Origin of the sequence: Spiroplasma chinense, from assembly GCF_008086545.1 — a bacterium.
Classification (GTDB): Bacteria; Bacillota_I; Bacilli_A; order Mycoplasmatales; family Mycoplasmataceae; genus Spiroplasma_A; species Spiroplasma_A chinense.
This window is the reverse complement of record NZ_CP043026.1, coordinates 1211103-1268773: the sequence shown is the minus strand read 5'-3', so window position 1 is coordinate 1268773 and position 57671 is coordinate 1211103. Positions and strand designations below refer to the sequence as shown.

At 29.3% G+C, this 57671-nt stretch carries 65 protein-coding genes and 1 pseudogene (2 of these 66 cut by a window edge); 62 read left to right on the top strand and 4 right to left on the bottom strand.

All coding sequences use genetic code 4. The features are described from left to right. The 37 genes and pseudogenes from rplD to SCHIN_RS05655 form a co-directional block, all read left to right on the top strand. On the top strand, nucleotides 1-499 hold the 3' portion of the coding sequence (rplD, locus tag SCHIN_RS05835; protein WP_166508686.1) for a 50S ribosomal protein L4. It extends 128 nt beyond the left edge of the window; only the last 499 of its 627 coding nucleotides appear in the window; its start codon lies off the left edge, out of view; it ends in the stop codon at nucleotides 497-499. Further along, nucleotides 499-783 (top strand): 50S ribosomal protein L23, encoded by a 285-nt coding sequence (gene rplW, locus SCHIN_RS05830; protein WP_166508685.1) that lies wholly within the window; start codon nucleotides 499-501, stop codon nucleotides 781-783. Before rplD ends, rplW begins: the two co-directional genes overlap by 1 nt. A 56-nt stretch (nucleotides 784-839) precedes the next feature. Continuing rightward, the gene (gene rplB / locus SCHIN_RS05825) at nucleotides 840-1679 is read left to right on the top strand and encodes a 50S ribosomal protein L2 (RefSeq protein WP_166508684.1); all 840 of its coding nucleotides are present in this window, start codon (nucleotides 840-842) and stop codon (nucleotides 1677-1679) included. Between the two features lie 13 nt (nucleotides 1680-1692). Next, a complete protein-coding gene (gene rpsS, locus SCHIN_RS05820) occupies nucleotides 1693-1962 on the top strand; it encodes a 30S ribosomal protein S19 (RefSeq protein WP_166508683.1) in 270 nt (89 codons plus the stop codon). A gap of 26 nt (nucleotides 1963-1988) precedes the next feature. After that, a complete protein-coding gene (rplV, locus tag SCHIN_RS05815) occupies nucleotides 1989-2324 on the top strand; it encodes a 50S ribosomal protein L22 (RefSeq protein WP_166508682.1) in 336 nt (111 codons plus the stop codon). Between the two features lie 17 nt (nucleotides 2325-2341). Further along, nucleotides 2342-3052: a 30S ribosomal protein S3 gene (gene rpsC, locus SCHIN_RS05810; RefSeq protein WP_166508681.1), complete on the top strand. Its 711-nt coding sequence runs from the start codon at nucleotides 2342-2344 to the stop codon at nucleotides 3050-3052. A 2-nt stretch (nucleotides 3053-3054) separates the two neighbouring features. After that, nucleotides 3055-3468, top strand: a complete 414-nt coding sequence (rplP, locus tag SCHIN_RS05805; RefSeq protein ID WP_166508680.1) for a 50S ribosomal protein L16 — start codon at nucleotides 3055-3057, stop codon at nucleotides 3466-3468. Between the two features lie 20 nt (nucleotides 3469-3488). Further along, a pseudogene (gene rpmC, locus SCHIN_RS06430) lies at nucleotides 3489-3875 on the top strand (50S ribosomal protein L29); the annotation flags it as partial. 656 nt (nucleotides 3876-4531) lie between these two features. Continuing rightward, nucleotides 4532-4792: a 30S ribosomal protein S17 gene (rpsQ, locus tag SCHIN_RS05795; protein WP_166508801.1), complete on the top strand. Its 261-nt coding sequence runs from the start codon at nucleotides 4532-4534 to the stop codon at nucleotides 4790-4792. A 28-nt stretch (nucleotides 4793-4820) separates the two neighbouring features. Then, nucleotides 4821-5189, top strand: coding sequence for a 50S ribosomal protein L14 (rplN, locus tag SCHIN_RS05790; RefSeq protein ID WP_166508678.1), 369 nt, complete (start codon nucleotides 4821-4823; stop codon nucleotides 5187-5189). Nucleotides 5190-5200: 11 nt separating this feature from the next. Beyond that, entirely contained in the window at nucleotides 5201-5518 is a 318-nt protein-coding gene (rplX, locus tag SCHIN_RS05785) for a 50S ribosomal protein L24 (protein ID WP_166508677.1), read from the top strand. An 18-nt stretch (nucleotides 5519-5536) separates the two neighbouring features. After that, nucleotides 5537-6091: a 50S ribosomal protein L5 gene (rplE, locus tag SCHIN_RS05780; RefSeq protein ID WP_166508676.1), complete on the top strand. Its 555-nt coding sequence runs from the start codon at nucleotides 5537-5539 to the stop codon at nucleotides 6089-6091. Nucleotides 6092-6103: 12 nt separating this feature from the next. Further along, on the top strand, nucleotides 6104-6289 hold the full coding sequence (locus tag SCHIN_RS05775) for a type Z 30S ribosomal protein S14 (RefSeq protein ID WP_020834740.1): 186 nt from the start codon (nucleotides 6104-6106) through the stop codon (nucleotides 6287-6289). A 19-nt stretch (nucleotides 6290-6308) separates the two neighbouring features. Then, on the top strand, nucleotides 6309-6698 hold the full coding sequence (gene rpsH, locus SCHIN_RS05770) for a 30S ribosomal protein S8 (RefSeq protein WP_166508675.1): 390 nt from the start codon (nucleotides 6309-6311) through the stop codon (nucleotides 6696-6698). A gap of 16 nt (nucleotides 6699-6714) precedes the next feature. Beyond that, nucleotides 6715-7254 carry a 50S ribosomal protein L6 gene (gene rplF / locus SCHIN_RS05765; protein WP_166508674.1) on the top strand — a complete coding sequence of 180 codons (540 nt, stop codon included), beginning with the start codon at nucleotides 6715-6717 and terminating at the stop codon, nucleotides 7252-7254. Between the two features lie 23 nt (nucleotides 7255-7277). Further along, on the top strand, nucleotides 7278-7628 hold the full coding sequence (gene rplR / locus SCHIN_RS05760) for a 50S ribosomal protein L18 (protein ID WP_166508673.1): 351 nt from the start codon (nucleotides 7278-7280) through the stop codon (nucleotides 7626-7628). 19 nt (nucleotides 7629-7647) lie between these two features. Further along, complete coding sequence (gene rpsE, locus SCHIN_RS05755) at nucleotides 7648-8298, top strand: 30S ribosomal protein S5 (RefSeq protein WP_166508672.1); 651 nt, start codon at nucleotides 7648-7650, stop codon at nucleotides 8296-8298. Between the two features lie 16 nt (nucleotides 8299-8314). Continuing rightward, on the top strand, nucleotides 8315-8752 hold the full coding sequence (gene rplO / locus SCHIN_RS05750; RefSeq protein ID WP_166508671.1) for a 50S ribosomal protein L15: 438 nt from the start codon (nucleotides 8315-8317) through the stop codon (nucleotides 8750-8752). Next, the gene (gene secY, locus SCHIN_RS05745; protein WP_243745722.1) at nucleotides 8753-10162 is read left to right on the top strand and encodes a preprotein translocase subunit SecY; all 1410 of its coding nucleotides are present in this window, start codon (nucleotides 8753-8755) and stop codon (nucleotides 10160-10162) included. It begins immediately after the preceding gene. Nucleotides 10163-10179: 17 nt separating this feature from the next. Then, the gene (locus SCHIN_RS05740) at nucleotides 10180-10815 is read left to right on the top strand and encodes an adenylate kinase (protein WP_166508670.1); all 636 of its coding nucleotides are present in this window, start codon (nucleotides 10180-10182) and stop codon (nucleotides 10813-10815) included. Continuing rightward, the gene (map, locus tag SCHIN_RS05735) at nucleotides 10815-11588 is read left to right on the top strand and encodes a type I methionyl aminopeptidase (protein WP_166508669.1); all 774 of its coding nucleotides are present in this window, start codon (nucleotides 10815-10817) and stop codon (nucleotides 11586-11588) included. Before SCHIN_RS05740 ends, map begins: the two co-directional genes overlap by 1 nt. Further along, on the top strand, nucleotides 11588-11815 hold the full coding sequence (gene infA, locus SCHIN_RS05730; protein WP_166508668.1) for a translation initiation factor IF-1: 228 nt from the start codon (nucleotides 11588-11590) through the stop codon (nucleotides 11813-11815). Before map ends, infA begins: the two co-directional genes overlap by 1 nt. 51 nt (nucleotides 11816-11866) lie before the next feature. After that, entirely contained in the window at nucleotides 11867-11980 is a 114-nt protein-coding gene (gene rpmJ / locus SCHIN_RS05725; RefSeq protein WP_020834730.1) for a 50S ribosomal protein L36, read from the top strand. 50 nt (nucleotides 11981-12030) lie between these two features. After that, nucleotides 12031-12396, top strand: coding sequence for a 30S ribosomal protein S13 (gene rpsM / locus SCHIN_RS05720; RefSeq protein WP_166508667.1), 366 nt, complete (start codon nucleotides 12031-12033; stop codon nucleotides 12394-12396). A 16-nt stretch (nucleotides 12397-12412) separates the two neighbouring features. Beyond that, entirely contained in the window at nucleotides 12413-12805 is a 393-nt protein-coding gene (gene rpsK / locus SCHIN_RS05715) for a 30S ribosomal protein S11 (RefSeq protein WP_166508666.1), read from the top strand. Between the two features lie 9 nt (nucleotides 12806-12814). Beyond that, entirely contained in the window at nucleotides 12815-13768 is a 954-nt protein-coding gene (locus SCHIN_RS05710) for a DNA-directed RNA polymerase subunit alpha (RefSeq protein ID WP_166508665.1), read from the top strand. 18 nt (nucleotides 13769-13786) lie between these two features. Then, complete coding sequence (gene rplQ, locus SCHIN_RS05705) at nucleotides 13787-14146, top strand: 50S ribosomal protein L17 (RefSeq protein ID WP_166508664.1); 360 nt, start codon at nucleotides 13787-13789, stop codon at nucleotides 14144-14146. 154 nt (nucleotides 14147-14300) lie between these two features. After that, entirely contained in the window at nucleotides 14301-15800 is a 1500-nt protein-coding gene (locus tag SCHIN_RS05700) for an ATP-binding cassette domain-containing protein (protein ID WP_166508663.1), read from the top strand. 97 nt (nucleotides 15801-15897) lie between these two features. Further along, the gene (locus tag SCHIN_RS05695) at nucleotides 15898-17148 is read left to right on the top strand and encodes an AEC family transporter (protein WP_166508662.1); all 1251 of its coding nucleotides are present in this window, start codon (nucleotides 15898-15900) and stop codon (nucleotides 17146-17148) included. Nucleotides 17149-17174: 26 nt separating this feature from the next. Further along, nucleotides 17175-18164, top strand: coding sequence for an NAD(P)-dependent oxidoreductase (locus tag SCHIN_RS05690; protein WP_166508661.1), 990 nt, complete (start codon nucleotides 17175-17177; stop codon nucleotides 18162-18164). 102 nt (nucleotides 18165-18266) lie between these two features. Further along, nucleotides 18267-18767, top strand: coding sequence for a hypothetical protein (locus SCHIN_RS05685; RefSeq protein ID WP_166508660.1), 501 nt, complete (start codon nucleotides 18267-18269; stop codon nucleotides 18765-18767). A 111-nt stretch (nucleotides 18768-18878) separates the two neighbouring features. Beyond that, nucleotides 18879-20081 carry an energy-coupling factor transporter ATPase gene (locus tag SCHIN_RS05680; protein WP_166508659.1) on the top strand — a complete coding sequence of 401 codons (1203 nt, stop codon included), beginning with the start codon at nucleotides 18879-18881 and terminating at the stop codon, nucleotides 20079-20081. A gap of 308 nt (nucleotides 20082-20389) precedes the next feature. Beyond that, entirely contained in the window at nucleotides 20390-21286 is an 897-nt protein-coding gene (locus SCHIN_RS05675) for an energy-coupling factor transporter ATPase (protein ID WP_166508799.1), read from the top strand. Nucleotides 21287-21301: 15 nt separating this feature from the next. Next, nucleotides 21302-22210 carry an energy-coupling factor transporter transmembrane component T family protein gene (locus SCHIN_RS05670; RefSeq protein WP_166508658.1) on the top strand — a complete coding sequence of 303 codons (909 nt, stop codon included), beginning with the start codon at nucleotides 21302-21304 and terminating at the stop codon, nucleotides 22208-22210. Then, nucleotides 22210-22947 carry a tRNA pseudouridine(38-40) synthase TruA gene (gene truA, locus SCHIN_RS05665; protein ID WP_166508657.1) on the top strand — a complete coding sequence of 246 codons (738 nt, stop codon included), beginning with the start codon at nucleotides 22210-22212 and terminating at the stop codon, nucleotides 22945-22947. Before SCHIN_RS05670 ends, truA begins: the two co-directional genes overlap by 1 nt. Nucleotides 22948-23046: 99 nt before the next feature. Continuing rightward, nucleotides 23047-24348 (top strand): hypothetical protein, encoded by a 1302-nt coding sequence (locus SCHIN_RS05660; RefSeq protein ID WP_166508656.1) that lies wholly within the window; start codon nucleotides 23047-23049, stop codon nucleotides 24346-24348. A 339-nt stretch (nucleotides 24349-24687) separates the two neighbouring features. Then, nucleotides 24688-25311: a lipoprotein gene (locus tag SCHIN_RS05655; RefSeq protein WP_166508655.1), complete on the top strand. Its 624-nt coding sequence runs from the start codon at nucleotides 24688-24690 to the stop codon at nucleotides 25309-25311. A 39-nt stretch (nucleotides 25312-25350) separates the two neighbouring features. Here the strand turns inward: SCHIN_RS05655 and SCHIN_RS06425 are convergent, their stop codons facing one another. The 3 genes from SCHIN_RS06425 to SCHIN_RS05640 all read right to left on the bottom strand — a co-directional run bounded on the left by SCHIN_RS06425 (nucleotide 25351) and on the right by SCHIN_RS05640 (nucleotide 26512). Further along, nucleotides 25351-25647 carry an IS3 family transposase gene (locus SCHIN_RS06425; RefSeq protein WP_166508654.1) on the bottom strand — a complete coding sequence of 99 codons (297 nt, stop codon included), beginning with the start codon at nucleotides 25645-25647 and terminating at the stop codon, nucleotides 25351-25353. 227 nt (nucleotides 25648-25874) lie between these two features. Continuing rightward, complete coding sequence (locus SCHIN_RS05645; protein ID WP_166508653.1) at nucleotides 25875-26279, bottom strand: transposase; 405 nt, start codon at nucleotides 26277-26279, stop codon at nucleotides 25875-25877. 14 nt (nucleotides 26280-26293) lie between these two features. Next, the gene (locus SCHIN_RS05640; protein WP_166508652.1) at nucleotides 26294-26512 is read right to left on the bottom strand and encodes a hypothetical protein; all 219 of its coding nucleotides are present in this window, start codon (nucleotides 26510-26512) and stop codon (nucleotides 26294-26296) included. 473 nt (nucleotides 26513-26985) lie between these two features. On the opposite strand from SCHIN_RS05640, the gene SCHIN_RS05635 reads away from it, so the two are divergent. The 11 genes from SCHIN_RS05635 to SCHIN_RS05585 all read left to right on the top strand — a co-directional run bounded on the left by SCHIN_RS05635 (nucleotide 26986) and on the right by SCHIN_RS05585 (nucleotide 34931). Then, nucleotides 26986-27570, top strand: a complete 585-nt coding sequence (locus SCHIN_RS05635) for a hypothetical protein (protein ID WP_166508651.1) — start codon at nucleotides 26986-26988, stop codon at nucleotides 27568-27570. A 2-nt stretch (nucleotides 27571-27572) separates the two neighbouring features. Beyond that, nucleotides 27573-28130: a hypothetical protein gene (locus SCHIN_RS05630; protein WP_166508650.1), complete on the top strand. Its 558-nt coding sequence runs from the start codon at nucleotides 27573-27575 to the stop codon at nucleotides 28128-28130. Beyond that, a complete protein-coding gene (locus SCHIN_RS05625) occupies nucleotides 28115-28297 on the top strand; it encodes a hypothetical protein (protein ID WP_166508649.1) in 183 nt (60 codons plus the stop codon). The genes SCHIN_RS05630 and SCHIN_RS05625 overlap by 16 nt, the downstream gene beginning before the upstream one ends. A gap of 447 nt (nucleotides 28298-28744) precedes the next feature. Continuing rightward, on the top strand, nucleotides 28745-29203 hold the full coding sequence (gene rplM / locus SCHIN_RS05620; RefSeq protein WP_166508648.1) for a 50S ribosomal protein L13: 459 nt from the start codon (nucleotides 28745-28747) through the stop codon (nucleotides 29201-29203). Then, on the top strand, nucleotides 29203-29607 hold the full coding sequence (gene rpsI, locus SCHIN_RS05615) for a 30S ribosomal protein S9 (protein ID WP_166508647.1): 405 nt from the start codon (nucleotides 29203-29205) through the stop codon (nucleotides 29605-29607). Before rplM ends, rpsI begins: the two co-directional genes overlap by 1 nt. 297 nt (nucleotides 29608-29904) lie before the next feature. Continuing rightward, a complete protein-coding gene (locus SCHIN_RS05610) occupies nucleotides 29905-32403 on the top strand; it encodes a vitamin B12-dependent ribonucleotide reductase (RefSeq protein WP_166508646.1) in 2499 nt (832 codons plus the stop codon). A gap of 112 nt (nucleotides 32404-32515) precedes the next feature. Next, nucleotides 32516-33184, top strand: a complete 669-nt coding sequence (locus SCHIN_RS05605; protein ID WP_166508645.1) for a hypothetical protein — start codon at nucleotides 32516-32518, stop codon at nucleotides 33182-33184. Nucleotides 33185-33344: 160 nt separating this feature from the next. Then, entirely contained in the window at nucleotides 33345-33647 is a 303-nt protein-coding gene (locus SCHIN_RS05600) for a hypothetical protein (protein ID WP_166508644.1), read from the top strand. Nucleotides 33648-33807: 160 nt separating this feature from the next. Beyond that, nucleotides 33808-34026: a hypothetical protein gene (locus tag SCHIN_RS05595; RefSeq protein ID WP_166508643.1), complete on the top strand. Its 219-nt coding sequence runs from the start codon at nucleotides 33808-33810 to the stop codon at nucleotides 34024-34026. Nucleotides 34027-34111: 85 nt separating this feature from the next. Next, nucleotides 34112-34447 carry a hypothetical protein gene (locus tag SCHIN_RS05590; RefSeq protein WP_166508642.1) on the top strand — a complete coding sequence of 112 codons (336 nt, stop codon included), beginning with the start codon at nucleotides 34112-34114 and terminating at the stop codon, nucleotides 34445-34447. 160 nt (nucleotides 34448-34607) lie between these two features. Beyond that, the gene (locus SCHIN_RS05585; RefSeq protein WP_166508641.1) at nucleotides 34608-34931 is read left to right on the top strand and encodes a hypothetical protein; all 324 of its coding nucleotides are present in this window, start codon (nucleotides 34608-34610) and stop codon (nucleotides 34929-34931) included. Between the two features lie 187 nt (nucleotides 34932-35118). Here the strand turns inward: SCHIN_RS05585 and SCHIN_RS05580 are convergent, their stop codons facing one another. Beyond that, the gene (locus tag SCHIN_RS05580) at nucleotides 35119-35826 is read right to left on the bottom strand and encodes a DeoR/GlpR family DNA-binding transcription regulator (RefSeq protein ID WP_166508640.1); all 708 of its coding nucleotides are present in this window, start codon (nucleotides 35824-35826) and stop codon (nucleotides 35119-35121) included. Between the two features lie 422 nt (nucleotides 35827-36248). Between SCHIN_RS05580 and SCHIN_RS05575 the strand changes: the two genes are divergently transcribed. From SCHIN_RS05575 to SCHIN_RS05510, 14 genes are all read left to right on the top strand, one after another. Continuing rightward, a complete protein-coding gene (locus tag SCHIN_RS05575) occupies nucleotides 36249-37916 on the top strand; it encodes a glycoside hydrolase family 32 protein (protein ID WP_166508639.1) in 1668 nt (555 codons plus the stop codon). A 262-nt stretch (nucleotides 37917-38178) separates the two neighbouring features. After that, nucleotides 38179-39780 (top strand): lipoprotein, encoded by a 1602-nt coding sequence (locus tag SCHIN_RS05570; protein WP_166508638.1) that lies wholly within the window; start codon nucleotides 38179-38181, stop codon nucleotides 39778-39780. 42 nt (nucleotides 39781-39822) lie between these two features. After that, on the top strand, nucleotides 39823-40329 hold the full coding sequence (locus SCHIN_RS05565; RefSeq protein WP_166508637.1) for a hypothetical protein: 507 nt from the start codon (nucleotides 39823-39825) through the stop codon (nucleotides 40327-40329). Between the two features lie 28 nt (nucleotides 40330-40357). Then, the gene (locus SCHIN_RS05560) at nucleotides 40358-42772 is read left to right on the top strand and encodes a carbohydrate ABC transporter permease (RefSeq protein ID WP_166508636.1); all 2415 of its coding nucleotides are present in this window, start codon (nucleotides 40358-40360) and stop codon (nucleotides 42770-42772) included. Between the two features lie 12 nt (nucleotides 42773-42784). After that, nucleotides 42785-45301 carry a sugar ABC transporter permease gene (locus tag SCHIN_RS05555; protein WP_166508635.1) on the top strand — a complete coding sequence of 839 codons (2517 nt, stop codon included), beginning with the start codon at nucleotides 42785-42787 and terminating at the stop codon, nucleotides 45299-45301. A 3-nt stretch (nucleotides 45302-45304) separates the two neighbouring features. Beyond that, nucleotides 45305-46384 (top strand): ABC transporter ATP-binding protein, encoded by a 1080-nt coding sequence (locus tag SCHIN_RS05550; RefSeq protein ID WP_166508634.1) that lies wholly within the window; start codon nucleotides 45305-45307, stop codon nucleotides 46382-46384. A 43-nt stretch (nucleotides 46385-46427) separates the two neighbouring features. Further along, a complete protein-coding gene (locus tag SCHIN_RS05545; RefSeq protein WP_166508633.1) occupies nucleotides 46428-48539 on the top strand; it encodes an ADP-ribosylglycohydrolase family protein in 2112 nt (703 codons plus the stop codon). 2 nt (nucleotides 48540-48541) lie between these two features. After that, on the top strand, nucleotides 48542-49423 hold the full coding sequence (locus SCHIN_RS05540) for a ribokinase (RefSeq protein WP_166508632.1): 882 nt from the start codon (nucleotides 48542-48544) through the stop codon (nucleotides 49421-49423). A 10-nt stretch (nucleotides 49424-49433) separates the two neighbouring features. Next, nucleotides 49434-51071 (top strand): glycoside hydrolase family 32 protein, encoded by a 1638-nt coding sequence (locus tag SCHIN_RS05535; RefSeq protein WP_166508631.1) that lies wholly within the window; start codon nucleotides 49434-49436, stop codon nucleotides 51069-51071. A gap of 122 nt (nucleotides 51072-51193) precedes the next feature. Continuing rightward, nucleotides 51194-52120, top strand: coding sequence for a PfkB family carbohydrate kinase (locus tag SCHIN_RS05530; protein WP_166508630.1), 927 nt, complete (start codon nucleotides 51194-51196; stop codon nucleotides 52118-52120). A gap of 13 nt (nucleotides 52121-52133) precedes the next feature. Further along, a complete protein-coding gene (locus tag SCHIN_RS05525; RefSeq protein WP_166508629.1) occupies nucleotides 52134-52832 on the top strand; it encodes a DeoR/GlpR family DNA-binding transcription regulator in 699 nt (232 codons plus the stop codon). Nucleotides 52833-52859: 27 nt separating this feature from the next. Next, nucleotides 52860-54302 (top strand): glycoside hydrolase family 32 protein, encoded by a 1443-nt coding sequence (locus SCHIN_RS05520; protein WP_166508628.1) that lies wholly within the window; start codon nucleotides 52860-52862, stop codon nucleotides 54300-54302. 7 nt (nucleotides 54303-54309) lie between these two features. Beyond that, nucleotides 54310-55218: a carbohydrate kinase family protein gene (locus SCHIN_RS05515; protein WP_166508627.1), complete on the top strand. Its 909-nt coding sequence runs from the start codon at nucleotides 54310-54312 to the stop codon at nucleotides 55216-55218. Between the two features lie 287 nt (nucleotides 55219-55505). After that, nucleotides 55506-57671, top strand: partial view of a hypothetical protein gene (locus SCHIN_RS05510; RefSeq protein ID WP_166508626.1) — the 5' portion only. Its footprint extends 189 nt past the window's final position; the window shows 2166 of its 2355 coding nt (coding positions 1-2166); its start codon is at nucleotides 55506-55508; its stop codon lies off the right edge, out of view.

Genomic DNA, 57671 nt, shown 5'->3' with positions numbered 1-57671 from the left:
AAGACAAGGAACTAAAAAAACTAAAACAAGAGCCGAAGTAAGAGGTGGAGGTAGAAAACCTTGAAGACAAAAAGGTACAGGACGTGCCCGTCAAGGATCTATTAGAGCTCCACAATGAAGAGGTGGAGGGATCGCATTTGGTCCAACACCAAACATTAACTACAAAAAAGCAGTTAATAGAAAAGTTAGACAATTAGCAATTAGAAGTGCATTAAGCTTAAAAGCTAAAGAGTCAAACCTAGTAATATTAGACAAATTCGCATTTTCAAAACCATCAACAAAAGAAATGTTGACAGTAATGAAAAATGTTAAAATTGATAATCAAAAAACATTAATCGTGACAAGAAATCACGAAGAAGTTGTTGTTAAATCAGCAGGAAACATTCCTGGAGTAAAAACATTAGATTTCCAAAAAATGAATATTTTTGACTTATTAAACGCAACTAAATTAGTTGTAACTGAAGACGCAGTAAATCGTATTGAGGAGGTGTATGCATAATGCATTTAACAGAAGTTATTAAAAAACCATTGTTAACTGAAAAAACTTACTTAGGTCAACAAAATGGTGCATACACATTCATCGTTGATAAAAAAGCGAACAAAACTCAAATTAAAAAAACATTTGAAGAAATTTTCCAAGCTAAAGTAGAAACAGTAAGAACAATGAACTACGACGGAAAAGATAAAAGAATGGGTAAATTTGTTGGTAAAACAAATTCATTCAAGAAAGCAATCATCGTTTTAAAAGATGGTGAAACACTAGATATCCTATCAGACTTATAGAATAGAACTTAACTATATATAAGGTTATGGGATAAGGCGATACAAGGAGGATAATTATGCCAATCAAGAAATATAAGCCTACGACTAATGGTCGTAGAAACATGACTAGCTTAGATTACAGTATCCTTACAACATCAAAACCAGAACAATCATTATTATCAAAAATTAATGAAAAAGCTGGTAGAAATAATCACGGTCAAATTACTACTCGCCATAAAGGTGGAGGACACAAAAGAAAGTACCGTATAATTGATTTCAAACGTAACAAAAGAGACATTGTTGGAAAAATAGCAACAATTGAATACGATCCAAACAGAAACGCATTCATTTCTTTAATTAACTACGTTGATGGAGAAAAAAGATACATCTTATTTGCAAAAGGAATGCAAGTAGGACAAGAAATTATAGCATCAGAAAACGCTGATATCAAAATTGGAAATTCAGCACCATTAAAAAACATACCTGAAGGAACATTAGTTCACAACGTTGAATTAAGACCTGGTAAAGGTGGACAAATTGCACGTAGTGCAGGAAGCAAAGTTCAAATCTTAGGTAAAGAAGATGACGGAAAATACGTTATCCTAAGACTTGGATCTGGAGAAGTTAGAAAAGTACTTGCTGATTGTTATGCAACAATCGGTGAAGTTGGAAATGAAGAATATAGCTTAGTAAACTGAGGAAAAGCTGGAAGAAACCGTTGAAGAGGAATTAGACCAACAGTTCGTGGGTCAGTTATGAACCCTATCGATCACCCTCACGGAGGGGGAGAAGGTCGTGCTCCAATTGGGCGTAAAGCGCCATTAACACCATGAGGTAAAAAAGCTCTTGGGGTTAAAACACGTGACAAGAAAAAGGCTTCTACTAAATTAATAGTAAGAAGAAGAAATTCAAAATAGGAGGAATTAGATAATGGCAAGATCACTTAAAAAAGGTCCTTTCATTGATGACCACTTAGCAAAAAAAGTGGAAGCAATGGATGGAAAAAAAGAAACAATTAAAACTTGATCTCGTAGATCAACAATTTTCCCTAATTTCGTAGGTCACACATTTGGAGTTTACAACGGAAAAGACTTTATACCAGTATACGTTACAGAAGATATGGTTGGACACAAACTTGGAGAATTTTCACCGACACGTAAGTTCGGTGGACATGGTGATGATAAGAAAAAGAAAAAATAGTCATTAAGAGGAGTTTTTAAAACAATATGGAAGCAAAAGCAAAATTAACAATGATTAGAATATCACCAAGAAAAGTTAGATTAGTAGTCGACTCAATCAGAAGTAAAAAAATCTCAGAAGCTGTAGCAATATTACAAAACCAAGACAAAAGATCTTCAGAACCAGTATTAAAATTATTAAACTCAGCAGTTGCTAACGCAGTTAACAACAATGGTATGGAAGCTGACCAACTTATCGTTAAATCAATTTATGTTAACGAAGGACCAACATTAAAACGTTTTAGACCTAGAGCTCACGGTAGAGCATACGAAATCTTGAAAAGAACAAGTCACATTACTATCGTTGTAAGTGACGAAAGATAAGAAAGGAATTATAGAATATGGGACAAAAAGTATCTCCTAATGCGTTACGTATAGGAATCATTAGAACTTGAGACAACAGATGATATGCTGAAAAAGGTGAATACGTAAAGTGATTACACCAAGATATCAAAATTAGAAACGCAGTATTAAAATTATTAAAAAATGCAGCAGTTTCAAAAATTGAAATTGAAAGAACTAAAAAAGAAATTATCTTAATTATTCGTTCAGCACGTCCAGCTATAGTTCTTGGACAAGAAGGTAAAAACGTTGAAAATATCGCATTAACAGTTAAAAAAACTATCAAAGATAGAAACGCAACTGTTAAAGTAAATGTAATTGAAATTAAAAACCCTGATGTTGATGCAAGATTAGTTGCTCAATTCATCGGAGAACAAATTACAAACCGTGCAAGTTTTAGAACAGTTCAAAAACTTGCAATTAGAAAAGCATTAAAAGCTGGAGCAAAAGGAATTAAAACTTCTGTTTCAGGAAGACTTGGTGGAGTTGAAATGGCTCGTACTGAGGGATATTTAGAAGGTTCAGTACCACTATCAACATTGAGAAGTGATATTGATTACGCTTTATATGAAGCAAGAACAACTTATGGTCAAATCGGAGTTAAAGTTTGAATTAACCATGGGGAAATTTTAGGGAGACCTACTCAACAAAACCAAAACAAAATGATCGCTGATAAAAAAGTAGAAAAAGTTTCAAAGGGGGCTAAATAATTATGTTAATGCCTAAAAGAGTAAAATACCGTCGTCCTCACAGAGTGAGTTACGAAGGAAAAGCAAAAGGTGGAAGTTTCATCGCATTTGGTGAATATGGATTAATGTCATTAGACGGTGCTTGAATCACTGCAAGACAAATCGAATCTGCTCGTATTGCTATGACTCGTTACATGAAACGTTTTGGTAAAGTTTGAATTAGAATCTTCCCACATATGGCAAAAACAAAAAAACCATTGGAAGTACGTATGGGGTCTGGGAAAGGATCACCAGAAGAATGAGTGGCAGTAGTTAAAACTGGTCAATTCATGTTTGAGATTGCAGGAGTATCTGAAGAAGTTGCTCGTGAAGCTCTACGTCTTGCAATGCATAAATTGCCAGTACGTTGCAAAATCGTTAAGAGAGGTGATGAATAATGTCTAAAACAGTAGACTTAATGATGGATTTAAGAGTTAAATCTGTAGAAGACTTAATCAAATTAGGTGAAGATCGTAGAGCAGAATTATTTGCTTTAAAATTCCAAGCTGCCGTAGGTAGTTTAGAACAAACTCACAGAATTAGATCACTAAAAAGGGAAATTGCACGTATAGAATTATTATTAAATGAGAAAAAAATCGCAGGTGAAAACGTTAATAAAGCTATTAAAGCTGATTACGCAAAAGCTGTGGAAAACGCTGAAAAAGCTGGTAAAGAAGTTCGTCAAAAACAAAGAGAAATGATTGAACAATTACAAGCTGAACAATTCGGAGCAGGATCAAGTGTTGATGATGATGCAATAGCAGCAGCTATGGCAGCAGCAACAGCTGATGAAGAAGCACCAGAAGTAGTTGAAGTAGAAGCAAAACCAGCTGCAAAAAAAGCAGCTCCAAAAGCTGAAGCAACTACTGAAGAAAAACCTGCAGCTAAAAAAGAAGCAGCTCCTAAAAAAGAAGCAGCTCCTAAAGCTGAAAAACCTGCAGAAGAAAAACCTGCAGCTAAAAAAGCAACTACTACTAAAAAAGCAGCAGCACCAAAAGCTGATGCTGAAGTAGAAGCAAAACCAGCTGCAAAGAAAACTACTGCTAAAAAAGCTGAAGTTGAAGTTGAAGCAATAATGGATGCAAAACCTGCAACTAAAAAAGCTACAACTAAAAAAACTGAAGAACCTAAACCAGTTGCTCTAGGTAAAACAACAGCTCAAGTTAAAAAACCAGAAGCTGTTAAAGAAGTTGAAGTACCTAACATTGAAGTTGGGGAAGCAAAAGCAACAGGTAAAGGAAAAGCTGCATTAGGTGAAACTAAAGTTAAAGCTTTAAAAGTTGATGCAGTTAAAGGTGAAAATGTTGAAGGTATTGATTTAAAACTTTCAAAAAAACCAAAAGAAGCTAAAACTTATGTATTTGGATCAAATGCAGAAGAAGCTAAAAAACAAATCGATGAAGCTAACAAAAAGCAAGCTGCTAAAAAAACAACTAAAAAAACTGAAGAAGGAGCTAAATAATTATGGAAAGAAATTTAAGAAAAACATATACTGGTAGAGTTGTTTCAGATAAAATGGACAAAACTATCACTGTATTAGTTGAAACTTACAAAAATCACCCAACTTACAAAAAACGTGTTAAGTATTCTAAAAAATACAAAGCACATGATGAAAACGGTCAAGCAGCAATGGGAGACAAAGTTGAAATCATGGAAACACGTCCACTAAGTAAAACTAAAAACTTTAGACTAGTTAGAGTTGTTGAAAAATCAATTATTTAATTAGTTAGAGAGTTAAGAGGAATAGATCATGATACAAACAGAATCAAGATTAAAAGTCGCAGATAACTCTGGTGCTAAAGAAATTTTAGTTATTAGAAATTTAGGTGGAAGTGTAAGAAAATTCACAAATATTGGTGACATAGTTGTAGCTACAGTTAAATCAGCAGCACCTGGTGGTGCAGTTAAAAAAGGTCAAGTTGTTAAAGCAGTAATCGTAAGAACAGTTAGAGGTTTAAGAAGAGCTGATGGTACATACATCAAGTTCTCAGAAAACGCAGCTGTAATCGTAAAAGATGACAAGTCTCCAAGAGGAACTCGTATCTTTGGCCCAATTGCAAGAGAAGTTAAGGATGCAGGATTTGCAAAAATCGCATCACTTGCTCCAGAAGTGTTATAGGAGGAACTTTTATGAATAAATCTAAAATTTTAAAAGGTGACGTTGTAAAAGTTATCGCCGGAAGCCACAAAGGAACAATTGGACCAGTATCAAAATTATCAAAAGATAAAAAAAGAGTTTGAGTTGAAGGTGTTACTGGAACTAAACACTTCAAACCAAGTCAAACTGATCAAGAAGGTGGAATTAGAGTAATTCCAGTTTCAGTTGATGCATCAAATGTTGCAATTCAAGATCCTAAAAATAAAGATGCAGGATCAAGAATTGGATTTAAAATTACTGACGGACAAAAAGTAAGATTTGCTAAAAAATCAAAAGCAGATCTTAAATAGGAAAGGAAATAGTTTATTATGGCAAAAGCAAACGTTAATAGATTAGAAAAACTTTACAAAGATAAAATTGTCCCAGAATTGTTTAAAGAAAAACAATTCAAATCAGTAATGGAAGTTCCAAAAATCACAAAAATCGTAGTTAATCAAGGAATCGGGGACGCAGTTCAAGATTCTAAAAGATTAGATGACGCAGTAGCAGAGTTAGCTTTGATTACTGGTCAAAAACCTCTTGTAACAAAAGCTAAAAAATCTTTAGCAGCATTCAAATTGCGTGAAGGTATGCCAATTGGTGCAAAAGTTACTTTAAGAGGTAAAAAAATGTATGAATTCTTAGATAAATTAATCTCAGTTGCATTACCACGTGTACGTGACTTTAGAGGGGTATCTAAAACAAGCTTTGACAAACAAGGTAACTATACAATGGGTGTTAAAGAACAAATCATCTTCCCAGAAATCGATTACGACAAAGTAAAAAAAGTTCGTGGGATGGACATAACAATCGTTACAACAGCAAAAAACAAGGACGACGCATTCTCACTAATCCAAAAATTAGGAATGCCTTTCGTTAAGTAGGGAGTTAGAATAATGGCAAAAAAATCATTAAAAGTAAAACAAGCTAAAGTTCAAAAATTTAAGGTTAGAGAATACACACGTTGTGGAAATTGTGGTAGACCACATTCAGTTTTAAGAAAATTCAATTTATGCCGTGTATGCTTCAGAGATTTAGCATACAAAGGACAAATCCCAGGTATTAAAAAAGCATCATGATAGTGAAAGGAAATAGATAAATATGACAACAGACGTAATAGCAGATATGCTTACAAGAATTAGAAATGCCAACCAAAGATTCCATAAAGAAGTTATGATCCCAGGAAGCAAAACTAAACTTGAAATAGCAAAAATCTTGAAAAAAGAAGGATTCATCGAAGACTTCAAAGTATCTGATGACTTTAGAAAAGACATCACAATCAGCTTAAAATACAAAGGGAAAATTAGAGTTATTAAAGGCTTAAAAAGAATTTCAAAACCTGGATTGAGAGTTTACTCTCCTGCAAGCGAAATCCCAAATGTTCTTAATGGGTTAGGAATTGCTATCGTATCTACATCAACAGGAATTATGACAGATAAAGAAGCTCGTCACCAAAACACTGGTGGAGAAGTTCTTGCATTTGTTTGATAATAGGAGGTTTTAATATATGTCACGTATAGGAAACAGAATATTAACAATTCCAGCTGGAGTAGAAATTAAGAACAATTCAAACGTTGTAACAGTTAAAGGTCCAAAAGGTGAATTAACTCAAAAATTTTCACCATTAATCGATATTATCGTTGAAGGTAGTGAATTAAAAACTACTAGAAAAAATGAAGTTAAACATACAAAACAATTACACGGAACAACAAATTCATTATTACAAGGAATGCTAACTGGTGTTAGTGAAGGATTTGTAAAAGAACTTGAAATCGTTGGGGTTGGTTACCGTGCTGCATTAGCAGGAAACAAAATCAACCTATCACTTGGGTTCTCACACCCAGTAGAATACATTGTTCCTCAAGGAATAACTGTAGAAATCCCAAAACCAACAGAAATTAAAATTTCTGGAATCGACAAACAATTAGTTGGTGAAGTTGCTGCAAACATTAGAGGATATAGAAGACCTGAACCTTACAAAGGTAAAGGGGTTAAATACAAAAACGAAAAAATCATTAGAAAAGAAGGTAAAGCAGCTGGTAAGTAGGCTGTTGCTAAGACGAGGTAATTATGAAATACACTAAAGCAGAAGCAAGAAAAAGAAGACACTATAGAGTTAGAACTAAAGTATCTGGAACTAGCGCTAAACCAAGATTGAACGTTTTTAAATCAAACACATACTTCTATGCACAAATCATCGATGACACAAATGGAGTTACATTAGTATCATCATCATCAATTAAAATGGGATTAAAAAGTGGATGTAATATTGAAGCTGCTAAAGCAGTAGCTAAAGACATTGCTGAAAAAGCTAAAGCAAAAAAAATCGAAAATGTAGTATTTGATCGTGGTGGGTATTTATTCCATGGAAAAGTTAAAGCATTTGCAGACACTGCAAAAGAAAACGGATTGAAATTCTAATTAAAGGAGAATAAGAAAAATGGCAGAAGAAAAAAAAGTAGTTGCTACTGAAAAAGTTGCAACACCAGAAGCAAAAAAAGATCAATCAGCACCAAAAACTCAAGGTAAAAGAGATTTTAAACCTAACTCAGACCGTCCAAAAAGAGATAACAACAGATTTAACAGAAACAAAGAAGAAAATCCATTTGAAGAAAAAGTTGTAACAATTAACCGTGTTACAAAAGTTACAAAAGGTGGACGTAGATTCAGATTTGCAGCTGTTGTAGTTATCGGAGACAAAAAAGGAAGAGTTGGATTAGGAACTGGAAAAGCAAATGAAGTTCCAGATGCTATTAAAAAAGCTATCAAAGAAGCTAGAAAATCTTTAGTAAGAGTACCATTAGCAGGAACTACTGTTCCACATGACGTTATCGGACACTTCGGGTCAGGTAGAGTTCTAATTAAACCGGCTAAAAAAGGTACAGGAGTTATTGCTGGGGGACCTGCTCGTGCTGTTATCGAATTAGCTGGAATTTCAGATGTTTATACAAAATCACTTGGATCAAATACACCAATCAATATGATTAGAGCTACATTAGAAGGATTAAAAGAAATGCAAACCCCTGAACAAATCGCAAGATTAAGAGGAACTTCTCAAGTTGAAAAGAAAGTTGAAGCAAAACAAGCTTAATTGGAGGTACTAGTTTATGAAATTACATGAATTAAAATATACACCAGGAAGTAAGAAAGAAGTTACACGTGTTGGACGTGGTATGGCTTCTGGAAAAGGGAAAACTTCAACTAGAGGACACAAAGGACAAAACTCACGTTCAGGAGGAGGGGTAAGACCTGGATTCGAAGGGGGACAAACACCTTTATTCAGAAGATTACCAAAAATTGGATTTACAAGCTTAAACAGAAAAGAATTTACAATATTAAATCTAGACACAATTGAAAAATTGGGATTAACAGATGTTAATCACAAAACTTTAATTGAGAAAAAAGTAATTAAATCAGAAAAAACACTAGTAAAAGTACTAGGAAATGGTAAAATTACAAAAGCTGTTAATGTTAAAGTTAACAAAGTATCAAACAGCGCCCAAGAAGCAATTAAAGCTGTCGGAGGGACAATAGAGGTGATTTAGGTGGCTGCTAAAATTAAAAAAATTAAAGGTGCCAACCGAAAAACTAAAGAGAAAAACGAATTCGCTAAAGGTAATTTCTTTATTAGAAATAAAGACCTTGTAAAACGAATCGTTTTTACTTTAATAGTACTAATATTAATTAGGGTTGGTTCACTACTAACAGTGCCGGGTATACAATTAAATCCAGGGTTTAGAGAAGGTGTTGATGGACAAGAGTTCTTCCAACTTCTTTCAACTCTAGGAGGGGGAACTATTGGTCAATTTTCAATATTATCCCTTGGGGTTTCACCGTATATTACTGCATCAATTATCGTACAATTGTTATCAACAGATGTTATTCCAGTATTGACAAGATGAAGTAAATCAGGAGAAAGAGGAAGAAGAAAACTTGATAGATTAAACAAAGTTCTTACAATTCCTTTTGCTCTAATGCAATCAACTGCAACAATTTTCACATTGCAATCTAGTGGACTTATCACTCCAAAATGAGGTTCATCAGATTTTAGTTGATTCTATTACATTCTAGTGCCAACAGTTATGTTGGCAGGAACATTCTTGATGTTATGAATAGCAGATCAAATTACAATTAAAGGAATAGGTAATGGAGTTTCAATTATAATTTTTGCTGGAATCGTTTCAGGAATGCCAGGAAACTTTATAAATACATTTAAATTCTGAATTAAAGCTGGAGAAGACAATGTAATTTTATTTGACGGAATTATGAAATTCTTAATTTACATTGTTGCCTTTGTGTTTGTTATCTTCATCGTTGTTTTGATGAATGAAGCAGACAGAAAAGTTCCAATTCAACAAACAGGTAGTGGTCTTGTAGATACTAAAGACCATACACCACATTTACCATTGAAATTAAACAATGCAGGGGTTATTCCAGTTATTTTTGCCTCAGCGATTATTTCAACACCAGTTACAATTGCACAAATTGTTGGAGAAGATAGTGGATTCTACTTATTTACTCAAACATATTTATCATTTGGAACATGATGAGGTATAGGAATTTATGGAGTTATGACAGTTCTATTTACATTCCTATATGCACAGGTACAAATTAATCCTGAAAAAATAGCTGAAAACTTTAAAAAATCAGGAACATTTATTCCTGGAATTAAACCAGGTAAGGAAACAGAAAAATTCTTAACAGGAACAATCAATAGATTAAGTTTCATGGGAGCATTCTTCCTAGCAGGAATTGCGGTTTTACCTTACATAATTAGTAAATTAACAGATCTACCAAGTTCACTTGCAATTGGGGGAACAGGATTGATAATCTTGATCTCTGTTGCAATTCAAACTACTCAACAATTAAAAGGTAGATTGATTCAACAATCATTTATTGATAAAAAACAAGAAAAATTCTCAGATGAAAGTGTTCAAACTTCTCACATCTGATAGAAAAAGGAAAAATAGAAATGAATATTATTTTACTAGGAGCTCCAGGGAGCGGAAAAGGAACTCAATCAGAAGTTCTATGTGAAAAAAAATCATTTACACAATTATCAACAGGGGATTTATTTAGAAACAATATTGCAAATAAAACTCCATTAGGATTAGAAGCACAAGGTTATATGAATCAAGGTTTATATGTACCAGATGATGTTACTAACAAAATGGTTGGTGATTATCTTGAAAGTAACCATGAAGGATTAATTTTTGATGGTTATCCAAGAACTGTAGATCAAGCAAAAGAGCTTGATTTAATGTTAGCAAAATACGATAAAGTAATAGACAAAGTGGTTTACATTGACTTGGATGATAGTGTCTTAATGTCAAGATTAACTGGAAGAGTTGTTTGTGAAATTTGTAAAAGAAGCTATCATGTAGTAACAAGAAAACCTGCAGTTGAAGGCATTTGTGACTTTGACGGAGGAAAACTTGTAACTAGACCAGACGACCAAGAAGATAAAATCAAAACAAGATTAGAAGTTTATAACAATCAAACTGCACCATTAATTAGTTTCTACGAAGATAAATTAGTTAAAATACCAAGTGATGGTAAAACACCACAAGAAGTATTTGAATTAATAGTTGAAAGTTTAGGAATTTAATGGCAATTACAATTAAAAATGCAGAACAAATCGAAAAAATGAAAGTAGCTGGAAAAGTACTTGGTAATGCAATGTATAATCTAAAACAAATGATTAAACCAGGTGTTAATTGTTTAGAATTAGATAAATACTTCATTGATTACATCACTTCAAAAGGATGTAAAAGTAATTTCAAAAACTATTACGGTTATCCAGCACATATTTGCATCTCAATCAATGAACAATTGATCCACGGAATTCCTCAAAATAGAGTAATTCAAGAGGGTGATATTGTTTCAATTGATGCCGGGTGCATTTTTGATGGCTATCATGCAGATTCTGCATTTACTTTAATTTGTGGTGACAAATTTGATAAAAAGTATGATAAACTTGTAGAGGTGACTGAAAAGTCACTATATTTGGCGATTGAACAGGTAAGAGCCGGTGTGCGCATCGGAACCATTTCTTCTGCTGTTCAAACTTATGTTGAAGAAAATGGTTTTCAATTGCCAACAGATTATTCAGGTCACGGTATTGGGGTAGAAATGCACGAAGACCCTTTTGTTCCTAATGTAGGAGTAAAAGATACAGGAATGAGATTAATTCCTGGAATGACAATTTGCATTGAACCAATGGTACAAATAGGTACTGCAAAAACCGTGGTAGGCGATGATGATTGAACAGTATCATCTGCTGATGGTAGCATGACAGCTCACTTTGAACATACAATTTTGGTTACAAATGGAGATCCAGAAATATTAACATTACATAAACCAGAGGAGGAAATTAAATAATGGCAAAAGAAGATTATTTAGAAGTTGAAGGAACTGTGCTTGAGGTTTTACCTAATGCTACATTCAAGGTGAAATTAGAAAACGAAATAGTTATAGACGCCCACGTGTCTGGTAAAATCCGTATGAATTACATTCGCATCTTACCAGGTGACAAAGTAACTGTGGCAATTTCACCATATGATCCAACGCGTGGAAGAATTACATACCGCTTTAAAGGTGGTAAATAGTAATTTAATTTTATAAATTAATTTAGAAACAAAAATCAGGAGGTTAGAAAGATGAAAGTAAGATCATCTGTCAAAAAAATATGCGACAAATGTCGTGTAATTAGACGTAAAGGCCGTGTAATGATTATTTGTGAACAACCAAAACATAAACAACGTCAAGGTTAATTAATAATTTTAAATACATATTTTAATTTTATTTAGAAAGGAAATGAATAATGGCTCGTATTAATGGGGTAGAAATACCTAATGAAAAAAGAGTAGTTATCGCTCTAACTTACATTTATGGTATTGGTTTATCGACATCACAAAAAATCTTAGAAGCTGCAAACGTTAGCGAAGATATCAGAGTTAAAGATTTATCAGAAGATAATATAAAAACACTCTCTCAAGAAATTTCAAAAATTAAAACTGAGGGAGATTTAAGAAGAGAAACAGCATTAAACATTAAAAGATTAATGGAAATTGGAAGTTACAGAGGAATGAGACACAGAAAAGGACTTACAGTAAGAGGGCAATCTACTAAGACTAACGCTCGTACTAGAAAAGGTCCTAGAAAAACTGTAGCTAACAAGAAAAAATAGTTAGGAGTTAGAACAAATGGCAAATCATAAACAACAAAATAACCGTAAAAAAGTTAAAAAAAATATTGCTAAAGGTATAGCTCACATTCACTCAACTTTCAATAACACAATCGTTACTGTTTCAGATGAACAAGGTAATGTATTATCATGATCAAGTGCTGGAGCTTTAGGTTTCAAAGGAAGCAAAAAATCAACACCATATGCAGCTCAAATGATCGCAGAAGCTGCAGGAAAAGGGGCAATGGATAACGGGGTTAGAACAATCTCTGTTGAAGTTAAAGGTCCTGGTCCAGGTAGAGATGCTGCTGTAAGAAGCTTACAAGGTATCGGACTTGAAATTACATCAATCAAAGACACAACACCAATTCCTCATAATGGTGTGCGTCCTAGAAAACGCCCAAGAGGTTAGTATAATTTAATGAAACAATTCGCAAGACCCGAATTTACTTTATTAAAAGAAGAAAAAAACAGAAATTATGGGGAATTCAAAGTAGAACCTTTGGAAAGAGGTTTTGGTATTACTTTAGGTAATGCTATAAGAAGAACTTTATTAAGTTCAACACCAGGTGCAGCGGTTTATGCAATCAAAATTGCTGGAGCAGCTCATGAATTTACATCAATCCCTGGGATTGTTGAAAATGTAAGTAGAATAATCTTAAACCTAAAAAAATTAGCATTAAGAATTGATTCAAAAATATTTGCAGACGACGAAGTTGTTGAAATAGCAATTAAAACAACAACTGAAGGTGTTGTAACTGCAGGAGACATTGAAGTTCCAACAGGTGTAGAAATTGTAAACAAAGATTTAGAAATTTGTACAGTAGCTGATGGAGGGGTTTTAGACCTAGTAATGTTTGCAAAAAACTCTAGAGGGTACAGATCTTTTAAAGACAATAAAAAAGAAAAATTAACTGCTGATGCAATAACAATCGATTCAAACTATTCACCAATTGTTAGAGTTTCATATGAAGTTGATGCAACAAAAATTGGAAAATCAGTTGACTTAGAAAAATTAATTTTACAAGTTGAAACTGATGGAACAATTACAGCTAGCGATGCTGTAGCAACTGCTTCAAAAATTTTAGTTGAACATTTACAATTCTTTGTAAACTTAAACGACGAAATTAATGAACTAAGTATAATTGGTGTAACAAGTGAAGAAGATGAAAAAGAATTAGATAGATTAATTGAAGACTTAGACTTCACACAAAGAAGTTTAAATTGTTTAAAAAGAGCAAATATCAACACTTTACGTGATCTAGTTTCACGTACTGAAGATGAAATCCAAGAAATTAGAAACTTGGGAAGAAAATCACTAAAAGAAATCAAAGATAAAGTTGTTCAATTAGGACTAACTTTTAAACAAGACTAGAAAGAGGTGTAGTTGAATATGTCATACATACAAAAACAAGGAAAAAACACAGCTTGAAGAGTCGCTTTAATGAGAAACTTAACAACAGAACTTATCATTTCAGAAAAATTAGAAATTACTGAAACTAGAGCTAAAGAGTTAAGAAAGCACTTTGATAAAATGATTACACTTGCAAAACGCGGTGACTTACACGCAAGAAGACAAGCTTCTGCATGATTAAGACACATCGATGCATCTGAAAAAGAAACAGCATTACAAAAATTGTTTAATACTTTAGGAAAAAGATTTAAAACAAGAAACGGTGGATACACAAGAATTTTAAAACTTGATAACCGTCGTGGTGATAATGCTCCAATGTGTATCATTGAGCTAGTTTAAGACCAAATAAATAATACCCAAATGGGTATTTTTTTATTTTTATATATAATAAAAGTATAGGTGAAAGAGTATGAAATATTTTACAAGGAGAGTGTGGATTAATTATTTTGTATATACTATATTAACCCTAATAGGAAATGTGAGTTATCTTGCAATGGCCTATTCTTTTTCCTATATTATAAACAAAGCAATTGAAGGGGACTATCAAATCTTTTTGATAGCTTCAATTTGTGCCTGCATTTTTCTTGTAATACATTTAATATCAGAATTTGTTGGGGAACTAATTTTGAATCATTCTTTAGAAATTCTAAACACTTTATTAAGAGATATTGTTGCTTACAATATCTTTAGAGATAAATATGATTTAAAAATAGATTCAGGACAATTTCTAAACTTGAGTGCTACCAAAATAAATTTACTAGAGAGAAATTATTTTAGAAATACATTTTTATTAACAAAAAGCTTATTAGGAATTTGTGCAAGTTTTGCGTTATTAATTTACATTAGTTGACTTTCTCTGGTAACTGTTTTATGCTTTTCGGTTTTTGTTGTTGTAGTTCCTATGATTATGACGAAAAAAAACCAAAAAGCAGTTGAAGTTGCAAACTTCGAAAATGATAATTTTTTACAACATGCAAAGGATGCCTTCAATTCATATTGAACATTTTGAAGTTTAAATATTACTGAAAAACTTGTCGACCAAATGACAGAGGGTTCTAGAGTTTTGGAGAAAAAAAACAAAGATATGAAAAACGTTATGTCTTTGAATAAATTCCTAAACAGATCAGTTCTAGTTTTTGGACAAGTTTCTATGGTTATTATTTTTAGTTATTATAGATATTTAAATTTCTTAGAAGGAACTGGTATTATTGCAACTTTAAACACAATTGGAGCTACTTATGTGTTTTTTGGTAATGACAGTATTGTGGCATTTACCAAAATATTGGCACACGATAAAGTAATAAAACAAGACTATAAAAAACTTGCACATGATGATTATCATAAAACAAGAATACATCACATACATAAAATTGAGTATAAAAATTTAGCATTTAAATATGGTGAAGAAAATAATAAATCATTAAAAAATTTCAACCTTAAAATTCGTGAAGGTGAAAAAGTTTTGGTTAGAGGAGAAAGTGGTAGTGGTAAAACTATGCTTATCAAACATTTATTCAACCCCGTTGGACTTGATAGTGGAACCATTTTCTTGAATAATATTTTAGTTCATAATGTTGATTTAAGAGATAAAGTAGCTTTTATAAGTCAAGATAGTATTTTGAACAAGGGAAGTATTTTAGAAAACATTAATGTAGCTAACCAAGAATTGAGTCAAAAAGAAATCGAAAAATATTTTGAAATGGTAGGTCTAGGTAAATTCTTAAAAGAATTACCTCACGGTCTAGAAACTCAAATTGCAGATAATGCTTTGACATTATCTGGAGGAGAAAGACAAAGACTTTCAATTATAAGATCTTTGATTTCCAATAAAGATTGATACTTTGTTGATGAAATAATTTCAGCCCTGGACCAGGAAAATGCCAAAAAAGTTTTAGATATTTTCTTAAAAGATAAACATAAAACTGTAATTATGGTAAGTCACAAATTAGACGGATATTATTTAGGGTTGTTTGATAGAATAATTGACCTTTAAAAGACATATTATGGTACTTTTTTTCACTATTTTTTTATAAAAAAAAGTTATAATAATTTAGTAAAATTTAACAAAATATAGAGAGGTAATTCAAAATATGAATTTATACAGTGTAGGTTCAGAAATTGGTGATGCACTTAAAGAAACTTTAGGTGGATGAGGAATGTGATCGGCTATCATCGCAACAATTTCTGTTATTGGGTTAGGGTTCTTCCTAACTTTAAAAAATATTTTAAACAAAGACTGAGATAAAGTTTTTATTAAAGTGGTAATGGTTGTAGGACTTCCTTCTTTAGCATTAAGTGGTTTCCTAACAAACATAACAGTTAAAGATTTAATTGACCAATTAGCGGTTTTATTAATTGGTTTTGCATTTTATGCTTTAATGATGCTTATCTCAAAATATTTTTTCCTAAAATATGATAAGGATTTACAAGATACTTTTGCAATGTGTATAGCACTTGCATCAACAACTTTCTTTGGAACACCAATTGTAACTGCGATTTATGGAGATGCAAAAATTCCGGCAAATATTTTTAATGTTCCGTATAGAGTGTTCTTATACTCATTGGCATTTATGATAATGAGTAAAAAACCAATGGCTGCAACAAACAATGGGAATGTTGTAGCAAAAATAAAAAAATCTGAAATGACAGTTGAGGATTTAGCACAGAGTAAAAAAGTAAAAAAACAAGCTTTAAAAAACATCTTTGTTAACCCAATTTTAATTGCAACATTTGTTGGATTAATCATTTGAGTAACACAATTAATTCCAGGTATTGATGTACTTGCTGTTGTTGAAACTAAAACTAAATCAGGAGTGATTGGTGTAGATGCTAATAATAATGTCTACGAAGGAAGCATTTCTTATGTAGATACAGTTTATTATTCACCATTAAGAATAGATAAACTATTCCCACCTTCAGCAACCATTTTAAATGCATTAGCTGCAATTTGTACTCCACTTGCTTGATTGGCAATTGGTATGACAATGGCTAAAGGTAATATTAAAGAAGCTATGAAAGATAAAAAACTTTGATATGCAGCTTCAATTAAAGTATTAGTAGCACCTGCAATTATATTAATTTTAATTTGTGGTGTAGCAGGAATAGGATCATTAATCGTAGATGAGGGTACAACTATCATTGGAAAAACAGCAATGTCTGTAATGGTAATTATGACAGCGGCACCTCCAGCTAATGTAGTTGTAGCTTATGCAATTTCCTATGAAAAAGGAGCTAAAGAAGCTTCAAACTTAACATCACTTTCAACATTACTTTCAGTTGTTACATTACCAGTTTGAGTTGTTATTGTAACAGCAGTTGGAGCACTACCTATCTTTGGATAGTAGAAAATAAATAGAGGTATACATTTATGAAAATTATATGTTTTGGAGTTAGAGATGTAGAAAAACCAATTTTTGAAAAAGTAAATGAAAAATTTGGTTTTGAAATGACTCTATTGCCTGAGTTATTAACTCACGACAATGTAGAAGTAACAAAAGGGCATGATGCTGTTTTGCTTAGAGCAAACTGTGCAGCTGACAAAGTTAACCTAGAAAAAATGAAAAGCTATGGTATCGAATACATGTTCACAAGAACTGTTGGTACTAATCACATTGATGTGGAAGCTGCAAAAGAGTTAGGATTTAAATTGGCTTACGTTCCATTTTACTCACCTAACGCTGTAAGTGAACTTGCATTTTCAATGGGACTTGGAATGTTAAGAAATGTAATTTACATGTATGACAAAATGGATAAAAAAGACTTTACAGTAGACTCAAATATGTTTGCAAAAGAAGTTAGATTATCTACAATTGGTATCATTGGAACTGGAAGAATTGGTTTTGAAGCCGCTAAAGCTTGAAAAGGAATGGGAGCAAAAGTTATTGGTTATGACCCATACCCAAATCCAAACGCAGAAGGAGTTATTGAATACACTACTTTAGAAGATTTAATTTCTAAATCAGATTTAATTTCACTTCACACTCCATATATCAAAGGTCAAAATGATCACATGATTAACAAAGAATTATTATCTAAAGCACAAGATGGTCTTGTAATTGTTAATGCCGCTAGAGGAGAATTAATAAATCACCAAGATTTATATGATGCTCTTGTAAGTGGAAAAGTAAGACAAGTAGCTCTTGATACTTTAGAAAATGAAGGACAAGTATTCTTCAAAAAACATGATGGAGCATTACCAAATGATGTATATGAAAAACTATACAACTTAAAACCAAGAGTTTTATTTACTCCACATATTGGAAGTTTTACAGATGAAGCTGTAAAAAACATGGTAGAAACTAGTTTTGAGAATTTAAAAGAGTACTCAACAACTGGTGATTGCAAAAACAAAATTTAATATTTTGATTTTTAAAAAACTTGAAAGAAAACTTTTAAGTTTTTTTATTTTTTTGTACATTTTTTTCAAAAGTATGACGATGGTTATATTGGAGGTGAAATAATGTCAAAAGACGAAAAAGACGTAGTGAAAGCTTACCTATTTATCACTGGTGTCTTAGTTTCTAGCAAAGAAGTCAGACCATTTACAGAAATCATATTAGATAGAAACAGCCCAGAGGGCAAAGAATTATATGATAAAATAGCATTGGTATTAAATAGTAATGAAAAATTAAAGAAAGGAAATGTAAAATTGAAAAGTACCGTGAGAAACACCACTAAAAATTACTTGTTTAATGAAATCAAAGAAGCTGATATTCAAGATTGAGCAATGATAGAAGCATTAATTGAAAAAAAATTGGCTGAACAAGCTCAAAAATATGAGAAAAAATTTGCTGATCAAAAAGATATGTACGAAAAAAAACTTGCAGACCAAGCAGCTATGTATGAGAAAAAACTTGCAGACCAAGCGGCAATAATAGTGATGTACGAAAAAAGAATTGCTGAACTTGAAGCTGAAGTTGAAAGATTAACAGCTATTTTAAGAGCTCATAACCTTATTTAAAAGACATTTATGTCTTTTTTTATTTATATTTTTTATAATTTAGGTGTAAATAAAAAAAGTTTTCATTATGATATTTGGTATAATTTTATAGTATGAGAGGACTAGTTATAAATGGAAAAACATGTATTACTAACAACTGAAGATTTAAATGAATTTAAGTTGTTACTTAATGAATATAACGATAAATTAGTTCGTTCTAGTCAAATTTCGATTATTGCAAAATCAAAATATTCTAAAAGAGAAGTGGAAAAAGATTATGTAATAAAATGTGATAATGAATATAAAGCAATGAAACAAGAATTTAAATCAATTGCAAATATTTCTAAATTTGTGGAAAACGTAAAAAAAGCACAACAGAACTTAGGACAAACTAAAAAAGGCAGCGACGAATATTGAAAACTATTTGAAGAACTAAAATTAGCTCAGTTTTTATTGAAAGAAGCTAAAATAGCAGTTAAAGATAGAGGTCATGGTGGAGAGTTATCAAAATTAAACAATACAGCTCTTAAACTAAAAGACATCAAATTTAAATATAAAGAAGATTTTCCTTTTGCAGTTAACGGAGTTAGCGTTGAAGTAAATCACGGAGAATATGTAACAATCATTGGACATAATGGTAGTGGTAAATCAACTCTATCAAAATTAATAATTGGAGTTCTTAGACCGACAAGTGGTTCAATGGAAGTTTATGGAAATAAGGTTACCTCAAGTAACATCAATATTGTAAGAAAATTCTTAGGTATTGTTTTCCAAAACCCAGATAACCAATTTATTGGTTCTACTGTTAGAGATGATATTGCTTTTGGACTTGAAAACAGAAGAATTGAACCATCAAAAATGGGTAAAATTATTGAAAATGCTGCAAAAAAAGTTAACATGTTTGATTTCTTAGACCACGAACCATTAATGCTTAGTGGAGGTCAAAAACAACGTGTTGCAATTGCTTCTGCATTAGCTTTATCACCAGATATTTTGATTTTCGATGAAGCTACAAGTATGCTTGATCCAAAAGGAAAAAGTGAAGTTAAAAACATTATGGTTGAGTTAAAAAACACTCGTCAAAAAACTATTTTCTCAATCACTCATGACATGGATGAGATTTTAAATGCAGATAAAGTTATGGTTATGAACAAAGGTGAACTTGTAAAATTTGGTACACCAAAAGAAATCTTGGCAGATAAAGACTTCTTACGTTCAATACACTTGGACATTCCTTTTGTAGCTCAAGTTGAAGAGGCTTTAGCTGATGTTGGAATAAAACTAGATCACAGTGATAGTTTGGAAGAGTTGGTGAATAAAATATGTCAAAAATAAGTCAAACACCTGCAGAAAAAAGAGCAGAACTTGTTATTGCTAAAAAAGTTGAAAAAGCAAAACAAAAAGCTCATATGAAAGAACTTGCAGAGATTCAACGCAAAGAAACTAAAAAAAGAAAAAAAAGACATAGTGAAATAGTTAAAATAATCAAAGCAGATAAGCCAAATCAAAAAGTTTTTAAAAAAGAATTTGAAGCATTTAAAGCTGAAAGTAAAAAAAATAGTGCACAAAGAGTAGAAAAAGCAAAAGAATGATACTTAAATATTGATGAAAAAACACCATCAGTAAATAAACATTATAAAAAAATGCTAAAAAAAGCTCAATCAGCAGAATTTGATTTCACTGGAGATATCCATTTTGAAAACGTTTCTTATACATATGCAAAAGGTACACCCTTTGAATTTAGAGCATTAGATGGAACAGATATAACAATAAAAAAAGGAAAAATCACAGCTGTTATTGGAATGACAGGTAGTGGTAAATCAACATTAATCCAACTTACTAATGGATTAATGGTGACAGAAACTGGAAGAACAATTGTTGGTAATTATCCTATCTTTGCTTCAATGAAAAAAATCAATGAAGTAAAAGATTTGAGAAGAGAAATTGGACTGGTATTCCAATTTCCTGAATATCAATTATTCCAGGACACAATTGAAAAAGATATTGCTTTTGGACCTATAAATCTTGGTGCAGAAAAAGAAGACACATTTAAAAGAATACCAGAACTTTTAAGAATGGTTGATTTACCAGAAGATTATGCCAAAAGAAGTCCATTTGATTTAAGTGGGGGTCAAAAAAGACGTGTTGCTATTGCAGGAATTGTTGCAATGGATGGAAACACATTAGTTCTTGATGAACCTACTGGTGGATTGGACCCGCAAGGAGAAGAAGATTTTATGAATCTCTTCTATAATTTAAATAAAGAAAAACAAAAAAGAATAATAATTGTAACTCACAACATGGATCATGTTTTACAAATTGCAGACGAAGTTATTGTTATGCATAAAGGAAGAATTATTGCCGTAGGAGATCCATTTGAAATTTTTGGTAATGAAGAATTATTGAAAAAAATTGAAATAGAACCTCCAAAATTATACAAATTAGCATATAAATTAAAAGAAAAAGGTATAGATATTACTAAACATAAGTTTAGAAATGTTAAAGAAATGGCGCAAGTCATTAAAGAAAATAAAAAATAGGAAGTTGGAATAAATATGAGAATGGTATTTGGTAGATACATGCCCTATAACTCTTTGATTCATAAAATGGACCCAAGAGTTAAATTGTTTATGATAATAAGTTTAATTGTGGCTGTATTTTTCCCAATAGGATTTACAGGTTTTGCATTAATTGGAACATCAATTTTAGTAATGTTTTCAATTAGTAAACTTAGTTTCAAAATGCTTATTAAATTATTTACACCAATTTCACTTATCTTTTTTATGCTAATACTTATAAATATTCTTATGTTAAAACCAACTGTTCAACCAGATCAATGAAATGATTTGGGAAGTGGTGCTAGATGAGTAGAAACTACTCAATTTGGTTATGTATTAAACTGAAAATTCCTTTGATTTTCAGAACAAGCTTTTTATAGAGCTATATACATGACAATGAGAATCTTCTTTATGATTACTTTAACAACAATATTAACTGGAACAACTCAACCTTTAGAGTTAACTTTAGCAATTGAAGATTTATTATGACCTTTAAAACTAATAGGAATACCAGTTTATATTTTCTCAACAATTATTTCTATTGCTTTAAGAATGATACCAACTTTAATTGATGAAGCTGGAAGAATTATGAAAGCACAATCTTCAAGAGGAATTGACTTTAAAAACGGTAAGATGAAGGATAAAATAAAATCTATGACTTCCTTAATAATTCCACTTTTAGTTTCTGCTTTCCAAAAAGCAGAAGACTTAGCATATGCTATGGATTCAAGGGGTTACGACCCTCATGCTAAAAGAACAAGATACAGACAAGTTAAATTTAGATTTGTTGACTGAGTAGTATTTGCATTCTATATGGCAATTGCAGTATCTTTATTCTGTTATCCTTATATTAATGTATTAAGTCAAATTCAAATCCCAAGAATTGATGCTATCTTAAACATTTAATGAACTATTACTTATTTACAATTGAATATGACGGAACTGATTTTTGCGGTTGAGCCAAACAAAAAGGACAATCAACTATTCAAGGAGAAATTGAAAGCGCTTTATCAAGAGTGGCTAGAAATTCTACCTTTAGAGTTGTGGGTGCTAGCAAAACAGATTCTGGAGTTCATGCAAATGATCAAAAAGCCTGAGTGGAGTTGGATTTTAAACCAAATCTACCAGGTTTTTTAAAAGCATTAAATAATGCATTACCACTTGGGATAAATATAAAAAATGCAAAAGAAATAGAACAAAGTTATCGTGTAAGAAACTGTATTCAAAAAACTTATCATTATAATTTAAATTTTGGAGATGATGATGTATTTAAAAATCGTTACTGATTTAAACCAAAATACCATATAGATTTAGATAAACTAACAGATTGTTTAGAACTTTTTGTTGGCTATCATGATTTTAAAAACTTTTCTGGATTAAAAGGTGAAGAATTTAATATTATAGAGTCAAAAAGAATAGTTGATGAAATAAAAATTGTAACAATTGGTGAGTTGGTAAAAATAGTTTTTAAAGCAAAAGGCTTTATTAGATATCAAATCAGAATGATGATGGGTGCTGCTTTAGCTTATGCTACAGGAAAAACAGATTTAAACACAGTAAAAGATGTTTTGAATTGTAAGCGTGAAAAATTACCTTTTATGGCAGAAGCTAAAGGTTTAACTTTATATAATATTCAATACTAAAAGTCCACTAACGTGGACTTTTTGTTTTTTTGATAAAAACGTTTATAATTATATTATATAAATTAGCAATCATAGAAATACAGTCGGGGGTAATTTTGTATGAAAAAGTTAATTGCATTTTTAGGGGGACTTTCTATAGTTTCTCCATTGGCAGTAAATGTTGTGTCTTGTGAAGTGGTTTCTTTAACTGGAAAATGAAAAGATTTTTTTATTCACATTAAATCAAGTTATAGAAGATCTAAAAAATTATTTGTTAATGAACAAGAAGTTGAAGAAGCTTTTAAAGGTTTTGTAGAAGAGTATTCATTTGGTAAATTTAAAGCTACTTTAGATAAAGATAAAAAAGGTTCAAAAAATTTAGTTTATGTAAATCTAAATGATTTAGGAATTGTCAATAGATATGAAAGACAATACAGGGTAGAGGTTTTTGAATGATGAAATGATAAATGAGGGGATATGTCTGTATTGGGTAGCCAATCTACAATAAATATTAACTATGGTGTAATGAAGGAAAGTATCTATTTAGATAAAGTTGCTTTAAACACAAATAGTGGTGACCAAAGTGCTATAAAAGTTTCAAACATGTCAGATTTGGAACAATTAGAATTTTCTTTGGATCCTTTTGAAGATTTCAAACAACAAATAGATTCTGATTTGGTTAAGGTGTATGTTGAAGATAATGAAGTTAAAGTAATTACCAAACACTCTAATTTTGAAAAAACTATTTATTTAAGAGCCAAACCAATTAATGGTGAAGGTTTTTGGGGAAATGAAATAAAAGTAAGTAATAGTCAAAACACTGGACTAGAAGTTATTTTAAAAGATGATTCAGTTCAAGATTTTATTTATCCAGAAAACACTGAATTCTTGTGAAGTGTAGAAAATAACGATGAAGTACAAGGGGTTGAAGCAATTGAAAGTTCTGATAAAAATTTAAAAGCTCAATTTTTAAATGATGGTAAAGATATTAAATTAATTTATCAAACTGATGAAAAATTGACTAAACCAATTTATTTAATAATTAGGATAGTACCAAAGAATTACAAATTCCCTATCGGTATACAAACCTTAATAATATGTCCAGATGATGTAGCTTTACTTGACAAAGATACTAATCAAGAAATAATTAAACCTATAGAATATAAGGTTTTAGAAGGTGAAGAAAATAAATGGTTTAATTACAGGGCTAAAGTGCTTAACAGCAGACCTCAATTGGTTATATATAAGGAGTTTGAAAATGATTTCTCTGTTGCATTTATTCAAGGAGATTGAGCTATTTTTGCAATAACTGAACCTAAAAAAGGAAAAACGTATTCTGTTAAATTTCAACAAAGAGGAACTGACAAAGAGGGTGTTAAAAACTACTTTAAAGTTCTAACATTTACAGTTAATGTCATTTAGTAATTAAAGTTAAAAACCAGTTATTTGCATTTTGCATTTAAAGAGTGTATTATTTATTTGTGGCTATTTTAATAGGAAAGTTAAATAACGTCATTTTTAACAAAGTAACTGGCAGCTATTGCTTAAGCTTTTTTGGATAAGCTCTTTGAGTGATAAGGGAAAGGTTAATAATAATTGAAAGTTACTTAAATAGTCACAAAACTAGGTTCTACCTAGTTTTTTTATTTTCTTTAAAAAGTGTTGTATATTGCTGGAAAAAATAATATAATTATTATTTATTATAGAAATTATTTCTTGTTTTTGCTAAAATTCTTTTGTAGGAATACGGAGAAAGAAAAAATGAAAAAATTACTAAGTTTTTTAGGAGCAGCAAATCTTGTTGTTTCAACAGGGGCTACAGTTGTAGCATGTGGCGATAGCCCAAACGAAGACAAGCAAATTCATAAGTTTGCTATAATACCAGAACAAGTTTCAAAGGGTGTAATGTTTAAGGAGTTAGATGAAGTTGCATCTAAGATGGGAGAAAAATATGGAGAACTGTACAAGTTTTTAAGGGAAGAATATAAAGAATCATTTGACATCATATATAGTAAGGATTCAACAGATGAAGAAATAAATGAAGCTTATAAACAGTTGGTAGAAGTTGAAAAATTCCAAGAATTTATGTTTATGTATCCACTTATGAATGCTTATTATTTTAAAGAAATGCAGTTCTTAATATATTCCGATAAAGCGACAGAGGAAAATTATAAAACTTTTACCAAACATTCACCAGAATTTGATAGCATTAAGTTTTTTGAAGATGAACTTATAGAAGAAAACACAAACATTGCTGAGTACCAACCTTCTGAGTCTTATAAGGATCTTTATAAATTAATACAAGCTTATTGATCACAATTGTTAGATTGAATCAAAACTAACCCATTTGGAACATCTAATGTAAATGAATGAATTAAAAGTTAACAAAAAAAGACTATATGAAGTTGTTAACTAAAATTGACATTAAAGTGAGACTTTCTCCATACGAATTTCGTATGGAGTTTTTTTATCTTTTAATCTAGTTCTTACATAATTGTAAAATTCTATATAGTCAAAAATTATCTTATATATATTTGAAAAATTGAGTTGAGAAACTTTGTAGGTGTAAATGCATTCATTTTTTATGCTACTAAAGAATGATTCACAAGACCAGTTGTCGGGCGAATTCCCTCTTTTAGACATTGATATTCTTATACCGTTTGAACCACAAATTTCTTTTCACGTATCGTTAGTATATGGACCACCTTGGTCTGAATGCATTAACTTTGGAACTCCTCTTTTTTTAATAGCAGACAATAAATTGCCATGAGATAATTCGTTGTTCGGGTTTCTTGAAAGCTTTCAATCTACAATTTCTGAACTTGTAAGATCTTTTATCGCAGATAAGTAAGCAACTCCAGTGGAAGTTTTTATCTAAGTAACATCTGTTTTTTATTTTTCATTCAATTTATTTGATTCAAAATTTCTGTTTAATAAATTTGGATATCTTAACGGTCCAGACTTGTCGTTATCAGACACTTTTTTATTCTAACAGCTATGATTTTTAATATTTTCATATACCTATATACCACTCATGGTTTTAAATTTTTTCCAAAATACTTGTTAAGAAATAATGTAAGCATTTGATATCCATATTTTCTTTTAAATTTAAAATAAAGTTTATTTATGAGATCGGCAACCTCATTATCCAAGTTTTTGTATTTTGGTTTACTGCTATTTAATCAATCATAAAAACCTTGTCTAGAAACTCCAAGATATAAACAAAGACTTTGTAAGGAAAATAGGTTTTTTAACTCTAAAATGGCGAAGCACTTTTCTCCAGTTGTCTTCGCCAAATACTTTTTTAGCACTCTCTCCATTCTTAAAGTTTCTTTAAGTTCATCAATATTCATGTCATCAGGTTCTTTTAAAATTCAATCTTGATTTTTGAATTTTTTTTCGTGACTTTTTGCACTTGAACCTCTCCCTCATTCAAGGGCACCTTCTCCTTCTTCCTTAAATTCTCTTCTTCAACGTTTAATTGTCGAAGGGCTCAGGTCAAATTTACAGATACATTTGTTATTGAAGCATCCACACACTCTTTTAAAATGTTAAGTTTTTCATCTTTTGTATATTGTTTTGCCATAGTAAAAGAACACCTATTAATAAAATTAACAATAAAAGTATCTTTTTATTGTCAATTTTATTTTAGATGTTCAAACTGTTTTATTTTTTTATTTCTTAATAATAAGTAACTATGTATCAAAATATAAGAATAAAAAAAATTGCATTTGAATGATCATGAGGAACGTTTGTTTTTTTGAACCTTAAAGCAATTTATTCTTGACTATTAGTTTATTTTTCAGTGTTCTTATAATAGTATTAAATCTAATATAAATACCCTTATTTTAAAAAAGATAATTGAAAATCTGGATGCAAAAATTTGGATAGAAGAAAGAGATTGTGAAAACAAATAAATTTATTTCTAAAATCAAATAAATAAATGGAAATTAATTTTAGAATTTGTTAATATAAAAATGAATAAGAAAGGAAAAAAAGAAGAGGAATGAAAGAATATAGAAACAAATAAAAAACAAGTGAAAAAATAACTTTACGTATTTGGACTATCCAAGTGAAGGAGATAATATCCTAAATGCTTGATGGTTTATATCAGATTCAGGTTCAACACCTTACACCTTTATTGATAATATAGGTGTAAATATATCTACAACCATTGAAGGTGCTAAAAAAATACAATTTGACAAACAATCACCAATACTTTATAAAAAGTTTTACTTATATAATCCAAATGGAGAAATAATATCTGAAGATTATAACGAAGAAAATGCTTTAAGTTATTTAACTTCGACAATAAATGTAAAAGAAAACTTTATAAACAAAAAAGAGTTGAATAATTTAGAAAACGAATATACTAACTTTGATGATTTAATTTCAAATGGAAAATATAATGTATATAGTTTCTCATTTGAAAATAGAACACTTTATTTCAATAATTATGAAAATGCATTAAATGCATATAAAAATAATATAAATCTCATAACAGGTGTAAAAACCATTTACAGAAGTAGAAGAGTTTATGTTTACAATACTGGAAAAGAATTAATAACATTCTACTGGTCAACAGAAGAAGAAATGAAAGAAGTTGTTAGCAAAATTTTTACGCTAATAAACAAAGGAGATTAAAAATGAAAAAAATATTATTAAAATTACTAAGCGCTACAGTGTTAACGGTCCCAACTAGTTTGGCGGTTTCGTGCGAAGATCCAAAACATAATGTTCCATCTGAACCAGAACCTGAAGAAACTTTTTGATGACAAGACTATGAAATCCAAAAATTTGACAGTGCAATTGATTACTTAAAAGCAAATTTAAAAAATCATACGCTAACATCGGCTTATATTTATAATAATGATTTAAAAGGTTTAAGTGGTAAAAAATTAGAAGAAATTTATACAAAAACGTTAATAACTTTTATGACATATAATTTTGAAGACGTTCGCGATTACATAGATAGCGCAACGCAAAGTTATGAAAGAAATCGAGAATATAATTATGACATTAAAGATAAGAATGAAAAAAACATTTTTAATGTAGTTTATAACGAAGGAAGTTACACCGGAGGGTTAAACTCTGCAGTGGAAGAAAAAATTAATCCCTTAATTTTTAATGACTATAAAAATGTAGGAGATGAAAAAAATCTGCTTTTACAATTTGAAATGCATATGAAATGGATACAATTTTAACATTTCAAGAATTTGGTTATTTAGAAGTTAGAGTATATCAAGATTCCTTTATTTGAAATCTTAAACCTGAAGAAGGAGAAAACTTTGAAAGATTCTTTATAGCAAAACCAAAAGAAAATGGTGATCCAGGTATTTACTTTAACAGAAGTGATTTTGATAAAGAATAAAAAAAGAAAAGAAGATGATAAATCTTCTTTTTGTTTAATTGAGTCGCTGTTGTGTATAAAATAAATTAAGAAAATTATAAAATTGTTTACAAAAGTTAAAAGATTTTTGACCGAAAAACAGTAAAAGAAAGAACTTATGGATTTATATTAATACAGAACTCACAAGAATTAAATATAGTTATGATAATTTAAACTTCTTTGATTCAATAGAAGAAACTCGAGTGCATATTTTAAAGCAAAAATTGTACTATTTTAGCTTGAAATATTTTAAGTTTATGTGATTTGCAGCTAAATCTAACAAGCAATATTTTTTTATTTTTTTAGGACATAATGCTTATTATTCACTTTTTTATTTAAAAAAATCATAAACCCTTGTCCTAAACCTATTTTTTAATATATAATATATTTGCTTACTCACAAGCCCCGGAAGCGAAGGAGAAAAAGCACATGAAACAAACTACACTTATTAAAACAGCAGATATTGCTAAAAAATGATATGTAGTTGACGCTACTGACGCAATTTTAGGACGTTTATCAACTGAAGTTGCAAAAGTTTTAAGAGGAAAACATAAACCAACATTTACACCACACATTAACAACGGTGACCACGTTATTATTGTTAATGCTGAAAAAGTAGTTTTAACAGGAAAAAAAGAATCTGATAAAAACTACTACCACCACTCAATGCACCCAGGGGGATTAAAATCAAGAAACGTTAAAACACAACGTGCACTATTCCCTGAAAGAATCATTGAAAGAGCTGTAAGATTAATGTTACCTAAAAACGTACAAGGTTCAAACCAATACCGTGCACTACACGTGTACGCTGGTCCTGAACACCCTCACCAAGCACAAAACCCTGAAGTTTTAGTGATAACAAGAAACACAAAAGGAGATAATAAATAATGGCTGCAAATAAAAATACTGTTATGTACAGAGGAACTGGTAGAAGAAAATCTTCAGTTGCTCAAGTTATCTTAACTCCAGGTACAGGTGAAATAATTGTTAACGGAAAACCAGCTCTAGAGTTCTTCCCATATGCAACTTTAGTTCAAGATATGGAACAACCACTAGAAGCAACAGGTACAAAATCAGACTTTTCAATCAAAATTACAGTTAAAGGTGGAGGATTTACAGGTCAAGCTGGAGCAGCTCGTTTAGGGATTGCAAGAGCTTTATTAGAAGCAAGTAAAGACTACAAACCAGAATTAAGAGGTAAAGGTTTATTGACTCGTGATGCTCGTGTTAAAGAGCGTAAAAAATACGGACTTTACGGAGCACGTAGAGCACCACAATTCTCAAAACGTTAATTTACAATATCATATGCGCATATGAACACCATGTTACAATGGTGTTTTTTTGATCCAAAATTATAAGTGTTAATATGGAAAAAATTATTGGTTTAATTTTCCAATCTACTTTAAAATAAGTGTTTTATCTTGTGGCTATTAAAGGGGGTAATTAAATTTTCCAAGTACTAGATTTTTTCGTATTTTCATATATTATAAAAAAGTTATCCACTTTTACACATTGGCTAATGATTAGTGGATATCTATTATTGGGCGCTTTTTAAGCAATCAAAAAAATATCAACAGGAGGAATTTATAATGCAAGAGCTTTACAATCAAAAGCAAATTGAGAACATCAATGAAGACATACATAAATACTTCAAACACCTTTATCCAATTGAAAATTCAGATAAAATGGTGTTTGAAGGTGTTTCAAGAATGGTTATGCTAGATAGATATTCACAAAAAGATAAAAACCTTGTTTCTTTAGGAGTTGGTGATTTAGTTATCACAACTATTAAAGCAGACCCAGTTTTCCCATCAAGAGGAATTGGTTATGTAAAAGAAATTAAAGATAACGGAACTTATATAATTGAAGTTGACGAAGGATATTTGGGAGCAATAGATCCAGAGTTATTAAAAGAAACAAACAGTGAAAATCTGATTATTAAACAAAAATATGAACTAGAAAAACCATTAGAATTATTCTTTGAACAAATTGCAAAAAGAGTTGGTAACAACTTAGCACAAGTTGAAAAAGAAGAACTTCGTGATGAAATCGGAAAAGAGTTCGCAAGAGAACTTGGTGAATTAAATATTATACCTGCAGGAAGAGTTTTATACGGTGCAGGAAGTGGTAGTGAAGTTACATACTTTAACTGTTATGTAATGCCATTTATTAAAGATGACAGAGCTGCAATCTCTCACCATAGAGCGCAAGTTACTGAAATCATGTCAAGAGGTGGAGGAGTTGGAACAAATGGTTCAACTTTAAGACCAAAAGGAGCACCAGCAAAAAGTGTTGGTGGTCGTTCAAGTGGGGCTGTGTCTTGATTGAATGACCTTTCTCTATTAACTCACTTAATAGAACAAGGTGGTTCAAGACGTGGAGCTCAAATGATTATGTTAGCTGATTGACACCCAGATGTAATTGAGTTTATTATTTCAAAAATGCAAAACCCAAACATCTTATTATGATTAAGAAATAATTCACCAAGTGAATTAATTCGTCAAGAAGCAAATAGAAAATTAAGATTTGAATATTTAACAGAAGTTGAAAGAAAATTATATGAAAATGTAATTGCAAATCCAACAAATGTTGACGCTTCACTTATAAAAGAAGCTGCAGAAAAATTGAAAGTGGGAGGAAAATGAGTTGTTGCTAACCCAGAATTTATGACTGGTGCAAATATCTCTGTTACAATTTCTCACAAATTTATGGAAGCAGTTGAAAAAGATTTAGACTGAGAATTAAAATATCCAGATCTAGAAAATTTAACAAAAGAACAAAAATATTTCTATGACACTAAATGAGCTGACATAGGGGATGTATTCGAATGAGAAAAAAGAAGATATCCATCAAAAGTTTATCAATCAATTAGAGCAAAAGACTTATGAGATTTGATTAACTTCTGTGCAACTTATTCTGCAGAACCTGGAATTTTCTTCTTAGATACTGCAAATGATATGACAAATGCAAAAGGATATGGTCAAAAAGTTGTTGCTACAAATCCTTGTGGTGAACAACCTTTAGCACCTTACTCAGTATGTAACTTAGCAGCAGTTAACTTAGCAAACTTTGTTGATAAAGAAACTAAAGAAGTTCTTTACGATAAACTTGCAAAAACAGTTTCTGTTTGTGTGAGAATGCAAGACAACGTAATTGACTCAACTCCATACTTCTTGGAACCAAACAAACAACAAGCACTTGGTGAAAGAAGAGTTGGACTTGGTGTAATGGGATTACACGATTTATTAATCTGAGCTGGAGTAAAATATGGATCAGAAGAAGGAAACAAAATTGTTGACAAAATCTTTGAAACTATAACAACAACAGCTTATAGAACATCAATTAAACTTGGAAAAGAAAAAGGATCATTCCCATTCTTAGAAGATAGAGAAAAATTTATTGAATCAGGATTCTTGAAAAAAATGCCAGAAGACATTAGACAAGGAATTCTTGATGAAGGAATTAGAAACTCTCACCTAATTACAGTTGCACCAACAGGTTCAACTGGAACAATGGTTGGATGTTCAACAGGACTTGAACCTTACTTTGCTTTCTCATACTTTAGAAGTGGAAGACTTGGAAAGTTCATGGAAGTTAAAGCTAAAATTGTTCAAGAATGATTAAAATATAACCCAGAATATACAGACAAACCTTTACCTGATTACTTTGTAAGTGCAATGGAACTTGCACCAGAAGCTCATGCAGATGTTCAATGTATCATTCAAAGATGAGTTGACTCATCAATATCAAAAACTGTTAATGCACCTAAAGGATATAAAGTTGAACAAGTTGAAAAAATTTATACAAGACTTTACAAAGGCGGAGCAAAAGGTGGAACAGTTTATGTTGACGGAAGTCGTGATACACAAGTTTTATCACTTGACACAGATGACGAACACTTATTAAAAGAAGAACAAGAGTTGACACCAATTCAAGAAACTGACGTACCTAAAAAAATTACACAAGAACAAAAAATTGGAAATGATGTCGGAGACTTATGTCCAATGTGTACAATTGGAACTTTAATAGATTCAGCTGGATGTGTTACTTGTGCAAACTGTGGGGCACAATTAAAATGTGGGCTATAAAAACCAAAACTAATGCTTAGGCATTAGTTTTTTTATACTTTTTTTAAAATTAGTTACATTTTTTTGTACATTTTATTTCTTTTCATGACGATAGTAATAGTGAGGTGATAAAATGAAAGACAAAATTAAAAAAAATAATAACCCAACAAAGACTTCCAAATCAATTAGAGTTAATAATTTAAATGAACTATTAAAAATAATCAACGCTTTCAAAGATACTAAAGATTTTACAAATGTTACTGAAGATGAACATGTGATTGATGTTGCTTTTAATGTTGGGTTAAAGTTTAATTTTAAGGAAAAAACTATTACTCCTATTATCAAAGAAACTGTTCCACCCGATTCTCCTGAATATGAAACTAATCGTGATAAAATAAAAGAGGCAGTATTTGAAGATGAAAATACAACCAAAGTAATTAGAAAGATAAATAGAGGGATGAACGTAACAGTGGCTAGAGAAATAGAAAGATACAATTTAAAAGATGTAAATAAAGATTGTGAAAAAGCAATTAAAGATTTTGAAATAAAAAAAGATTTTGCTTTTATGAGATTAAAACAAGAGTTTTTAGAAAAAATAGAAGCACAAGAAAGAAAAATCATTGAACAAGACCGAAAACAAGCTGAACAAGACCGAAAACAAGCTGAACAAGACCGAAAACAAGCTGAACAAGAAGCAAAATTAAAAGATCAAGAACAAAAAAGTATCGAACAAGAAAAATTTTATAAACTTGAAATTGAAGAATTAAACAAAAAAATTGAATCCATTAAAAAACAAAAGTAAATTACTCTAATTACAAATTATCAAAATAAGATACATTATATTAAATGTATTTTTTTATTTTTAACCCACTGTATTCTAACTATTATAGAATGATAAAATAAAAGAGGCAGTATTTGAAGATGAAAATACAACCAAAGTAATTAGAAAGATAAATAGAGGGATGAACGTAACAGTGGCTAGAGAAATAGAAAGATACAATTTAAAAGATGTAAATAAAGATTGTGAAAAAGCAATTAAAGATTTTGAAATAAAAAAAGATTTTGCTTTTATGAGATTAAAACAAGAGTTTTTAGAAAAAATAGAAGCACAAGAAAGAAAAATCATTGAACAAGACCGAAAACAAGCTGAACAAGAAGCAAAATTAAAAGATCAAGAACAAAAAAGTATCGAACAAGAAAAATTTTATAAACTTGAAATTGAAAAATTAAACGAAAAAATTGAATCCATTAAAAAACAAAAGTAAATTACTCTAATTACAAATTATCAAAATAAGATACATTATAATAAATGTATTTTTTTATTTTTAACCCACTGTATTCTAACTATTATAGAATGATAAAATAAAAGAGGCAGTATTTGAAGATGAAAATACAACCAAAGTAATTAGAAAGATAAATAGAGGGATGAACGTAACAGTGGCTAGAGAAATAGAAAGATACAATTTAAAAGATGTAAATAAAGATTGTGAAAAAGCAATTAAAGATTTTGAAACAAAAAAAGATATTGCTTTTATGAGATTAAAACAAGAGCTTTTAGAAAAAATGGAAGCGCAAGAAAAATTTTATAAACTTGAAATTGAAAAGTTAAACAAAAAACTTGAATCCATTCAAAATCAAAAGTAAATTACTCTAATTACAAATTATCAAAATAAGATACATTATAATAAATGTATTTTTTTATTTTTAACCCGCAGGATTCTAACTATTATTGAGTGATAAAATAAAAGAGGCAGTATTTGAAGATGAAAATACAACCAAAGTAATTAGAAAGATAAATAGAGGGATGAACGTAACAGTGGCTAGAGAAATAGAAAGATACAATTTAAAAGATGTAAATAAAGATTGTGAAAAAGCAATTAAAGATTTTGAAACAAAAAAAGATTTTGCTTTTATGAGATTAAAACAAGAGCTTTTAGAAAAAACGGAAGCGCACGAAAGAAAAATTGCTGAACAAGAAGCAAGAATAAAAGAACAAGAAAAATTTTATAAACTTGAAATTGAAGAATTAAACAAAAAAATTGAATCCATTAAAAAACAAAAGTAAATTACTCTAATTACAAATTATCAAAATAAGATACATTATATTAAATGTATTTTTTTATTTTTAACCCACTGTATTCTAACTATTATAGAACGATAAAATAAAAGAGGCAGTATTTGAAGATGAAAATACAACCAAAGTAATTAGAAAGATAAATAGAGGGATGAACGTAACAGTGGCCAGAGAAATAGAAAGATACAATTTAAAAGATGTAAATAAAGATTGTGAAAAAGCAATTAAAGATTTTGAAATAAAAAAAGATTTTGCTTTTATGAGATTAAAACAAGAGTTTTTAGAAAAAATAGAAGCACAAGAAAGAAAAATCATTGAACAAGACCGAAAACAAGCTGAACAAGACCGAAAACAAGCTGAACAAGAAGCAAAATTAAAAGATCAAGAACAAAAAAGTATCGAACAAGAAAAATTTTATAAACTTGAAATTGAAAAGTTAAACGAAAAACTTGAATCCATTAAAAATCAAAAGTAAATGACGCTAATTACAAATTAGCAAAATAAGATACATTGTAATAAATGTATTTTTTTATTTTTAACCAATATTATTCTAATGTTTCGTACTTAGTTCTGAATTTTTAGATTATAAAAAAACCTAAGAAATTTAATCTTAGGTTTTTCAAGTCATTTTCTATTATCCTCAGACAAAGTCCACTTCATCTTTATTTTGTTATCACTTTGTCAAATTGCATCAAATTACAAATTTTAATTAATCCTTTTGAATTATACTTTGTAGAATCAACTAATAAATATTTCTTTTCAGAAACGGATACAACTTTTTTTATAAAATTTAGTTCACTGTGATTATCAACATAAACATTGCCATCTTCATCTATGTGTTGCGCAGTTATAAAAGCCTTTTTAAATGCAAAATCATCTAATTGGTTAATGGCTGAACTTCCAGCAATTATACTTGTATTGTGAATTAGTTTACCCCCAACCATAATTAAAGTATTTACAAAATTGTTTTTTGAAGCTTTACTTAGAACGTTAATTCCGTTTGTTACAAGCAATTGGACTCTCACATTAATTTGAGTTACAAATACTTCACAAGTACTTCCTGGTCCAACAAATATTGAGTCATTATTTTCTAGTAACTTTACAGCTTCTAAAGCAATTTGTTCTTTTAAATTTAAGTTAACTAATTTGATTACTTTTATATTTTCAGTTAGTTCTAATTCTGGAGTAAGAACCTCTAAATAACCATAGTGAAGTTTGACAAAACCATTCTTTTCTAATAGGTGAAGATCTCTTCTAAATGTCATTTCATTAATATTATTTTGTTTTGCATACTTCAAAAGGGTTTTTGAAGTATGACTATTTTTGGTTTTTAAAAAATTCCATGTATTATTCAATCTCTCTTTATTCATTTTTATACAACAAAAAATAACGTCGTTTTTTCTTTCATAAAAACAACTGTTGTTATTTTATCCCTTTCATTTATTATTCATTCACTTTTTTATAACTGTGTTACATTGTGATTTTATAACAAAAGTAAAAAAATACAATACTATATCAAAAAACTGCTCTTTTTATTGATTTATATGGGTGTTATTTTATAAAAAAATTATTTGAGTTTTATAAATTAACATAAATTAACACATCTTTTTTATGTAATTAACAGATAAATGTAAATTTCAAATTAGTAAAGTAAGATATTTATTTAGTTTTTTCTCAAATATAATCATTTATTCTCATTACTTGTGATAATTTGTGATTTTACAAGATTTTGCTAAAAAAATATACTATTTATAAGATTATTTAAGAGTAAATAATCAAGAGAGGTAAGAATATGAAAAAATTGTTAAATGGTTTAGCTGCTTTCTCACTTGTTGTAAGTGTTTCTTCAACTACTGTGAGTTGTAAAAATAAAGCTTCAAACAAATTAGATGAAAAGACTTTTACCAATATGTTCCATGTGCAGAACCCAGACTTTGGAATGATGAATGATATTCAAGGTGGTTTCTTTTTAAATGGTAAATATCATGTTTACTTTCTTCAAAATCCTGATGGGATTTTCAATAGTGATGGTGAAAATTCAGGAAAAGAAGGTTCAATATGATATCACGTAACAACCACTGATTTTATAAATTGAAATTATGAGGGCATGTCAGTGCCCAAATCAATAGAACACTATAGAGATTCATCATCTGGTTCTTTATATGTAGATACTAATAACTATTTTGGTTATGGTGAAAATACTGTAATTGCTATTGTGGCATCTTTTAGTGATTTTGGACAAACTGTTATGATGTATTATTCAACTGATGGAGGATATGATTTTAGTCCAGTAAAAGAAGAACCAATAATAACAAATCCAAATATCGATATTTATGATAACTTTAGAGATCCATATTTCTTTGTAAGAGAGGTGGATGGAAAACCTCAATTTGTAGCTTACATTGCAGAAAATAACTTTATTGAAGTGTTTACATCATCCGACCCAACTAAAGGTTTCACACCAATTAAAGAAAAAATATATCTAAAATACCCAATGTTAGAGTGTCCTAGTTTATATGAAATGAATGTAAAAGATAAGGATGGAAATAATAATGGTGAAAAAAAATGAGTATTATTTTATGGAGGTAGTGGGTCTAATGAAAATGATTTAAATGATCCAAAACTTTCTTCAGGAACTTATTATGCTGTGGGGACTTTAAATGACGAAGGTTTATTTGTAGAAGATGAAGCATTCACATCTAAAAGATTAGATTTTGGTCCAGATTATTATGCTGCTAACTTTTGAAAAGATAAATATGTAAACACAGAAAATGACTGATTATATACAGCAGCTTGAGCAAATAACTGAGGATATAATTGAAGTGTTCCAAATGATGGAAGACTTGGATTAATGTCATTGGCAAGAAAAATAACTCTTGTAAAAAATGATACTAATGATTATGAATTTAATTCAGAATTTGTGGATTTTTGAAATAAAGAACATAAAAATGAAACTGGAAGAGGAACTAATGCTTCAAAATTAAAAACTAACAATTATGTTGGCGTAGACGAAAAAGTTGATGGTACAGTTTCAAAAACAGAGTCTTTCTTGAAAGATAACAAGTTTAAAGGAGAAACCTTTAAACTTGATTTAGATTTAAAAAATACTAAAGAAAATGAAACTGTAACATTTAAAATTGCAGACAATAAGTATAATGTGGAAGCAAAAATAGATCTTAAAGAAAGTACAGTAAGTGTGGATAGAAAAATTGAACATGACTTTGCTATGGGTGCAAAAGAATTCAATAAATTAAGAACATATCCTACTAAATTGGATAAAGAAGTTAAACTTGAAATTTATGTGGACAGAAATATAATAGAATTCAAGTTTCCAGATGAAAAAGCCTTCACTATGTTGAAATTTCCAATAGGAAGCAAAGGTGAAGAGGTAACAATAACCTCATCTGATGGTTCAAATCTAGACTTTAGTTACTATCAATTAAATTGAAAAAAAAGATAAATTAGATTTTTAAATCTAATTTTTTTTTGAAAAAAATGAATTTTCTAAAATAACAAAAATTAACAAAGATAACATTGAATATAACATTTTTTTGTTATATTCAAAACTCAAAAACCAACTTTCTCTCACTTTCTCTCATAAATTCTCACTTTCTCTCATTTTTGATGATAATTTGTGATTTTACACATTAAAAGGAAAAAAATATACTATAAGTAAGGTTATTTGGAAAAAATTTTACCAAATAGTCGGAGAGGAGAAATGAATGAAAAAGATACTTACTTTATTATCATCAATAACTTTGGTGAGTGCATCAACTGCTTCTGTTGTTGCATGTGGTAATGGAAACAAAAATACTGATATCGTTATTCAAGCAAATCCTGCTTCATTAGACGTATATCAAAAAGCAGCTGCTGCTGTAAATGCTAAATTTGAAGAGGCTGGAGTTAAATTTAGAGCAAAAATTAAAGAATCACATATGTATGAAAACTATGTACAAATTTCTAACAAAGGAGTTAGAGATAAAAGCATACCAGATGTATTTATAGTGGATGCTTTTAAATACCAGTTATATAAAGATCAAAATAACATTTTAAACGTAAGCGACTTAGTGAAAAAATACTTACTTCAAACTAGCGATGACGAAGAACATTTCGGATTGAAAAAAACAGATAGTGGAATTGAAATTACACAAGGTGTTCCCTCAGCTAGAGCTTGAAAAGCTGCACGAATAAATTCAGGTGCAGAAGAATACTTTGGGGTAGTTCCATCAGCTATTGAAACTATTTCAATGATGTTTGATAACAACAAGTTTGGAATTACAGATGATGGACATTTCACAGGAAGTGTTCTTGAAAACGAAGCTGTTAAAGCAGCTGTTGGAGAAAATCCCATAGCATCTCTAGAAAACATGGCAATCATTAACGAAGCTATGGGTTATAAACCTACAGGTTACTTAAAAGCTCTTAAAGGTTATTTTGTAGCTGCAGCTTTTAATGCAATGGTTAAAAAACATGATGCAGATATTAATCCTGTTGAAGGTTCTGCAAAAGCAACAATTTGACAAAAAACTGGAGAATTCCCTTCACAAAATTACAAAGATTTTGATTCACTTTGAGAAAATGAAAAAACTAAAGATGATGCAAAACTTGTAATGGATATGATGGTAAGACTTGGTTACTCATTTGGAAAACCAATGAGAAATGCATTATACAACCAAGTTGGTGATGAAGCTATTGATAATGCAACAGTTGCATCTCTAAGAGATGGAACTACAAGTATGGCTGCACTAGAAATATTCAACTTGCAGTCATATGCTTCATTTATGAAACAAGCTGATCCAAAAGCAGATATCAGAGTTAAAGATATTTCATCATTAAAATTTGATAACAGCGAAGGTAGTCCTTCACTTTCAAGTTCAGCTGGTGGACATGGATTTGCAATTAAAAGTACAATTGCAAATGTTTCTGAAAAAACTAAAGATGGAGAAAACTTAACAAAAGCTGGTGCCGCTATGTTGGCAATTAAAGAATTATCAGATCCAAAATATTCAGCAGATTTCTCTATAACTGATGGTAAATATTCACCATTCAAAGCTAACAAAGAAGCTGCAGTAGAACAATTTAATAAAACTGAAGGTTATGGTTTCTATGCAGATGCTGCAAACGAAATTGCAAAAGGATATGAAGGTGTAACTGATATGCCAAATACAGCTTTAGACCAAGCAAGTGGAACAACTTGAGATACATATCGTTTAGCAATGAACACATCAAAAAATGATACAGAATGAAAAGCAATGGCAGATCAATTCTGAACTCAATTCACAGACAAATGAGCTAAAGACAAAGCTGAATTTATCTGAGGTTAATATTGTTAAACCACTTTTCAACAAAGTGGTTTTTAATAAGTTATGAATAAAGTCAATATAGATAAAAAAATCTTTTGAACTCAATTGGCGGTCGTTGCTTTGTTTGTTATATTAATAACCATTCATATGGTTTACGATTTATCAAATAATACATTTAATGCAAATGTTAGAGCATTAAATGCAGGACACGCTGTTGGTTCTTCAGATTATCAAACTTTCGTAGAGGAAGTAATTAATCAAACAATTAAAACTTGATTAGTACAATACATAGTATCTGTAATAATAGTTTTCATGTTTGGTTTCTATATATATTTAGCTTTAAATAAAGTTCAGGTTGGTTACTTATTTATAGTAATTTGACTGTTTGTGTGATTTGGATTTGCTATAGCAAATCCAATATTGAATAAAAGAATAACAGCTTTTGATGTAATTGAATTTATTATGTTTGCAGTTATATTAATATCAATGTTTTTTATAGCAAATGATATTTATAATGCAAAAAGATATAAAAGAATGGCAGATGTTAAAACCCAAATAAGAAAAATTTAAATAAACAAATTTTTTAGAAAGGAATATTATGTTAATAGAAGATTTAAAAGTTCTTTCGAATAAAGAAGAAGTATTTGAACAATTTGATAAAATGACTTTCTTTGAATTTTTTGAGTTTCAAAGAGAAATTGATGAAACTGTAAAAAATGAAAAAGATTCAAAATTTATTTTTACAAATAAGCAAATTGCTAAATTTGGTTATGAGTATGGTTTAAATAAAATATCATCAGATCTAAAATTTGTTACTACTAAAAAACATGCTAGCTTTGCAGAATATTCAAATAAAAAAATAATAGTAAATAAAAATGATTTAGAAGATTACTTTCATTCAAAAGATGAAGAATTTATAAAAGAAATGTTTGAAGCAAAAGCTAGAAGACAACTTGCGAAAATAAGTTACAATGATTCTCACAAGGAAATTAAAAACGAAAACTCAAGAGTTAATTCTAGTTATTCAAAATTAATGAACAAAATTATAAAACGTGATTATGATTTAAATAAAAAATATATTAAAGAAACTTATTTGATCTCTAAAAGAAAAATAAAAGAGATGAAAATATTATTTACATTTAACGGAGAGTTATTTTATCAAAAAAGTAAAGGTAAAAACTTTATACAATTTAGCCAAGATAAAAAAGAATTAGATAAACAAATTTCTAAAGAATTAAGAGAAGCTAAAAAAATAAAAGATAAAGAAGTATCTCTTGAAAAACAAATTGAAATTTATCAAAAAGGTATTGATTACAGTTATGATTGAGAACTTAAAACAAAAACATTAAGTGTAAAAAAAGATTTTGTAAAAGAATATGAAATTCTTAAAGAAAATTTATTGAAAGAAGTTTCAATAGCAAAAGAAGAATTGAATTCTGAAAAAAACAATAAGAAAAAATATCTACAGTCAGAGAGATTAGGAATCAAACAACTAAAAGATGAATATAAAACTGACTTAAATTTCGCTTCAACTAAAAGTGAATTAAACGAATTAAAAAAAGGTTTTGCCCAAGAGAAAAGAGAAGTTATTGAAAGTAACATCTATAGAAAAGCAAAATCTAATTATGTTTACAAAAAGAACTCAATGAAACTTGGTTTGAAAAAAGCAAAAGTATCATATGTTTCAAGTATTGAAGACATAAACAATACATTACCAGTAGAAGTGCCAAAATGAAAAACTATACTGGCTCCAATTCTTGGAATTATTCCTGGAGTTGGTCAAATCATTAATGGGCAAACTAAAAAAGGATTGCTTATGATGTTGCTATTACCAATAGTAATATGATTTATGTTATATGGATTTGGATTTGCAAATGTTGAGGGACCAGGTATCCTTGGTTTAATTGACTTTGGTAAAAGTGATCCAAGTTCTGATGGAAGATTCTATTTAATTGAAGGGGTATTGGCAATAATATTCATTACCATAGCCTTTCTAATTGTTCTTGGTTGTATGCTTGATGCATTATTCGTATCAAGAACAAGAAACATAGGAATTAGAGAAAGAAAATGAAGTCAAACTACTGAGTTCTTAAGAACTCAAGGAACCCCTTACATACTTTCTTTCCCAGCAATTATTGCAATTATCTTTGTAATACTATTGCCTATTATTACAACAATAGTTATTGCATTTACAAATTATGGTAGAGGAAATGACCCTGCTAGACCTGGACAATATATTGAATGAGTTGGGTTTGATAACTTTAGAGATATTTTTGGTGGAAAATATTCATCATCATTCAAATATGTAATTTTGTGAACAGTTCTATGAGTTCTGTTTGCAGCATTTGGTGCCATAATTTCAGGAACACTAGGAGCTTTATTGGTAAATAATGACAGAGTTAAATTTAAAGGATTCTTTAGATTATTCTTCATATTACCTTGAGCTGTACCTGCATTTATTATGATTATGATGTTTAGTCTTTTGTTTGGAAGCGAAAACTTTAATGCACTTACAAAAAAACTCATTGGAGTTGATGGATGGACCAACCAGCAAACCCAAGCAAGGGTAGCTCTTATCTTTATTAACACTTGGTTAGGTCAATCATATATTTTCTTATTGATAACAGGTATCATGCAAGGAATATCAAAAGATATTTATGAAGCATCATCTATTGATGGGGCAAATAGATTTAAACAAACTTTTAAAATAACAATACCTATGGTATTTAGTCAAATTGCTCCACTTATGTTAGGGCAATTTACAGGAGCCTTTTCAAACTTTGGATTAATTAGTTTGTATGGAGCAAACGGTGTTGCATTAGCTCCTGATGGTCTGCCTTATCCAGGAGAACCTGGAATAACAGACATTCTTATATCATTCGTTTATAAATTATCAACAACAGATACAATGTATAGATATGGATTGGCTGCGTCATTCATTATTGTTTCATCATTCTTTGTTGTAGGTATTTCAGCATTTGGATTTAAAAACATGAAAGTATTTAAAAACTAGAGAGGAATCATTATGGAACAAATTAATATAGAACAACATTCAACAAGTGTTAAAGAATTTCATTTTGATGAATTGCTTAAACCTACAAACAATTATGATGTAAGCAATTTCAAGAAAAGTGAAAGCTATAAAATCATTTCTAAAAAGATTTTTAACTCAGTGGAATTAAAAGATCCAAAAGTAAAAAAACTTTACAAAGAATTGATTAATCAAAATTATTATCTAGGTGCATTATTTGATATTTACGATTTATTCAAACCAGAATACAAACTAAAAGAAGAGTTTGTATTAAAGTTAATTCCAAATATTTTTTCAGATTTTGGATTGAACTCTAAACTTGATTTGGTTGAAGTAAATGAACTTCTTGAAAAAATTGCATCAAGTAATGTAGATGAAGAAATAAATAATGAAATTGAAAAATATAACAATGAACAATCAGTTAAAGATATAAAAACTCTTAAATTGAAAAATATTAATAGTTATGAGTTTTATGATCGTTGATTAAGTATGAACAGTGTAATTAATTATTTCTTTACAAAGATTGGACAAAAAGAATTGGGTAATCATTTGGCTCTACTATTTCTTGTGACCTATGAATCACAAAAAGAAATGTTAGATTTTGTATCATCAAGTTTGGTTAGCAGTGAAAATTTAAAAGAAGATTATCTTTTCAATTCACAAAACTCTTTATTAGAAGAAGTGTTTGATGAATTAAAAAAACAAAACACAGATATTTTCTTCACAAAAGAATTGATAAGAACTTTTTTATCAATAATTCCTAATTACCAATTAAATGTTAAGTCTGTATCTTTTATGAGCAAGATTTTAAATCCAAGCAAAAGAAACGAAAAATTCAGATTGTTTATGTCTGATGAGACAATGGTTGAAATTGCCAAAAAATTAAAAGTTTTATCACTGAGTGGAAAACAAAATACGGATAGTTTGTCTAAAACTAATTCAGTAAAAGTATTAAATGAGGAATTTAAAATTAGTTCAAGTGAAATAAGAGCTGCTAAAAATATTTTATTAAAAACAGATAAAATAGATTACATTGCAGCTCTTGCAGAAAGTTATTTTAAATCAAAAAAAATTAGATACAACAAATACAGAAACTTTATTGCAATAATAAAACTTGCAACATTGGCTTACGGATATTCTTCATGAAGTTCTTCTAGAAACTCTAAATACAAAGAAGCTAAAAAAATATTTGAAATTATGATGCTTCAATTTGCAGAAATTGAATCAAAAGAATTTTGTCAAGAATTATCAAAAGTATTTGCAAACAATAATTTTAAAGATGACTTTGTAGAGAAAAATATTCCTAAAGAATATAGTCACAGAGAAAATGTTAATGACTTAATTAAGGTGGTTGATTTTGTTTTTGAAAAAATGGAATTAAACACTAAACTAATGGAAAACACTATTAGATATTATGTAGTTAAAAACGAGTTATTTGAATTAGAGAATAACAAAAAAATAAAAAAAATATTTGGAAGCGAAGAGTTGACAATTTCATCAGCTTCTTACTGACAAAAAGATCTTATTTATAATATAGAAATGATTTTTGCAAATGAAAAATCTAATCTAGCAATTAAATATGTAAGATTTATGACTGAAACGTATGGAAAATTATATCTTTCAGACAAACCGCCAATGACAGGTTCTCAAAAAGTTATGCTTGTAGCTATATATTTGATACTTGCTTTATGGGTATTGATAATTGCATATCCAATATTCCAAGTAATTATTCAAGCATTTAACTGATATAGTTCAAATGAATCTTCAGGGATGAACGGTAATTTAGGGAACCTAGGTATATTCGACTTTGTTAATTTCCAATTTAGTGGTTCAAACTTTGTTTACTTATTTAAAGAAACACAGTTTACTAACTGATTGATAAATTCATTAGTTATATCTATCACAAGTATGATAGCAATGGTAATTTTAGTAGCCTTAATTGGTTACGCATTTAGTAGATTTAGATTTAAAGGTAAAAAAATAAGTCTTATGACTGTGTTGTTGATTCAAATGATTCCAACAGTATCAAGTTTTGTTGCCTTCTATATCATGACCCAAATCTTAAATCAATGAATAGGTATGACCGGAAAGGTTATGCTTATAATCATCTACACTGGAGGAGGAATCCCGGGTAACGTTTTTGTTCTAAAAGGTTATATGGATAATATTTCAATGGATATTGATGAGGCTGCAAAAATTGATGGTTGCGGAAGTATAACAATTTTCACAAGAATCATAGCACCTTTATCAAAACCAATGTTATCTGTTATTGCTCTATGATCATTTATCGGACCATTTGGAGATGTTATGTTACCTCCAATGTTATTAAATGACATTTCAGAATATACAATGGCCTCTGGATTAAGAACATTAATTGGAGGAGTTTCAACAAAAGCACAAGGATCATTTGCAGCAGGTTCAATTATTATTGCAGTACCTATCTCTGCACTATTCCTTGGATTACAAAAAAATATTACAGGTGGATTATCTGCCGCAGGAGTGAAAGGATAAATTATGAAAGTTGAACTAAGAAATATTTCAAAGAAATATGAAGGTAACTCATTTTATACATTAGAAAATATAAATCTAGAAATAGAAAGTAAAGAATTTTGTGTAATTTTAGGACCTTCTGGTTGTGGAAAAACCACACTACTTAAAATAATTGCAGGTCTAAACTCTATTACAAAAGGGGATTTAATCTTTGATGATACAAAAGTAAATAACTTACTACCAAAAGATAGAGATATCTCAATGGTGTTTCAAAGTTATGCACTTTATCCTCACATGAATGTTTATAAAAATATGTCATTTGGATTAGAAATGAACAAAGAGAGAAAAGAAGTTATAAACTACAGAGTTAGAGCTGCTTCAAAAATATTAAAAATTGAAAAATATTTATTTAAAAAACCAAAAGAGTTATCAGGGGGACAGCAACAACGTGTTGCTCTTGGTAGAGCTATTGTTAGAAAACCAAAAATATTTTTAATGGATGAACCATTAAGTAACTTGGATGCAAAGTTAAGAGAAAGTATGCGTACTGAGTTGGTTTCAATTCATAGAATGTTGGGAACAACAACAATTTATGTAACTCACGACCAACTTGAAGCTATGTCAATGGCTACAAAAATTGTTTTAATGAACAACCAAGTTATACAACAAGTTGGTAAACCTGAAGAATTTTACGATAAACCTCAAAACTTATTTGTTGCTAAATTTATAGGAACACCAACAATCAATGTATTAAACGGTGAATTAAAAGATGGAGACTTTGCATTAAATGATTTAAATTGCAAAATCAAACTAGCTGACAATCACAAAAAAATCATTAAAGATGAAGGAATAAGTTCTGTGATAATGGGTGTAAGATCTGAAGACTTTGAAATAGTTGATAAAGCTCAAGCAGATTTTTCTGTTAAAGCTATTAACGTAGAGCACTTAGGTATGAGTAAACAAATTATTTGTGAAATTATACCCGAATCAAATTTGATTATAACTTCAACAAAAGAAATGGATGTACAAGTTGGAAAAGAAGTGCATTTAAAAATAAAAAAATATCATTTATTTAATGAACTTACAGAACAAAGAATAGACTAACGATTAGAAAGAAACTCAAAAAAAGAGTTGAGGTTTGTTTGTAATGGACTATCCTAAAAATTACAAAGACAAAGTTTACTCTGGTTGATTGGGAAAAATAATAGGAATTATTTATGGAACCCCAACCGAAGGGTGAAAGAATGAAGAAATTGAAGAAGTTTTTGATAAATACGATAACTATTTAACAGATTATAAAAGATATGCATCAGATGATGATTACATTTGAGGAATGATTTATCAAGAAAACTTAAAAAAATTATCTAGAAAAAATTTAGATGGTGCTAATTTTGCAAATGCAATAATGAACTTAGTTCCAAATGGTCATGGAGTTATGTGGTGGGGTGGTAAAAATATTGCTACTGAACACACAGCTTTCATAAACATTAATGAAGGTATAATTCCCCCACTAACTGGTTCAAAAAAAACAAATACAGACTATATAACAGAACAAATTGGTGGAGAAATATTTAATGATCATTGAGGATTGTTAAGTCCAATTGACAAACTTGAAGCAATGAAACTTGCAAAAAAAATGGCTAAAGTAACTCATGATGGAGATGCGGTAGTGGGAGCGATGTTTATGTCGGCTTGCGTATCTCTTGCATTTGATAATTACCAAAGCATAAAAGAAATAGTTCTTAAAGTTGTTGATAAATTACCTCCATCACACTACAAAGAAGTTTGTTGTGACATAATTGATTTTCAAAGTAAAAATCCAAAATGAAGAGATAATCTAAAATATATTAAAGAAAATTATTTCTCTTCTAAAAAATATCCTGGTGTTTGTCATGTTATTCCAAATGCTGCTATTGTTTTAATAGCTTTATTATGTTGTGAAAATGATTTTACAAAAGCATTAGAATACACTTTGCTACCAGGAGAAGATACAGATTCAAACCTTGGAAACACAGGAATGATAATGGGTGTATTTGTAGGACTTGACGGAATTGATGAAAAATGAATAAATCCTCTTAATGATGAAATAATTTGCTCAACGGCGTTGGGTGAATTAAACATACAATATATTTCTGACCTAGCAATGAGAACTGTAGAACTTTCAAAACGTTATTTTGAAAATGCTGAAGTAAGCGTGAAAGAAAAAAGAGTTTGAAATTTCGATCAAAAGTTTGCTAAAAAAGGTTTTAAAACTTGAGTGAGCTCAGATAAAAACTTTACAAAAAAATTAAATTTTTGCAAAGTTTTTGAAAAAGAAAAATTTCTTAGATCATATTTTTCTTTCTTAACCCCGGGCGATAAATTCAAAACTTACATTAATGGTTTTTATTCAGTAAAAGATTTTGAAGATTCAAGATATGATCCTGAAATTTCACCAAAAATATTTTTTGGTCAAACAATAAATTGTAAAGTTAGACAAGAAGATTTTGAATTTGGACAAGATATATTAGGAAGCGTCTTTGTCGAGACTCTTGAAGGTAAAACTTTTGAGAGTGAAAAGATTATCGTAAAAGATAATTGAACAGAACTAAAATTCGAAATTCCCAAAGTTGACGATGATCACGTTTATAAGGTTGGAATTATATATTATCTTGATGATAGCAAAGAATCTTTGAAAAAAAGATTTATAAAAATGGATATTTCAGAATTTGAAATTACCGGAGCTCCTTATATTAATTTGGATTTAAAAAAATCCAAAGAAGAATATTGAACTAGATTTCATAAAAATATTTTGGGCTTTACAACTTACAGACATGGTTGAGAAATTGAAAAAGAAGGTATTGTAAATAAAAATAAAGAAATTTTTAATGAAACTTATTTTGGTCAAAACTTTAGAAATGACTTTACCTATCAAATAAATTTTTTAGCAAAGGAAAACGCAAACTTTGGATTATCAATCTTTGTAGAAGGAATTTTTGAAAAAATTTCTTTCAACTTTAAAGATGACAAAGTATTTATTACAGAAAATTATGATTATCAAAACAAAAAAATAATTTCTGAAGGCGCTTGTCAAATTAAGATTGGTAAAAACAAATGTAGTATTGAAGTTAGACAAAATAAAATTAATTTATTTGTAAACGAAGTACAAATAGTTTCAAACCAAGTTTTTGATGACACAATTTTCAAAGGAGTTGGACAATTCTCAATGTTTGAAAACACTAACGACAAAGTTGTATTTGAAAAGGTAATGGTTAAATAAAAATGGGAAAGATTATAGTATTGGGTAGTGTTAATGTAGACCTTAATTTAAATTTAATAAATTTCCCAAACAAAGGTGAAACAACTTTTAGTAATAATTTTTTTACAAGCATTGGAGGTAAAGGTTACAACCAAGCATATTATTGTTCGTTGTTTGAAAAAGAAGTTTTATTTAGTTGTGCAATTGGAAATGATGAATTTGCTGACTTAATACTCAAAGATTTTGATACTAATAAAAATATAAAATATATTATTCAAAAAAATAACAACGTTTCAGGTTCTGCAATAATACTGAATCATGAAAATGATAATAGAATTATTGTTAATAAAGGTTCTAATTGAGATTGAAAAGCAGAAAATTTTAAAGCAGATTTAATTGAAGAAGGGGATGTAATTTTATTTCAACTTGAAACACCTCAAGAAGAAAGTGTTAAGTTAATAAAAAAAGTTAGAAAAAATAAAGAAGTAACAATTTTCTTAAATCCTTCTCCGTCTTTGAGTTTTGATTTAACCATTTTAGAAAATTTAGATTTTATAATCTTAAATGAATCAGAGACAGAAAGTATCACAAAGAAAAATCCAAAGATAGCTATTTTAGAATGTGTTGATTACCTTTTGAGAAAAGGAGTAAAAAATATAATTATTACATTAGGAGCCGAAGGATGTTTCTTTGCAAATGATAAAGTTTTAAAAAAATATGAAGCTAAAAAAATTAAAGTAAAAAATACAGTAGGAGCTGGTGATTCTTTTCTAGGATCATTTATATCCAAATATCATTTAACAAAAAATGTAGATGAAGCTATAAGATTTGCAATTAATATAGCTTCTAAAGTTTGTGAGTCTGAAAATATTAGACTTACAAAAAAAGAATTAGAAATAATTTAAGGAGACGATGATGAAAGAAAAAGAAGAAGTTTTAGTAACTGAAGAATTAAAGAAAGAAAGAAAAAAAGATGAAAATTATGTGGTGCCAAAAATAAATCATAAATTATATTCAAATTTATTTCATGCTCAAAATCCAGATCAAGGAATGATGAATGACATTCAAGGTGGATTCTTTAGAGATGGTGTATGACACATTTATTTTCTTCAAAATGCTGATGGAGATTTTGATAAGTATGGTTTCAACCATGGAGTTGATGATTCTGTTTGATATCACATCACAACAAAAGATTGAATAAATTGAACTTATGAAGGTCCAGGTATTCCAAAAAATACACCTAACTTTAGAGATCAAGCAACTGGTACTTTTTATGAGGATAAACAAAACATTTTTGGTTATGATAAAAATTATATTGAAGGAAAAGATGCCAAGACTATAATGGCAGCAACAACATCTTTCAGTAAAAAAGGACAAAATATCATGATGTGATATACACTTGATAATGGTTATACCTTTACATCAGTTAAACCAGAACCAATATTATGAAATCCAGGTGCAAGTGAACACTTTAGAGACCCTTACTTTTTTATAAGAAAAGATAAAGAAGGTAATAATGTATTTATTATGTACTTAGCAGAAGATGACCACTTTGGTGTATGGGTATCAAATAAACCAACTTCAGATTACAAAAAAATTGGAAAGTATTTTGCAAAACACCCTATGTTAGAGTGTCCTAATCTTTTTGAAATGAAAGTACAAGGAACCAATGAAAAGAAATGAGTTCTATTCTATGGTGGTAATGGTATTCACGGAAAAGATGCTGACGGACTTTCTATTGGAACTTATTATGTTGTAGGTACTTTGGATGAAAACTTTGTTTTCATAGAAGAACCAGGTCAGGAAACAAAAAGATTAGACTTTGGTCCAGATTATTATGCTGCAAAACTGATGACTTTAAAACAAGAAAACACTGATATGGATTCTCTTTTAACAACTGGTTGAGTAAGCAACTGATCATATAATTTTGCAGTTCCAAATGATGGTAGATATGGAAATATGTCGTTGGCAAGAGAAATTAAATTAATCAAAACAGTTGATGGTAGATACGAGTTAAAAAACGAGTTTGTGAACTTTTGAGATAACAATGATGATTATGATTCAAAGCTTGAAAAAGTTGCAAAAGTTTTGGCCCCAGAAAAAGGAAAAACCCAAAACACTAAAAACTTTTTAACAGATAATAATTTTGAAGGTAAAACATATAAATTAGATTTATTGTTATCTAACATCAGCAATGATGAAATTGTTAAAATAAAACTTGCAGATGATATGTATTATGTTGATGTTCAGATTGATTTTGGCAAAAATGAAATAAGTGTTGAAAGAAAACTGGACTTCGAAATGGTACAAGGAGAAGAAGAATTTAACAAAAAATGAACCTATAGTGCACCAGATTTAGATAAAAATTCAAAATTTGAAATCTATGTGGATACTACAGTTATTGAATTTAGATTTCCTGATGAAAGTGCCTTTACATTATTAAAATATGTTGACGGAGAGTCTAAAGAAGAGTTAAGCATTGAAACTAACAAAAATGCCATTATAGACTTTGCATACTATCAATTAATAAAAATAGAAAATCCAAATAAATAGACAGATAGTATTTGTCTGTGGCTATACCAATAAGTATTAAGAATTATCTTTCTTAAGGTTGAGTTTTTTCGAAACAGCTATTTAGTTTTAAAAGTATAGTATAATTTTAAGGAGGATAGGATATGAAGAGTTTAAGTATAGGAGAGTCTTTAGTAGATATATTTGTTAATTTCAATGATGAAAAAATAGTTCACGTAATTGGTGGAGCACCTTTAAACTGTGCGGTTGTATATGCACTTGATAAAGATAACGAATCTACATTAATTACAGATTTTGGATCGGATTTTCATGGTAATGAAATTAACAAATTTTTAGCAAGTTTAAAGGTAAAAGTAATTAACAAAGTAAATAAAAACTTTACAACAAAAGCGATTGTAAAGAAAAATAAAGATAAAAGTGTTGAGTTTAAATTTATATACAAAGATGATAATGATTCTGCATATAAACACAATATCAAAGTTGATGAATATGATTTGATTAACTTTGTAAGCGCTTTCTATCTGTCAGATGATAATCTATATACCAAAATATATTCACCGCTTTTAAAGTCTGCAATAAAAGAAAATAAAAAAATAGTTTTTGACCCTAATTACAGAGATGATGCATGAGGGGGAAAATCAAGTTTCTTTCAAAGATCATTGGACTTTATAAAAAATGCAGACTTAATTAAATTAAAAGACTCAGACCTTCAAATCCTACAAGAACAAGCCAGTTTACTTGGAATTGACAAAGATATAAAAAAATTTATTAAAAAAAATAGTGTACTTATAAATACAAAATCAAATAAAGATATTGAAATATATTACAATGATCAAAACTTCTATTTTAAAAACGAAATAGAAGAAAGAATTATAGATTCAGCAGGTGCTGGGGATATATTATTGTCGTCTATATCAAATAAATTTTTTAAAGAAAAAAAAGTATCAATCGATAAAATTGTGGAATTTACAAAAGATGCACTTGTGGAAGTAAAACAAAGCTTAAGCTCTGTAGGAGCTATTGGTTTTCTAGAACAAGCATCTTGAATAGATAACAAAATCCAGTTTTAGGAGATCCAGGAAGATGAAGAAAGCAAACAATCAATTAGTTATTTTAGAAACTATAAGACAATTAAAAAACCCAACATTTAAAGAATTACAGCAAAAACTAGATATTCCAGAATCTACTATTAGAAGAATACTTACTAATTTCGAAAGAAGTGGGAAAGTTGTAAAGGATTTAGGAATGTACCAAATTGTAGCGCAACCTTTAGTTAGAGAAACACCATATTATGAAAAAACATTTACAAATATTGATAAAAAGAAAGAAATTGCAATGAAAGCTTTTTATTGTATTAAAGATGGTGAATCTGTATTCTTAGATGGTGGAACAACTATTGATTTTCTTGCAGATCTCTTGGAGATTGGTCAACATTTAAATATTGTTACAAACTCTATACCAATCTTTTTAAAGTTATTTGAAAAAGGTTTTAAAGATATTGTTTTAATTGGTGGAAACTATAATGCAACAAACCAATCACTTGTTGGTTTTGGAGCAGTTGATTTTATTGAAAAATACAACTTTGATGTTTCTTTTTTAGAAGTATCATCGGTTGATAACGAATACAATTGTTACACAACAAGTGTTGATGATTGTCAAATTAAACAAAGAATTATTGAGAAATCTAAATTTTGCTTTGCTCTAGCAGATGAAACCAAATTTAATAAAAAGTCTTTTATTAAATTTGGTTCAAAAAAAGATGTAATTATTATCTCTGAGTAAAAGAGTTTAGATTAGAAAGGATTAAAAATGAAATTTAGAGAAGAAATATTATGACTTAAACATAATGAACATACAAAAGAAGATATTGATAATGCAAATAAGTTAGTTGAATCAGATAAATACTATAGACCCTTATATCATTTAGCGCCCCCAAACGGATTGTTAAATGATCCAAACGGACTTTTATTTAAAGACGGAGTTCATCACATTCATTATCAATGAAGTCCAATTCAACCATATCATGGTTTCAAACACTGACTTTATGTTACAACAAAAGATTTTGTAACTTATGAAGACAAAGGAGTCTCTATTGTTCCAGATATTCACGAAGAAAGATCTGGTGCATTTTCTGGAAGTGCTTATGACTTTGGTGATAAAGTAAAAATTTATTACACAGGAAATATAGAAGAAAACGGACATATGATTGAAGAGGTACAAATTGCAGCTGATTTAATCGACGGAAAAGTTTTAAATAAAAAAGTTGTTATTAATGGAGACTTAAATGAATTTACTCCAAATACAAGAGACCCTAAAATTTTTGAATATAAAGGTCAAAAGTATATGATCTTTGGAGTTCAAAACCAAAAAGATAAACTTGGAGGTGTTGCATTTTATAAAATGATAAACCCAGAAGAGTTTGAATATTTTAAAACTTTAAAACCAAGTTTAGGAATAGATTATGGTTATATGTGAGAATGTCCAAATTTAGATTTACTTGGAGATAAAATGTTATTTATGATGTCTGCAGAAGGATGAAACAAAGATGACAACAAGTATGAATTAAATAATTCTAGAAATGTTGTTTATACTGCAATTAAAGATTTAGATCTAGAAAACGGAAAACTAAATGAATTATTTGAAATGATAACTATGGATTATGGACATGACTTTTATGCTCCACAAACTTATTGAGTAAAAGACAAGTTGGTTATGATAGGTTGATTTGGAACAATTGGAGTTCAATATCCAACTGATGATTATTCATGACATTCAATGTTAACAATACCTCGTGAGTTGAGTTGATCTGGTAATACATTAGTTCAAAAACCCTTTAAGGATTTTGAAAAGAATGTTTTAGTTGATACAAAACAAATAACTACAGATTCAATTGAAAACAAACAAGCTCTACATTTAAAATTTAACTTAGATGATAATTTAAAAATAACTTTAAAAAATGATAAAGATGAAGAAGTTGTTATTGAATTCACAGAAAAAGAAATCATTTTAGATAGATCAAAACAAAGTGAAGAAGTTGACTTTGAATTTGAGTCACCAAGATATGCATTAAGAAAAGAAAAAGAACAAGTAGTAGAAATGTACATTGACAGATCTGCTATAGAAATCTTTGCCGACAATTATAAAACCATTTTTACATCAAGATTCTTTATTAAAGACTTCAATAAAATTATTTTTGATAAATCAATAAATATAGAAATTTCAGATATTAATCCTTTAATATTGAAAAAATAAAATTGATATGAAAAAAATATTAAGTATAGGTGAAGCTTTAATAGATGTTATTAAGCAAGATGGAAAAATAATTGAAGAAAATGTTGGAGGAGCTCCACTTAATGTGGCATGTTCTGTAGGATATTTAGGTGGAGATGTTTCTTTTGTAGGAGCAATTGGTAATGATTCTAATGGAAAGAAAATAGAAGAAATGCTTTCGAAATATAAAGTAGATTTAAAAAATGTACAAGTATTAGAAGACAGAAACACTTCTCTGGCATATGTTTCTATATATGATGAAGGAGAAAGAAACTTTGAATTTAAGTTAGATGCAGACCAAAAACTATCTTTTAAACCTATTGAAGATGAATTTGGAAATTATGACATTGTTCACCTGGGAAGTGCAACTTCACTATTGAGTGATGAAGTTAAAAAAAACTATAAAGAAATTTTAAAAAGAGCTGTTGAGGAAAAAATGTTTATTTCATTTGATCCAAATTGAAGAAACCTTTTATGAAAAGAAGATAAAGAAACCTTCAAAAAAGAGGTAGAACCATTTTTAAAAGCTGCACACTTAGTTAAATTAAGTGAAGAAGAGCTACAAATTGTTTCAGAAATCTCTGACAACAAATTAGGGTTAGAAAAAATCATGAAACTATACCCACAAGCAGCTTTTATAATAACTTTAGGAAGCAATGGTAGCTTATTTGGTTATCAAGGTGTAACAAAACACTATGAAATACAAAAATCACAAAACCCTGTTGATACAACAGGAGCGGGAGATTCTTTTATTGCATACATTGTCTATAAAATTTCTCAATTAGATAATTTCTCAAGTTGAATTGAACACAAAGATGACATAGTAAATGATGCAAACTTGTTTGCAAGAAACAGTATTGAATATAAAGGTGCATTATCATTTTTAGAGCACTTATAGTTTTAAAAAAAATCTACTTACAAAGTAGATTTTTTTGCCTTAAATATTGGTTTTACAAGATTTGTGCAAATAATTGCTCTTGTTTTTTTGTTTTTATTTAATAAAATTTATTTGTATCAAGCTATGGTTATTAATTTATCAAATATCACTCGTTAAAAATGGAGGGAATTAAATATGGTAAATTTACATTTAATAAATAAACTAATAATAAAACGTCTATTGGCGGTAAGAGGTTTTGGTCAAAGTTATCTTATGAAAGTAAGCATGCTTACTTTCGTTAAGTAAATATGTTAAAAAATATAAAAATAATACTAATATTTTTGACCACGCCGTTCCTGTTTTTACAAAATATAGTTAACACAGGGTCATTTTTTAGAGACACACAAAATATTTCAAACAACAAAATTCAAGAAAGTGAAAAAATAGAAGATTGGTTTGAGAATGAAACAAACGAATTAATTATGGATGCATGAGGCAATTACTTAATTAATCATATAGAATTACCACAAAAGTTTTTGAACGATTCTTCTGAAGAAGTTCGTAAAGCTTTTGTAGGTTATACTAAAGTTGATATGAATAGATATTACTCATATTCTAAATATCTTGAAGAAAATTTTAAATGATTATTTTCATTTACTTTGAACAAAGAGAGAAATTATTTAGAAAGTTATAATGATTTTTTTGCAGAATTGTTTTCAAGTTATATTAATCAAATACTAGGAAATCAAATAACAGTTTATACAAAAATAGTTGACGATTTTCTATGGAAGAAACTCCCAGAAATTTTAAATTTGATTAGTGATGGCAAAGGGAAAGAAGAAATTTTTGAATATACATCAATTATTAATGAAAAAGATTTCTTTTTTGCAGAAACCAAAGCTGATAAGTTTTATAAAAATTTATATACTCGTCAAAAGAAAGAAAGGTTTTGAACTTTAAAAACAGAGGAAGATCTTGATATAGTTGAATTGTTAACTATGAAAAGTGGAGTTAGCGCTACAAAAGGACACTATTCAACATTACTTGATAAATTAGAATTAATTAGCAAAGAGTTTGAAATTCAAAACATTCAAAGCTTACTAATGCATACACCTTATTTTGAAAACGATTTGATATTTAACAGTTATGATAAAGGTGTTTATAAAGAATTTGATAAAATGGACAAACTGTTTGAAGAAAAAACTAAGGTTTCTGGAACTAATTACAGTGGGTTAATGTTAAAAAGAAATTTGCATTCCTTAAATAATTATTGAAAATCCAAAGTTACTAATTGAAATAATGATATTGCATATAGCGATGAAGAATTAAAAGAACATGAAAAAATTGTAATGCAAATAATGAATTTATTTTATATTGTAACAGGTCAGGAATTTTATAAATTAAATCCTGTTCATCTATTATTATCAAGAGATTTATCAGAAATAAATAATGATTTTGGGGTCTTAAAAACTTATGATAGTGAAAAAAACTTTTCAAGCATAACAACCTTTGTGACACCATCTGACTCAGTACCATTGAAGGAAAATTCTTATATAATCTATAACTCTTCTAATGTTGATAAAAGAGAACGAAATTATTTTCCTTACCAAGTTTTTTATCATTACCTATCCAAAGCTATGTTTTGGTGAGCAGGAAAAGAAAATGAAGGTAATTGAAACTCAGTAAACGCACAAGAATTTATTAAGAACGAAATTTCAAGTATCAATGAAGGGTATAAAATGTGAAATAAAGATCATTTTGAGCAGGAAGTTGATTATACCGAGTTGGAGGCAAAAGGGTTTGGTTCACTTGATGAAATAACTGTATATCTTGGTGTTAGCAGTTCAATAAATGGTAATTTCTTTGATATGTTAAAGGAATTTTATGAACCAATTGCAGAGGAGATTTCTAGACAAATCGAACTGTTATATTCAAACATTAATGGAGTCGAATTAAAGTTTATAGAACCAACTTATGATTTTTATAATGAAAACGGTGGCAGTGTTTTTAACACTAAAGGTATTTTAGAAAAAATATTAAAAAGAGAGCCTTTAAAATTATGATATAAAAAGAAATTTAATAAAGAGGAATTAAAGGTTGAGGTCAATTTCGTTACGCCGGGTGGGGATGAAAACCTAAAATACATAACTAATGGTTTTGCAACAGGAGATGTACTTGAATACGATGAAAATGATCAAAATTTAGTATTACCTTATGAAAAATACTTCTTAAATTATCAAGAAGCAATTGATAGGACCATTACAGTTTTGTTGGAGAGAAGTGAATTAGAAGAGTATAAAGATGAAGTGCAATTATTTGTTTTAAAAGGATATACAGATGTTGAAACTTCTAATTGAAGTTTAGAATGGCTAAAGGAATTTTGAGATAAATCTTTCAAGAGTAATTCAGAAATAGAATTTGTTGTAAAACTGAAGTTACCAAATGAGGAAGTTGCTTTTAAACTAAAACTTATG